This window comes from Pseudomonas sp. TE24901 (genome assembly GCF_054058375.1).
Genome location: NZ_JBSSAF010000001.1, coordinates 450745 through 506922 on the forward strand (window position 1 = coordinate 450745; position 56178 = coordinate 506922).

Below are 56178 nucleotides of genomic sequence, written 5' to 3' on the forward strand. Positions count from 1 at the left end.
ACGAAGATCTTGCCGTCACCGATCTTGCCGGTGTTGGCGGCCTTGGTTATCGCCTCGATAACCCGGTCAAGATCCTTGTCGTCAATGGCGACATCAATCTTCACCTTCGGCAGGAAATCGACCACGTATTCCGCGCCGCGATACAGCTCGGTGTGACCCTTCTGCCGACCGAAGCCTTTGACCTCAGTAACGGTAATGCCCTGCACGCCGATCTCGGACAATGACTCGCGTACATCGTCCAACTTGAACGGCTTGATGATGGCAGTGACTAGCTTCATGAAAACTCTCTCCCGAATTGGTGGACTTGCCCCAGGAAAACAAACCCGTCTCAAGTCTAAGCGCAGTGCCTGGCTTTGTAACGCGTCGTCGCCTCGGCATTTGCCTTTGCGACGCCAGCGAACCACTGGTGACGAAACCTGTACCCCTGATCCGTCGGCGCACTGCATTCGTCACAGCGACTGCATCAGTGCATGGGTCATGATCGTCTAAGCAGAAACCTTGCCAGCTCCGTAAAAATCACTGAAATCAGTCCTTTGCCCACTTATGCCCACCTCCGGGGCTTTTTCGCGGCGGCAATGCGCACAAAAACAGTGCGCCACTGCCCGCCCCACTGCGCGAAAAGCGTGCGCGCCCGCCCGTGAAAAAGACTATAGACGGTGCGTGGTACACTGCCGGCCAACAGTTTTCCGGAATATTTCCCATGCTCGCGCCCAAAGACCTCCTCGACGCCCTGAGCGGCCACGCCTCTCGCCTGTTCAGCGGCGACACCCCGCTGCCCCGCAACGAAATCGAAAGCCAGTTCAAGGCGCTGCTGCAAAGCGGCTTCAGCAAACTCGACCTGGTCAGCCGGGAAGAGTTTGATAGCCAGATGGTCGTGCTGGCCCGTACGCGTGCACGGCTGGAGAGCCTGGAGGCGAAGGTGGCAGAGCTGGAAGCACGGCTGACACCGCCCACTGAATAACGCCGCCCTCTGTAGGAGCTGGCTTGCCAGCGATGAGGCCCTCAGGCTCAACACCTGCCTCCAGGTCGCCATCGCCGGCAAGCCGGCTCCTACAGGTTACCGATATGTTCTGTAAAACCTCCCCCGCCTCGCTCTCTCCCACCTCGTCTACCCTTGAAAAACCGCAGGAAGCGGCCCTCCATTCAAGGAACGAGCATGTCCCTCGCCATCGTCCACAGCCGCGCCCAAATCGGCGTTGAAGCCCCTGCCGTCACCGTAGAAGTGCACATGGCCAACGGCCTGCCATCCCTGACCCTGGTCGGCCTGCCCGAAACCGCCGTCAAGGAGAGCAAAGACCGCGTACGCAGCGCGATCCTCAACAGCGCACTGCAATACCCCGCCCGCCGTATCACCCTCAACCTCGCGCCCGCCGACCTGCCCAAGGACGGCGGGCGTTTTGATCTGGCGATTGCCCTGGGGATCCTCGCGGCCAGCGCGCAGGTGCCGTCGTTGATGCTCGACGATGTGGAATGCCTGGGGGAACTTGCGCTGTCGGGCGAGGTGCGCGCAGTGAAGGGAGTGTTGCCAGCTGCGCTGGCGGCACGCAAGGCCGGGCGCACCGTGATAGTGCCCCGGGCGAATGCCGAGGAGGCGTGCCTGGCGGCGGGGTTGAAGGTGATCGCGGCGGACCATCTGCTGCAAGTGGTGGCGCACCTCAATGGGCATCAGCCCATCGAGCCCTACACATCTGATGGTTTGCAGTACCTGAACAAACCTTACCCGGACTTGAGCGAAGTCCAGGGTCAACTGGCAGCCAAGCGTGCGCTGCTGATCGCGGCGGCGGGCGCGCATAACCTGCTGTTGAGCGGGCCACCCGGTACGGGCAAGACCTTGCTCGCCAGCCGCCTGCCGGGCCTGCTGCCACCGCTGAGTGAACAGGAAGCCCTGGAAGTCGCGGCAATTCAGTCCGTCGTCAGCCTGGCTCCCTTGAGCCACTGGCCTCATAGGCCATTTCGTCAGCCCCACCATTCGGCGTCCGGCCCGGCCTTGGTGGGGGGCGGGTCGAAGCCGCAGCCGGGGGAGATCACACTGGCCCATCACGGTGTGCTGTTCCTGGATGAACTGCCGGAGTTCGATCGCAAGGTGCTTGAGGTGCTGCGTGAACCCCTGGAGTCTGGGCACATCGTGATTTCCCGCGCTCGCGACCGGGTGAGTTTCCCGGCACGCTTCCAGCTGGTGGCGGCCATGAACCCCTGCCCTTGCGGCTACCTGGGCGAACCCAGTGGGCGCTGCCGCTGCACGCCGGAACAGATACAACGCTACCGCAACAAGCTCTCCGGGCCGCTGCTGGACCGCATCGACCTGCACCTGACCGTTGCACGGGAAAGCACAGCGCTGAACCCGACACCGCAGGCCGGCGACGATACCGCCAGTGCCTCCAGGCAGGTCTGCGCAGCCCGTGAACGCCAGCAACGGCGCCAGGGTTGTGCCAATGCCTTTCTGGACCTGCCGGGGTTACGCCAGCACTGCCAGCTGTCGAAGGTCGATGAAGGCTGGCTGGAGACCGCCTGCGAGCGGCTGACCTTGTCCCTGCGGGCGGCTCACAGGCTGTTGAAAGTGGCGCGGACCCTGGCCGACCTTGAGCAGACAGACGCAATCGCACGCCATCACCTGCAAGAGGCCCTGCAATATCGGCCGGCAGCCATCACCTGAGCGCAACACCTACCAGGGTAGGAGCCGGCTTGCCGGCGATGGCTGCCTCAAGGTTTGCGCGAGGCCTGAGGGCCTCATCGCCGGCAAGCCGGCGCCTACAGGGGGCGGGGTGTCAGCGGAAGCGGTCGACCTCTTGGCGCAAGCCCGCCGCCAGGGTTTCCAGTTCCTTGGCGGTGATCGCCAGGTTCGACACCACTTCACGCTGTTCGCTGTTGGCCAGCGCAATGCTTTGCAGGTTGCTGCTGAGCACGTTCGCGGTGCTGCTCTGTTCCTGGGTCGCGGTGGTGATCGCCGCAAATTGCTGGCCGGCCGAGCGGCTTTGCTCGTCGATGCGCGCCAGGGCCGAAGCCACGTCGGCGTTACGCGACAGGCCTTCTTGCATCAACACATTGCCGCGCTCCATGGTGCTGATGGCGTTGCCGGTTTCCTGCTGGATGCTCTGGATCATCCCGGAGATTTCATCAGTGGCCTCACGGGTACGCGACGCCAGGTTGCGCACCTCGTCGGCGACCACCGCGAAACCACGGCCTTGCTCGCCGGCCCGTGCAGCTTCGATGGCGGCGTTCAGCGCCAACAGGTTGGTCTGCTCGGCAATCGAGGTGATCACTCCCACAATCCCGCCGATTTCCTGGGAGCGCTGGCCCAAGGTGTTGATCACCGTGGCCGTGCTGTTCAGTGCCGTGGCGATATGTTCCAGCGACGACGAGGCTTCTTGCATCGAGGTGCGACCGATGCGCGTCTGCTGGGCATTTTCCTGGGCCAGGCGTTCGGTGTTGCCCATGTTGTCGGCGATGTTCAACGAGGTGGCACTGAACTCTTCCACTGCGCCGGCCATGCTGGTGATCTCGCCGGACTGCTGTTCCATGCCTTCATAAGCGCCACCGGACAACCCGGACAAGGCCTGTGCTCGGCTGTTGACCTCTTCGGCCGCCTTGCGGATGTGCGAGACCATGGTCGACAAGGCTTCACCCATCTGGTTGAAGCTGCGTGCCAACTGGCCGATTTCGTCATGGCTGGCCACGTTCAAGCGTGCGCTCAAATCGCCGGCGCCCAGGGCTTCGGCCTGGCGCACCAGGTCACTCAACGGCTGCAGTTTGCTGCGCAGCAGCCAGACCGCCGCGCCGACCGCCAGCAGCATTGCCAGCACGCTACCGATTACCAGGCGAATACCTACCGCCCAAGTGACTGCGCGGATCTCGGACTTCGGCATGCTTGCCACCACCGACCACGGGCCGCCTTCGAACGGCACCGAGACGCTGTAGAAATCTTCGTTCTTGTCACTCCAGAAGCGGCCTTCACCGGGCTTCTTCGCCAGGTCGAGCATCACCGGGATCGCCTGATCCAGCGCCTGCACGCCCGCCGGTGGCACCAACCAATGTTTCTGTTCGTCCAACAGCGCCAGCGAGCCGGTCTGGCCGATACGGAAGCGCTTGAGGTTGTCGAACTGGGCCTTCTGCTCGTCGGTGTAGTCAAAGCCGATGAACAACACGGCGATGACCTTGCCGCTGGCGTCACGCACCGGGGTGTACTGGGTCATGTAGGAGCGGTCGAACAGCACGGCCCGGCCCACGTAATTCTGCCCTGACAGCAGGCGCTGGTACGCCGGGTGCTGGTGGTCGAGCACGGTACCGATGGCACGGTTTCCGTCCTGCTTGGTCAGGGAGGTGCTGATACGAATGAAGTCCTCGCCGCTGCGCACGAACACCGTGGCCACGCCGCCGGACATCTGCTTGAACTCATCCACTTCATCAAAGTTGTTGTTCAGCACCTCCTCGCCCAGGTACAGGCTTGGGGTTTGCACGCCGGCCACGGTGACTGGCTGGTCTGCACGCACGCTCAGGCCGGCGCCGAAGCGCTTTTCGAACAGCCCGCTCAAACGCTGGGTACTCTCGCGCAAGGTGCTGTGGAAGGTATTGAGTTGGTCGGCCAGCAAACGCGCCTCGCTGGCCAGGTGTTCCTCGCGGGTGTCGAGGTTGGCCGAGTCGAGGGAACGCAAGGCAAAGACGGTACTGCCGCTGATGACGACAGCCAGAATAACGGCCAAGGCGAGGCCTAGTTGGGAGGCGATCCGAGCGCGAGGTTGAGACATGACAGCTCCTGGCCGAGGCCAGGATCATCCTGATCTCATAGCGCTGCTCGGCAAATTATCTGGTGGGAAACGTTGGTGCACGATGGTTCCAACACACCTTCTTCGGCGGGCGCGGGCAATACTTGAGCGATTCACAGGGGTATCGCGCAAACGATTGCACGAACGGTAGGCCGCGCATCAGTCGAGGCGCTGCACCTGAGGCAATTCCATGGCCTTGACTTCGCCCTGAAGAAACTCCGCCAAACGTCGCAGCCGCTCTCCCCCGGGGCGGGTTTTCGGCCACACCAAGTAATAGTTTTCACCACTGGCGACTGCGGTGGGCCACGGCAGGCTCAACCGCCCCTGAGCCACGTCCTCCGCCACCATCAGCAGGTCGCCCATGGACACCCCGTAGCCCCGCGCGGCAGCAATCATGCCCAGTTCAAGGGTATCGAACACCTGCCCGCCCTTGAGCGACACCTGGGACGACAAGCCCATGCGCTCCAGCCAATTGCGCCAGTCGCGACGGTCGGGCGTGGGATGCAGCAACTCGGCGGTGGCCAGGCGCGCTGCATCCCAGGGCCCATCCTCAAGCAGGTTGGGCGCCCCCACTGGAATCAGCAACTCGGGGAACAGGTAACTGGCTTCCCAATCGGCCGGGAAATGTCCGTAGCTCAGCAGCACCGCACAATCGAACGGCTCCTGATTGAAGTCCACCTCATCCACGCTCATCCACGCACTGGTCAGTTGCACCTCGTTGCCCGGCTGCAACGCCCGGAAACGACTGAGCCGCGCCAGCAGCCAGCGCATGGTCAGGGTCGAGGGTGCTTTCATGCGCAGGATGTCGTCTTCGGCATTCAGGGTATGGCAGGCCCGCTCCAGCGCGGCAAAGCCTTCACGCACGCCGGGCAACAGCAGGCGCGCCGCTTCGGTGAGTTGCAGGGTGCGCCCGCTGCGCTGGAACAGGCGACAGGCAAAATGCTCTTCCAGCGTACGGATATGCCGGCTGACCGCACTCTGGGTGATCGACAGCTCCTCGGCGGCGCGCGTGAAGGAGTTATGCCGGGACGCAGCCTCAAATGCACGCAGGGCATAAAGCGGAGGGAGGCGGCGCGACATACGGAAAACTCCTACAAACCAAAGCAGCACCCTAGCAGAATCCGTATACATGAGTATTAGTCATGCGAACGATCGCTTTTATCCTTTTGTGCAATGCACCAGAAGCGCCGAGAATCGACCCTTCCCCACCCCTCTGACTTTTCGAGCGTGATGATCATGCAGCATCCGGCGCGTACCGAACTCTGGGCCATCCTGCGGCTGTCAGGGCCGTTGATTGCCTCACAGTTGGCGCACATGCTGATGGTGCTGACCGACACCCTGATGATGGCCCGCCTGAGCCCCGAAGCCCTGGCCGGTGGTGGCCTGGGCGCGGCCAGCTATTCCTTTGTGTCGATTTTCTGCATCGGCGTGATTGCTGCCGTGGGCACCCTGGTGGCCATTCGGCACGGCGCGGGCGATATCGACGGCGCCACCCGCCTGACCCAGGCCGGGCTGTGGCTGGCGTGGCTGATGGCGCTGGCGGCGGGTCTGCTGCTGTGGAACCTCAAGCCGCTGTTGCTGATGTTTGGCCAGACCGAAGCCAACGTGCACTCGGCCGGGCAATTCCTGACGATCCTGCCGTTTGCCCTGCCGGGTTTCCTCAGTTTCATGACACTGCGCGGTTTTACCAGCGCGATTGGCAAGGCGCAGCCGGTGATGGTGATCAGCCTGTGCGGTGCGGTGGCCAACTACCTGCTCAACCACGCACTGATCGAAGGCATGTTCGGCCTGCCGAAACTGGGGCTGATGGGCATTGGCCTGGTCACCGCCCTTGTCGCCAACAGCATGGCCCTGGCGCTGTGGTGGTACATCCGCAGTAATCGGACCTACTCGGCCTACCCGCTGGGCAAAGGCCTGCTGCGTCTCAACACCCAGTATTTGCGCGAGCTGTGGCGCCTGGGCCTGCCGATCGGCGGCACCTATGCGGTGGAAGTCGGATTGTTTGCCTTCGCCGCGTTGTGCATGGGCACCATGGGCAGCACGCAGTTGGCGGCGCACCAGATTGCCCTGCAGATCGTGTCGGTGGCCTTTATGGTGCCGGCCGGCATGTCCTACGCGGTGACCATGCGCATCGGCCAGCACTACGGCGCCGAGCAGTTGCTGCAGGCACGCCTGGCCGGGCGGGTGGGCATCGGGTTTGGCGCGGCAGTGATGTTGGCATTTGCGGCAGTGCTGTGGCTGTTTTCCGACCCGCTGATCGGGCTGTTCCTCGACCATAACGATCCGGCCTTCCACGACGTGATCGTGCTGGCTGTCAGCCTGTTGGCAGTGGCGGCGTGGTTTGAGCTGTTCGACGGCGTGCAGACCATCGCAATGGGCTGCATCCGTGGGCTGAAGGACGCCAAGACCACCTTCCTGGTGGGGTTGGGTTGCTACTGGTTGATCGGCGCGCCGTCGGCCTGGTGGATGGCCTTCCACCTGGGCTGGGGCCCGACCGGGGTGTGGTGGGGGCTGGCCCTGGGCCTGGCCTGCGCGGCCATCAGCCTGACCTGGGCATTCGAAGCGAAGATGAAACGCATGATCCGCAAAAACCCTGAGACCCGCGCTGAATTCCAGGCAATGCAGCCTGACTAGAGGACGTGCGCGGTCAGATAACTCATCTGGTGCTGATACACCGCCATCGCAGGCAAGCCAGCTCCCACAGTTTTATCCGCGTTGTGTCAGACGGCAGCGGCGCAGATCAGGATTATCGCCTGAAGAAGCTGGGGATCCACCGGTCCAAATGTGGGAGCTGGCAAGCCGGTTCCTACAGTTGGTGGGGTTCGCCATTCAGCCCAGCAGGGCCTGCTGGCCCTTGCCGAAGGTCAGGTATTCAACCAGCTCCGGCAACGGCAACGGTTTGCTGATCAGGTAACCCTGGGCCTGGTCGCAGCCAAACAAACGCAACAGCGCCAGTTGCTCAGGGGTTTCCACACCTTCGGCCACCACTTCCAGGTTCAGGTTGTGGGCCAGGTTGATCATCGCGTGCACCAGCTTGCGGTTCTCTTCACGCTCTTCCATGCCGCCGACGAAGCTCTTGTCGATCTTCAGCAAGGCAATCGGCAGGCTGTTGAGGTGCACGAACGAGGAAAAACCGGTGCCGAAGTCATCCAGGGAAAACCGCACGCCCAAACGGCCGAGTGCGTCCATGGTCTGCTTGACCAGATCACTGCGGCGCATCACGGCGGTTTCGGTCAGCTCGAACTCCAGCCATTGCGCTTCAACACCGCGCTCGGCAATCAGCCGGCTGAGGGTGGAAAGCAACTGGCTGTCCTGGAACTGGCGGAACGACAGGTTGACCGCCATGTGCAACGGCGGCAGGCCGCGTTCGCGCAAGTCCTGCATGTCGCGCAGGGCCCGGGAAATCACCCAGTAGCCCAGGGGCACGATCAGGCCGCTCTGCTCGGCCAGGGGCACGAACTCACTCGGCGGCAACAGGCCGCGCTCACCGTGGCGCCAACGCACCAGGGCTTCCAGGCCGACGATATGCCCATCGTCCAGGTCCAGGCGCGGTTGGTAATGCAGTTCCAGTTCATCCCGACGCAGGGCGCGGCGCAGCTCACTTTCCAGGTCGGCCAGACTGCGCGCGTTGCGGTTGATGCGCTCGTTGAAGATATGAAAGGTGCAACCCTGGGTGCTCTTGGCTTGCTGCATGGCGATATGCGCGTGCCACATCAGCGGGTCGGCACCGGCGCGGGCACGGGCATGAGCCACGCCCAGGCTGCAGCCGATCAGCAGGCTCTCGCCATCGACCCAGTAGGGTTCGGCCATGACTTCGGTGATGCGTTCGGCCATCCATTCGGCGCGTTGGGGCGCACGGCGGGTGTCGATCAACAACGCGAATTCATCGCTGCCCAGGCGTGCCAGTTGGTCCCCGGCCTCAAGCTGGCTCTTGAGCCGCGAGACCACTTGCAGGATCAACCGGTCGCCGGCCTGGTGGCCGAGGGCGTCGTTGGCGTGGCGGAAATTGTCGAGGTCCAGATGCCCGAGGGCCAGGCCGCGGCCTTCGTTCTCGGCCAGTCGCGCCGCGAGCAAGGTCTGGAAGCCCTGTCGATTGGCAATACCGGTGAGCGGGTCCTGTTCGGCCAGGCGCTGCAAGGTGTTTTCCAGCACACCCCGCTCGCGCACATGGCGCAGGCAGCGGCGCAGTGTATCGGCGTCCAATACATCACGGATCAGCCAATCGCTGACACCGAGGGGCGAAACCAGCGGCTCCTGCTCCAGCAGCAATACACAAGGCAAGCTGCAGCGGCCCGGACCGGGTTGCAGGTGGGGAGTGGTCAACAGCACGGCACCGTGGTCGTCATCGAACAGACGGCTCACGGAATCCCAATTTGGCGCACTGATCAGCACAGCCCCATCGCCCATCGGCGCCAGGCACTCGCGCAATAACGCTGCCCACGCGGGCTCATCGGCCAGCAGCAGCAAACGCAAGGGTTCGACAGGCGTAGACAAGCTAGCTCCCTAGACTCTGCAAGAATTCGTTGGCGGCGGGCATTATGACGTGCGGCCTGATAATCACCAATGATAGGGGTTATCAAATACGCCGGCTGTAAACATTCGTCTTGGCCCAAACCACAAAAAGCCCACCACATCCTGCGGCAAAGTATCAAAACCGGCAAATTTAGATCGAGTGGTACGTCACACTGTCGTTCTGACAGAGCAGAATCCTGCGAGCCTGTTAAAATGCCCGCCCTTTTGAATAACGACTCCTGAAATTCTGTATGTCCCGACTCAATCCCCGGCAGCAAGAAGCCGTGAACTACGTCGGCGGCCCTCTATTGGTGCTCGCCGGCGCAGGCTCCGGCAAGACCAGCGTGATCACCCGCAAGATCGCGCACCTGATCCAGCACTGCGGCATCCGCGCCCAGTACATCGTCGCCATGACCTTTACCAACAAGGCGGCGCGGGAAATGAAAGAGCGCGTCGGCACCCTGCTCAAGGGTGGCGAAGGCCGTGGCCTCACCGTGTGTACCTTCCACAACCTGGGCCTGAACATCATCCGCAAGGAGCACGTACGCCTGGGCTACAAGCCCGGTTTCTCGATTTTCGACGAGACCGACGTGAAGTCGCTGATGACCGACATCATGCAGAAGGAGTACGCAGGCGACGACGGCGTGGATGAGATCAAGAACATGATCGGCGCCTGGAAGAACGACCTGATCCTGCCCGCCCAGGCCCTGGAAAACGCGCGCAACCCCAAGGAACAGACGGCCGCCATCGTCTACACCCACTACCAGCGCACGCTCAAGGCGTTCAACGCGGTGGACTTCGACGACCTGATCCTGCTGCCCGTAAAACTGTTCGAGGAACACGCCGACATCCTCGAAAAGTGGCAGAACAAGGTGCGCTACCTGCTGGTGGACGAATACCAGGACACCAACGCCAGCCAATACCTGCTGGTGAAAATGCTGATTGGCAAGCGCAACCAGTTCACCGTGGTAGGGGACGACGACCAGTCGATCTACGCCTGGCGCGGCGCCCGCCCGGAAAACCTGATGCTGCTCAAGGACGACTACCCGTCCCTGAAAGTGGTGATGCTGGAGCAGAACTACCGCTCCACCAGCCGCATCCTGCGCTGCGCCAACGTGCTGATCTCGAACAACCCCCACGAGTTTGAAAAACAACTGTGGAGTGAGATGGGCCACGGCGACGAGATCCGCGTGATCCGCTGCCGCAACGAAGACGCCGAAGCCGAGCGCGTGGCCGTGGAGATCCTCAGCCTGCACTTGCGCACCGACCGGCCTTACAGCGATTTCGCGATCCTGTATCGCGGCAACTACCAGGCCAAGCTGATCGAGCTGAAATTGCAGCACCACCAGGTGCCGTATCGCCTGTCGGGCGGCAACAGCTTTTTCGGACGCCAGGAAGTAAAGGACCTGATGGCCTACTTCCGGTTGATCGTGAACCCGGACGACGACAACGCCTTCCTGCGCGTGATCAACGTGCCGCGCCGCGAGATCGGCTCCACCACCCTGGAAAAACTCGGCAACTACGCCACCGAGCGCAAGATCTCGATGTACGCCGCCACCGACGAGATCGGCCTGGGCGAACACCTGGACACACGCTTCACCGATCGCCTGTCGCGCTTCAAGCGTTTCATGGACAAGGTGCGCGAGCAGTGCGCCGGCGAAGACCCGATCAGTGCCCTGCGCAGCATGGTCATGGACATCGACTACGAGAACTGGCTACGCACCAACAGTTCCAGCGACAAGGCCGCCGATTACCGCATGGGCAACGTCTGGTTCCTGATCGAAGCGCTGAAAAACACCCTGGAGAAAGACGAAGACGGCGAAATGACCGTCGAAGACGCCATCGGCAAGCTGGTGCTGCGCGACATGCTCGAGCGCCAGCAGGAAGAAGAAGATGGCGCCGAGGGCGTGCAGATGATGACCTTGCATGCGTCCAAGGGCCTGGAATTTCCCTACGTGTTCATCATGGGCATGGAAGAGGAAATCCTCCCGCACCGCTCCAGCATCGAAGCCGACACCATCGAGGAAGAACGCCGCCTGGCCTACGTGGGCATTACCCGCGCACGTCAGACCCTGGCCTTTACCTTTGCCGCCAAGCGCAAGCAATACGGCGAAATCATCGATTGTGCCCCCAGCCGGTTCCTGGATGAGCTGCCGCCGGACGACCTGGCCTGGGAAGGCAACGACGACACCCCGACCGAGGTGAAGGCCGTTCGCGGCAACACCGCGCTGGCGGATATACGCGCGATGTTAAAGCGCTAGAATCGACTACTTTTTAATCTACTTTCGGCGCCCGTTGCGTCAACAGAGGAAGCTTTCCGTGGAAGCACTGCACAAGAAAATTCGCGAAGAAGGCATCGTGCTTTCCGATCAGGTACTCAAGGTCGACGCCTTTCTGAACCACCAGATCGACCCGGCACTGATGAAACTGATCGGCGACGAATTCGCCGCGCTGTTCAAGGACTCGGGCATCACCAAGATCGTCACCATCGAAGCCTCAGGGATAGCACCGGCCATCATGACCGGCTTGAACCTGGGCGTTCCGGTGATCTTCGCGCGCAAGCAACAGTCCCTGACCCTGACGGAAAACCTGCTGTCGGCGACGGTGTACTCCTTCACCAAGAAGGTCGAGAGCACCGTGGCGATCTCCCCTCGTCACCTGACCAGCAGCGACCGCGTGCTGGTGATCGACGACTTTTTGGCCAACGGCAAGGCGTCCCAGGCGCTGATTTCGATCATCAAGCAGGCGGGCGCTACCGTGGCCGGCTTGGGGATCGTGATCGAGAAGTCGTTCCAGGGTGGTCGGGCGGAGCTGGATGCACAAGGTTACCGGGTTGAGTCGCTGGCACGGGTGAAGTCGTTGGAAGGCGGCGTGGTCACCTTCATCGAATAATTTGCCACATGGCAAATTCCCAGTGAACACGGATCAAAATGTGGGAGCGGGCTTGCTCGCGAATGCAGAGTATCAGTCGCTGAATTTATTGACTGGTCCACCGCATTCGCGAGCAAGCCCGCTCCCACATTTGATTTGCATTGTTTGTTAGTGTGCGGTGGCTTGTAGGCCGGCGAGTAGCAGGCGCTGGTAGAGGTCTTCTTTCAAGCCTTCGGGCTTATCCAACCGCATGCGCTTCAAATGCTCGGGAAACGCCTCTGGCTCCGGCGCGTCCAACGCAGCCTTGCCCAACTCCAGAATCTCCGTCAGCTTGAATTTGCTCTTGAGCCAGTTCAACGCCCGCAACAGATCCCGCTCCTCCTCCGTGAAATCGCTGCCCAGCGGATACTCCGGAAACAATCGCCGATGCCGCGCCTGAATGCCTTTGAGCCGCTCCGGGGTGTTGTCGGTAAAACGCGGCTCCAACTGGAAACCTTCGGGCAGTTTGCCGGCCTTTTGCGCCTGCTCGATCAAATCATCCTGGAAGCGTGAGTCGGTGATTTTGAGCAACGCCTCGATCACTTTGGCATCCGTCTGACCACGCAGGTCGGCAATACCGTATTCAGTGATGACAATGTCCCGCAGGTGTCGCGGAATGGTGCAGTGGCCGTAGTCCCAGACGATATTGGAACTCACCTCCCCCGCCGATTCGCGCCAGCTGCGCAAAATCAGGATCGAGCGTGCGCCTTCCAATGCATGGCCCTGGGCGACAAAGTTGTATTGCCCGCCCACACCACTGAGCACACGGCCGTCTTCCAGCTGGTCGGCAACGCCCGCGCCCAGCAGCGTGACCATGATCGCGCTGTTGATAAACCGCGCATCCAGGCGCTGCAGGCGCTTGAGTTCTTCCTGACCGTACAGCTCGTTGATGTAGCTGATGCGGGTCATGTTGAATTCGAGGCGCTTGGTGTGGGTCATCTCCTGCAAGCGCTGGTAAAAACTGCGCGGCCCGAGGAAGAAGCCGCCATGGATCGACACGCCGTCGGGCTGCGCGGCGTCGTCCAGCGTGCCAGCGTTGGCCTGCTCCTGGGTGGCCACATCCGGGTACACCTTGCGCCGCACGATCCCGGCATCCGCCAGCACCAGCAAGCCGTTGACGAACATCTCGCTGCAGCCATACAGGCCCCGCACAAACGGCGCGACGCCGCCTTCATGGCTGATCAGCGGCGCCCATTGGTACACATCAAGGTCGGTCAGCAGCAGGCGGTAAGCCTCGTTATCGGCCTGGCGGGCCAGCAAGGCGGCGGTCAGCGCGTCGCCCATGGAGCCGATGCCGATCTGCAACGTGCCGCCATCACGCACCAACGTGCTGGCATGCAGGCCGATGAAATGGTCCTGGAACCCCACCGGCATGTTTGGTGTGGAGAACAGCGTGGTGCTGTCTTTTTCATCGATCAGGTAATCGAACGCATCCATGCCCAGCTCGGAATCCCCCGGCATGTAGGGCAAGTCGCTGTGGACCTGGCCCACCACCAGGATGGTTTCCCCGGCGGCGCGGCGCTTGGCGATCATCGGCAGCAGGTCGAGGGTGATATCCGGGTTGCAGCTCAGGCTCAGGCGGTCGGGGTGTTCGGCACTGCTGGCGACCAGTTGCGCCACCAGGTTCAGGCCGGCGGCGTTGATGTCGCGGGCGGCGTGGCTGTAGTTGCTGCTGACGTAGTCCTGCTGCGCCGAACGGCTGTGGAGCAAACTGCCGGGCTGCATGAAGAACTGCTGCACGTGGATATTGGCCGGCAGGCTGTCCTTGTGCAGGTCGGCGAGAAAATCCAGCTCGGGGTAGTCGCCGAACACCCGCTCGATAAAGGGCCCGAGAAAGCGCTTTTGCAAACCATCGCCGAATGGCGGGCGGCCCAGGCTCAAGGCGGTGTAGAGCGTCAGTTGCCGCTCGGGCAACTTGGCAATACGCCGGTACAGCGCGTTGACGAATAGGTTAGGCTTGCCCAGGCCCAACGGCATGCCCATGTGTATATGCGCGGGCAAGCGCGCCAATACGTCGTCAACGGCTTGCTCAATTGAACACAACTGCACCATCCGACCCTCCCGAACATTCCATGATTAGGGGTTGGACCGAGCTTGCCGGGTCTTTGCTGCAATGAACAGCGCCGAAACACAAATGGGGGGCACAAAAAAGCCGCTTACAAGCGGCTTTTTTGGCGAAGATCGGCGGATCAGAGGCCGGACATCTTCTTGATCGCGCCTTTGAGGTCATCATCCGAGCAATCGGCGCAGGTGCCTTTGGGCGGCATGGCGTTCAGGCCGGTGATGGCCTTGGCCAACAGACCGTCGAGGCCACCCTGATGGTCGGCGCGGTCTTTCCAGGCGGCGGTGTCACCGATTTTCGGGGCGCCCAGCAAACCAGTCCCGTGGCACGCGTTGCAGTGCTTGGCGATCACGTCGTCCGGGGTCTTGGCAGCACCGCCGCCACCTGCGGCCACGGCCACTTCCATGCCCTTGCATTCCTGGCCTTGAACGCAGACCTGGCCCACGGGCTCCAGGCGCTTGGCAATTTCATCATTGGTCGCAGCTTGAGCGCTGACAGCCCATAGGGCCAGTACGGTTGCTGGTGCAGCCAGCATTTTCATAATTAGGTTCACGCGTTCACCCTCAATGGTGGCTATTCACGCCTGCGGCCACGGTTTCGCAGGCGGCGAAAGTATAACGGTTAGCCCGCCTGGCCGAAACAACCCTATTAAATAAAGGGAGATTCGGCGTCACGGTTACAGCGACGGGTGTGTCTGCAACGCTGGCAGCACGCCTCTTCTGTCAAAAGTTCGCCGGTGTGGCTGCGCTGATTAGTCGCGCCGGCACATCGAACGGGTTGCGAAAACGATGGGGCTTGGTGCTTTCAAAGTAGTAGCTATCGCCGGCTTCGAGCACAAAAGTTTCAAGACCGACCACCAACTCCAGGCGACCTTCCACCAGAATCCCGGTTTCTTCGCCCTCATGGGTGAGCATTTCTTCGCCGGTATCGGCGCCTGGCGGGTAGATCTCGTTCAGGAACGCAATTGCCCGGCTGGGGTGCGCCCGGCCTACCAGTTTCATGGTGACGGCACCGTCGGAAATGTCGATCAGCTCATTGGCTTTATAGACGATCTGCGTCGGTATTTCCTGGAGGATCTCCTCGGAAAAGAACTCGACCATGGACATGGGGATACCACCCAGCACCTTGCGCAAGGAGCTGATCGAGGGGCTGACGCTGTTTTTTTCGATCATCGAAATGGTGCTGTTGGTGACACCCGCACGCTTGGCGAGCTCACGCTGGGAAAGACCCTTGAGTTTACGGATGGATTGCAGTCGTTCGCCGACGTCCAATGCAGGAGCCTCCTAGGATTCAGGCGTTGTTGTAATTGAGCGTTATCATGGCGACAGCGTTCAGTATTTACAACACTTGGGCCTAAATCCCGGGCACCTGCGTTCGTACCCGGCGGTCAAGCGCCGGAATAGAGCCTTGGCACGCGGCGCAGGTTGCAGAAGATCTGGTAGGGGATGGTCTCGGCGGCCACCGCAACATCACTGGCGAGGATGTTTTTGCCCCACAACTCCACCGTAGAACCAAGGCCGGCCTGGGGCACGTCCGTCAGGTCGATGCACAGCATGTCCATCGAAACGCGGCCGAGCAATTGGCTGCGTTGCCCGGCGACCAGCACTGGCGTGCCGGTCGGCGCATGACGCGGGTAGCCATCGGCATAGCCCATGGCAACCACGCCTATGCGCATCGGCTTGGGTGTGATGAATTTGGCGCCATAGCCCACCGGCTCGCCGGCCGGCAGTTCACGCACAGAAATCACTTTGGACTCCAGGGTCATCACCGGCTGCAAACGTGCGGCCACCGCCTGGTCTTCGCCAAACGGCGTGGCGCCGTAGAGCATGATGCCCGGGCGTACCCAGTCGCTTGACACATTCGGCCAGCCCATCACCGACGGCGAGTTGCGCAGGCTGACGTCGGCCGACAAGCCTTGGCGCGCCGCTTCAAACACCGCCACTTGTTCATTGCTGCGCACGCAGTCGAGTTCATCGGCACGGGCGAAATGGCTCATCAATACAATCTTGGCGACTTTGCCACTGCCCAGCAGGCGCTGGTACGCCTCATGGTAATCCTTGGGATGCAGGCCAACCCGGTGCATACCGGAGTCGAGCTTGAGCCAGACGGTCAGCGGCGTGCTCAGCCTGGCCTGCTCGATCGCCTCCAACTGCCACAACGAATGCACCACGCACCACAAATCATGCTCGTTGATCAGCGGCAACTCGTCGGCCTCAAAAAAGCCTTCGAGCAACAGCACCGGCGCTCGAATGCCGGCTGCACGCAGCTCCAACGCCTCTTCGATGCACGCCACGGCAAACCCATCGGCCTCGGCTTCCAACGCTTGTGCCACACGCACCGCGCCATGGCCGTAGGCATCGGCCTTGACCACGGCCAGGGCCTTGGCCCCCGTGACTTCGCGGGCTAATTGGTAGTTGTGGCGCAGGGCTTGGAGATCGATCAGGGCACGGGCAGGACGCATGGCGGCAGGCTTCTAGGCGGCAGAGAAAAGAAAAACCGGCACCGACCGACAACGTCGGCACCGGGAGAGGGATCCAGGTTTAAGGCAGCGCCGCCACGACGGACAGCTCTACCAGGATTTCCGGTTCGCACAACTTGGCTTCAACCGTGGCACGGGCCGGAGCGACGCCTTTGGGCAACCACTTGTCCCACACCGCGTTCATGCCGGCGAAGTCGGCGTCGATGTCTTTGAGGTAGATCGTCACCGACAGCAACTTGCTCTTGTCGGTGCCGGCCAGGTCCAGCAAACGCTCGATATTGGCCAGGGTTTCACGGGTCTGCTGTTCAATTCCGGCACTCATGTCGTCGCCGACTTGCCCTGCCAGGTACACGGTGCCGCTGTGGACAACGATCTGGCTCATGCGCTCATTGGTGAGCTGGCGCTGGATTGACATGTTTTGCGGACTCCTGGTGGTTGCCATAACGGGAAATATCAAGACCTGCGGCACTGATTTGCGGCGTTTTCTTCGCCATCAGGTCGGCCAGCAGGCGGCCGGAGCCACAGGCCATGGTCCAACCGAGGGTGCCGTGGCCGGTGTTCAGGAACAGGTTCTTGAACGGTGTGGCACCGACAATCGGCGTGCCGTCGGGCGTGGTCGGGCGCAGGCCGGTCCAGAAGGTGGCCTCGGTCAGATCGCCGCCCTGAGGATAAAGGTCGTTGACGATCATCTCCAGGGTTTCACGTCGACGCGGGTTCAGCGACAGGTCAAAACCGGCTATTTCAGCCATGCCGCCGACACGGATGCGGTTGTCGAAACGGGTGATCGCGACCTTGTAGGTCTCATCGAGAATGGTCGAGGTCGGCGCCATCGCGGGGTTGGTGATCGGCACGGTCAGCGAGTAACCCTTGAGCGGGTACACCGGCGCCTTGATCCCCAGTGGCTTGAGCAGCTTCGGCGAGTAGCTGCCAAGGGCCAGCACGTAGCGGTCGGCGGTTTCCAGCTTGCCGTCGATCCAAACGCCGTTGATGCGGTCACCGGCGTAGTCGAGGCGCTGGATGTCTTGCTCGAAACGGAACTCCACGCCCAACTGCTTGCACATGTCGGCCAGGCGGGTGGTGAACATCTGGCAGTCGCCAGTCTGGTCGTTCGGCAGGCGCAGGGCGCCGGCGAGGATGTCGGTGACACTGGCCAGGGCCGGTTCGACGCGGGCGATGCCGGCGCGGTCGAGCAGCTCAAACGGCACGCCGGACTCTTTCAGCACGGCGATGTCTTTGGCGGCACCGTCCAACTGGGCTTGGGTGCGGAACAACTGGGTAGTCCCCAGGCTGCGGCCTTCATAGGCAATGCCGGTCTCGGCGCGCAGTTCGTCGAGGCAGTCACGGCTGTACTCGGACAGGCGCACCATGCGCTCTTTGTTCACTGCATAACGGCTGGCGGTGCAGTTGCGCAGCATCTGCGCCATCCACAGGTATTGATCGATATCGGCGGTGGCCTTGATGGCCAGCGGCGCGTGGCGTTGCAGCAGCCACTTGATGGCCTTGAGCGGTACACCCGGCGCGGCCCATGGCGACGCGTAGCCCGGGGATACCTGGCCGGCGTTGGCGAAACTGGTTTCCATGGCAGCGGCAGGCTGACGGTCGACGACCACGACTTCAAAGCCGGCCCGAGCCAAATAGTAGGCACTGGTCACACCAATGACGCCGCTACCCAAGACCAGAACGCGCATTTTTATATCCTCATCGCGGGCATGGCCGCTGACGTGTGTTGTTCGAGCAATGATGTGCGCAGTGTAAAAAACTATTGCCAGTGCATTTCACTATATAAGTGCCTATATTTGGCGACAATTCTTGGCAAAAACCCTTTTCACAGAGGCGTATCCCCTATGCGTACCAACACCCAGACCAAGCGGGAGCTGGACAAGATCGACCGCAACATCCTGCGCATCCTGCAAACCGATGGGCGAATCTCGTTCACGGAACTGGGAGAAAAGGTCGGGCTGTCCACCACGCCGTGTACCGAACGGGTCCGTCGGCTGGAACGCGAAGGGATCATCATGGGCTACAACGCACGGCTCAACCCGCAGCATTTGAAGGGCAGTTTGCTGGTATTTGTCGAGATCAGCCTCGATTACAAGTCTGGCGACACCTTTGAAGAATTCCGCCGCGCCGTGCTGAAACTGCCCCACGTGCTGGAGTGCCACCTGGTGTCAGGCGACTTCGACTACCTGGTGAAAGCGCGGATTTCCGAGATGGCGTCCTACCGCAAATTGCTGGGTGACATCCTGCTCAAGTTGCCCCATGTGCGGGAGTCCAAGAGCTACATCGTGATGGAAGAGGTGAAGGAGAGCCTGAACCTGCCGATTCCCGATTAACCAACTGACACAACTGGGTCAAATGTGGGAGCTGGCGTGCCTGCGATAGCGGTGGTGACTGACCCACCGCCATCGCAGGCAAGCCAGCTCCCACATTAACCGAGTTAAACCAGCACTTGCCGAGTGCTGGCCATGTACTCGTGGATCTGTTTCTCCACCCGCGGGTGAATCAGCTCCACGGGCCGCCGCCCATTGGGGCAAGGCAACGTCTTGGTGGTGCCGAACAACCTGCAGATCAGCGGGCGCTCGTCATACACCGTGCAGCCGTTTGGCCCCAGGTGCACGCAGTTCAGCGCGTCCATGGCCGCATCCTGCTCGGCAGCGGTCTTGCGTGGCAGGCGCGACATTTCCTCGGGCGAGGTGGTCACCGGCCCACAGCAGTCGTGGCAACCCGGGACGCACTCGAACGATGGGATCTGACGGCGCAGCGCGCTGATTTTCTGACTGTTGCAACTCATCGAAACACGTACCGAACGGCGAATAGGCGTGGATTCTGCCGCAAAAGCCTGCGGTGAGACAGCTTCGCCCGACCGCTGTATCCTGCGTCAAATTTTCCAAACAGGGATGCTCCCCATGACCGCCAGCGCCCGGCACACCGCTTCCTACTACGCCGCCAGCAGCGTGCCGCAACCCGATTACCCGGCACTGGCCGGTGAAATGACGGCGGATGTGTGCGTGATCGGCGGCGGTTTTTCGGGGCTCAACACCGCGCTGGAATTGGCTGAGCGTGGCTTGCGCGTGGTGCTGTTGGAAGCGCGCAAGATCGGCTGGGGCGCCAGTGGGCGCAACGGCGGCCAGTTGATCCGGGGCGTCGGCCATGGCTTGGACCAGTTCGCCCACGTGATCGGCACCGACGGCGTGCGCCAGATGAAGCTGATGGGCCTGGAAGCGGTGGAGATCGTGCGCGAGCGTATCGAGCGTTATCAGATTCCTTGCGACCTGACCTGGGGCTATTGCGACCTCGCCAACAAACCCCGCGACCTGCTGGGCCTTGCCGAGGACGCAGACGAGCTGCGCAGCCTGGGCTATCGCCATGAAGTACGCCTACTGCAAGCCGACGAGATGAGCAGCGTAATCGGCTCCGATCGCTATGCGGGCGGCATGATCGACATGGGTTCCGGCCACCTGCACCCGTTGAACCTGGCCCTCGGCGAAGCAGCTGCCGCGCAGCAATTGGGCGTGAAACTGTACGAACAATCCGAAGTGACCCGCATCGACTACGGCCCCGAGGTTAACGTGCACACCGCCTCGGGCAACGTGCGCGCCAAGACCCTGGTGCTGGCCTGCAACGCCTACCTGAATGACCTCAACCCACAACTGGGTGGCAAGGTGCTGCCAGCCGGCAGCTACATCATCGCCACTGAGCCGCTGAGCGAAGCGCAGGCCCATAACCTGTTGCCACAAAACATGGCAGTGTGCGACCAGCGGGTGACGGTGGACTACTTCCGGTTGTCCGCCGACCGACGCTTGCTGTTCGGTGGTGCCTGTCACTATTCCGGCCGCGATCCCCAGGACATCGGCGCCTACATGCGTCCGAAAATGCTCAAGGTGTTCCCGCAACTGGCCGACGTGAAAATCGACTACCAATGGGGCGGCATGATCGGCATCGGTGCCAACCGTCTGCCGCAGATTGGTCGGTTGGCCGACCAGCCCAATGTGTATTACGCCCAGGCTTACGCGGGCCATGGCCTCAACGCCACCCACCTGGCGGGCAAGCTGCTGGCCGAAGCCATCAGCGGCCAGCAACAGGGCCGTTTCGATCTGTTCGCCCAGGTGCCGCACATCACCTTCCCGGGCGGCAAGCACCTGCGCTCACCGCTGCTGGCGCTGGGCATGCTCTGGCACCGCCTCAAGGAACTGGTCTGATCAATCGCGCCAGAACGGCTTCAGGCCTTCCTGGCGCGCCTGTTCCACGGTCAGCCCGACATCGCGCAACTGCTCGCGAGTCAGGTGCAGCAATGCCTTGCGGGTGTGGCGGCGGTGCCAGAACAAGTCCCAGCGACTGATATTGCGCGGCGCCCTCGCCCGCTCTTCTCCGGCCTCCAGTTCCTGGCTGTATAACGCCAACCGCACATCGCTCATGCCGCTCATTTTGCTGCCCCTCATTTGCTTGTTGCCATGAGTGACTAGAATGGGCGGTGAGCCAAAAGCGATACAGATTCAACCCGTATTTATTAAACCCATACAGATACTGCCTATCGACGCCTGAATCCTGTATTTTCCCCCTATCTGTACTGGTCTCTTGGGAGCGACCGCCATGACCCTTTACGTCAACCTCGCCGAACTGCTGGGTACCCGCATCGAGCAGGGCTTCTACCGCCCGGGCGACCGCTTGCCCTCAGTACGAGCCTTGAGCGTGGAGCATGGGGTCAGCCTGAGCACCGTGCAGCAGGCCTACCGCCTGCTGGAGGACAACGGCCTGGCGATGCCCAAGCCCAAGTCCGGGTACTTTGTGCCCGTCGGTCGCGAGCTGCCGGCACTGCCGGAAGTGGGTCGCCCGGCACAGCGCCCGGTGGAAATTTCGCAGTGGGACCAGGTACTCGAACTGATTCGTGCCGTGCCACGCAAAGACGTCATACAGATGGGCCGTGGCATGCCAGATGTATTGTCGCCCACCATGAAACCCCTATTGCGCAGCCTCGCACGGGTGAGCCGGCGCCAGGATCTGCCGGGCCTGTATTACGACAATATCCTCGGCTGTATGGAACTGCGCGAGCAGATTGCACGGCTGTCATTGGATTCGGGCTGCCAACTGACCGCCGAAGATATTGTGATCACCACCGGTTGCCACGAAGCGCTGTCCGCCAGCATCCACGCCATCTGCGAGCCCGGCGATATCGTTGCGGTGGATTCGCCGAGTTTTCACGGTGCCATGCAGACCCTCAAGGGCCTGGGCATGAAGGCCCTGGAAATCCCTACCGACCCGGTCACCGGGATCAGCCTCGAAGCCCTTGAACTGGCCCTGGAGCAGTGGCCGATCAAGGTCATCCAACTGACGCCCAACTGCAACAACCCCCTGGGCTACATCATGCCAGAGGCCCGCAAAAAAGCATTGCTGACCCTGGCGCAGCGCTTTGACGTGGCGATTATCGAAGACGATGTGTATGGCGAGCTGGCCTACAGCTACCCCCGCCCGCGCACCATCAAGTCGTTCGACGAAGACGGCCGCGTGCTGCTGTGCAGCTCGTTCTCGAAAACCCTGGCGCCCGGGCTGCGCATTGGCTGGGTGGCGCCGGGGCGCTACCTGGAACGGGTGCTGCACATGAAATACATCAGCACCGGCTCCACGGCGACCCAGCCGCAGATCGCCATCGCCGAATTTCTCAAAGGCGGGCACTTCGAGCCGCATTTGCGGCGGATGCGCACCCAGTACCAGCGCAATCGCGACTTGATGATCGACTGGGTCAGCCGCTACTTCCCAGCCGGCACCCGGGCCAGCCGCCCCCAGGGCAGCTTTATGCTCTGGGTCGAGCTGCCCGAAGGCTTCGACACGCTCAAGCTCAACCGTGGCCTGGTGGAACAGGGCGTACAGGTGGCGGTGGGCAGTATCTTTTCTGCCTCCGGCAAATACCGGAACTGCCTGCGCATGAACTACGCTGCCAAGCCAACCCCGCAGATTGAAGACGCGGTGCGCAAGGTCGGTGCCGCCGCAATCAAGTTGCTGGCCGAGGCGGCCGACTGACCTTTCGCGGGAAATGGCCGTCATATGCCCACAACCGCCCTGAACTGGAAGCAGCGCCCTTGATGATTCGACGGCTTTTACCGTTTTTAATGCTGGGCGCCCTGGCCCTGGGGGGCTGTGCGACGGTGGATGTACCGCGCGTCCCCAGCGATGCCCTGCCCGCCGCACAATCATCATTCGGCCGCTCGATCCAGGCCCAGGCGGCGCCCCATCAAGGGCGCTCGGGCTTTCGCCTGCTGCCCAACAGCAGCGAAGCCTTCATGGCCCGCGCCGAACTGATCCGCAACGCCCAAGTCAGCCTCGACCTGCAGTACTACATCGTGCACGACGGCATCAGCACCCGCATGCTGGTGGACGAGCTGCTCAAGGCCGCCGACCGGGGCGTGCGCATCCGCATCCTGCTGGACGACACCACGAGCGACGGCCTTGACCAGATCATCGCCACCCTCGCCGCCCACCCCAAGATTGAGATTCGCCTGTTCAACCCCCTGCACCTGGGGCGTAGCACGGGCGTAACGCGAGCCATGGGCCGACTGTTCAACCTGTCGCTGCAACACCGTCGTATGCACAACAAGCTGTGGCTGGCCGACAACAGCGTGGCCATTGTGGGCGGGCGCAACCTGGGGGATGAGTATTTCGACGCCGAGCCCAACCTGAACTTCACCGACATCGACATGCTCAGCGTGGGCCCGGTGGCCGAGCAACTGGGCCACAGCTTCGACCAGTACTGGAACAGCGCGCTGAGCAAACCCATCGATGAGTTTGTTTCCAACGCCCCGTCCAAAGGCGACCTGGCCGCAGCCCGCGTGCGCCTGGAAGCCTCGCTGGCCGAATCGCGCCAGCAGAACCATGCGCTGTACAACCGCTTGCGCACCTACCAGACCCAACCGCGCATGGATATTTGGCGCCGCGAACTGATCTGGGCCTGGAACCAGGCGTTGTGGGATGCGCCGAGCAAGGTACTGGCCACGGCCGAGCCGGACCCGCGGCTGCTGCTGACCACCCAATTGGCGCCGGAGTTGGAAGGCGTCAATCACGAGCTGATGATGATCTCGGCGTACTTCGTGCCGGGGCCGCCCGGCCTGGTCTACCTGACCGGCCGCGCGGATGCGGGCGTCTCCGTAAGCCTGCTGACCAACGCTTTGGAAGCTACGGACGTGCCTGCCGTGCACGGTGGCTACGCACCCTACCGCAAGGCGTTGCTCGAGCACGGCGTGAAACTCTATGAGTTGCGTCGCCAACCGGGCGATGCCGGAGGCGGCAGCGGCCCGCACCTGTTTCGTCGCGGCACGTTCCGAGGCTCGGACTCGAGCCTGCACAGCAAGGCGATGATCTTTGATCGCGAGAAGTCGTTTATCGGTTCATTCAATTTCGACCCGCGTTCGGTACTGTGGAACACCGAAGTCGGCGTGCTGGTGGACAGTCCCGAGCTGGCCGAGCACGTGCGCGGCCTGGCGCTGCAAGGCATGGCGCCGGCGTTGAGCTATGAGGCGAAATTGCAGGATGGCCAGGTGGTATGGGTGACTGAAGACAACGGCCAGTTGCACACCCTGACCCGCGAGCCGGGCAGTTGGTGGCGTCGCTTCAATGCGTGGTTCGCCACCTCAGTCGGCCTTGAACGTATGCTGTAAGAACAATGGAGATTGAATGTGGGAGCTGGCTTGCCTGCGATGCAGGCACCTCGTTTTTTCAGTTACACCGAGGAGATGCCATCGCCGGCAAGCCAGCTCCTACATATTGATCGCATTTCAAGGTCAGGCCGGTTGCGCGGCGCCGAATGCACCTTGGCGCAACAGCAACACCACCAGGCCCAACGCCCCGGCAGCCATCAACAGTGGCAACGCATGCCCGCTGATCCACTGGCTGCCCGCGCCGGCCACTAACGGCCCGATCAGGCAACCGATCCCCCACAACTGCGCAATGTGGGCATTGGCGCGCACCAGCGCGTCATCGCGATAACGCTCGCCGATCAAGATCAACGACAGGGTGAACAACCCGCCCGCACTGGCACCGAACAACACCCACACCGGCCAGATCAGCAGCGTGTGCAACACCACGGGAATCGCCAGGCTCGACGCCAGCAACAGCACCGCACAACTCAGAAAAAGCGTGCGCCGAGGCAGGTAGTCGGCCAGCGCGCCGATAGGCAACTGCAACAGCGCGTCGCCGACCACCACCGTGCTGACCATGGCCAAGGCGATCTCGGCCGTGAACCCCTGTTGCAGGCAATACACCGGCAGTAGCGTCAGAATCATCGCTTCGAACGCGGCGAACAAGGCCACCGCCCAGGCAATTGCCGGTAGGCTCAGGCAGAAGCGCCACAGGTCGCCCAGGGTCACGCTGAAGGATTCGGCAGTCGGAGCACCGCTGCGGCCCAGCAACAACAAGGGCGCCACCACCAGTAACCCCACGCCCACCCAGAAACCATAATCGTGGTCGGTACCCAGCGCTCCCAGCAGCAGGGGCCCCGACAGTTGGCTCAAGGCATAACTGCAGCCATACAGCGCCACCAGCCGGCCCCGCCACTGCTCCACCACCAACTGGTTGATCCAGCTTTCACCGAGGATAAACACGATGGTCAGGATCACCCCGATCATCAGCCGCAGCACCAGCCACACCGGGTAGCTTGGCAGGATGGCCAGCAGGCCGATGGACACCGCGCCCGCCCACAAGCACAGGCGCATCAGGTTGGCGGTGCCCAGCCACGATGCCATCCGGCTGGAGACCTTGGCCCCCAGCAGGACGCCAAAGGCTGGCATCGCCGCCATCACCCCAATGGCAAAGCTGCCATAACCCCAGCTTTCAAGGCGCAGGGACACCAGCGGCATGCTCACACCCAGGGCCAGGCCGACGCTGAGGACTGAGGCCAAGACGGCGAAATAAGTCGCCCAACGCATTTCCACGCTCCTGTGGATAATTCTTAAGATCACACAAAACAGCGTGGGAGCGGGCTTGCTCGCGAATGCGGTCCGTCAGCCAGTCAATCTGGTACTGATACACCGCCTTCGCGAGCAAGCCCGCTCCCACATTTTTAACCGCAATAAGCCCTGAAAATCAGAGCTTGATCCAGGTCGCCTTCAGCTCGGTGTACTTGTCGAACGCGTGCAGCGACTTGTCGCGGCCGTTGCCCGACTGCTTGAAGCCACCAAACGGGGCGGTCATGTCGCCGCCGTCGTACTGGTTGACCCACACGCTACCGGCACGCAGTGCCTTGGCGGTCAGGTGCGCCTTGGAGATGTCGGCGGTCCACACCGCTGCGGCCAGGCCGTAGACGGTGTCGTTGGCGATCTTCACCGCTTCCTCGGCGCTGTCGAAGGTGATCACCGACAGGACTGGGCCAAAGATCTCTTCCTGGGCGATCTTCATGGCGTTGGTCACACCGTCGAAAATCGTCGGCTCGACGTAGGTGCCACCGGTTTCTTCCAGAGTACGCTTGCCACCCGCGACCAGCTTGGCGCCATCGGCGTGGCCAGCCTCGATATACGACAACACGGTATTCATCTGCTGGGTGTCCACCAGGGCGCCGACGTTGGTCGCCGGGTCCAGTGGGTTACCTGGCTTCCAACCCTTGAGCGCCTCAATCACCAGCGGCAGGAATTTGTCCTTGATGGAGCGCTCGACGAGCAGACGCGAACCGGCGGTGCAGACTTCGCCCTGGTTGAAGGCGATGGCGCCGGCCGCCGATTCGGCAGCGGCCTTGAGGTCCGGGGCATCGGCAAACACGATGTTCGGGCTCTTGCCACCGGCTTCCAGCCAGACGCGCTTCATGTTCGACTCGCCGGAGCGGATCAACAGCTGCTTGGCGATTTTAGTGGAACCGGTGAACACCAGGGTGTCGACATCCATGTGCACCGCCAGCGCGTTACCCACGGTGTGGCCGTAGCCTGGCAGTACGTTCAGCACGCCTTTTGGAATGCCGGCCTCAACCGCCAGGGCCGCGATGCGGATGGCGGTCAGCGGGGATTTTTCGGACGGTTTGAGGATCACCGAGTTACCGGTGGACAGCGCCGGACCGAGCTTCCAGCAGGCCATCATCAACGGGAAGTTCCACGGCACGATGGCGCCCACGACACCGACCGGCTCGCGGGTCACCAGACCCAGCTGGTTGTGCGGGGTGGCGGCGACTTCGTCGTAGATCTTGTCGATGGCTTCACCGCTCCAGCTCAGGGCATTGGCGGCGCCAGGGACGTCGATTTCCAGGGAGTCGGTGATCGGCTTGCCCATGTCCAGGGTTTCAAGCAGCGCCAGCTCTTCGGCATTGGCGTTGAGCAAATCGGCGAAACGCAGCATGGCGGCCTTGCGCTTGGCCGGCGCCAGGCGCGACCACACACCGGAATCGAAGGTGGCGCGGGCGTTTTCCACGGCGCGCTGGGCGTCGGCGGCGTCACAGCTGGCAACAGTGGCCAGCAGGCGGCCATCGACCGGGCTGATGCATTCGAACGTGTCACCGGAAGCAGCGGCGGTGTATTCGCCGTTGATGTAGGCGCGGCCTTCGATCTTCAGATCCTTGGCGCGTTGTTCCCAGTCGGCACGGGTCAGGGTGGTCATGCGAGTGTCCTCCTCTTATTGAATACAAGGGCCAGGCGATGTCCCCCGGCAGCCTCACAGAATTCTTGCCCGGCCAGCCAGCTGTTCGGCTCAAGGCAGCTGCCACCCTAAACCAGCGGCTGGGGATGTTTCAATATATTTGACATAACGCCGGCAAACGCCCTTGCGATGTTCATTTTAATAAACATAGACTTTGGGCTCTCCAACCGCAGGCCAGACGGGACACGCACATGAGCATCCAGGACATCGTCGACTTCAGCCAAGCCAACACCGCCCCCGATCGCTACCGCCCCGCTGCGGAAAAAATCCTCAAGGGCGACCCGGAGCAAACGATCTACAACCACTACAACAGCCCGTGCGGCCAGATGAGCGCCGGGGTGTGGGAAGGCGAGGTCGGGCAATGGAAGGTCAACTACACCGAACACGAGTACTGCGAGATTGTGCAGGGTGTTTCGGTATTGCGAGATGCCGAGGGCAATGCCAAGACCCTGCGCGCCGGCGACCGCTTCGTGATTCCCGCTGGTTTCAGCGGTACCTGGGAAGTGCTGGAGCCGTGCCGCAAGATCTACGTGGTGTTCGAGCAGAAGGCCTGATCAGTAAATCGCAGGCAAAAAAAAGCCCGACTCGTGAGAGACGGGCTTTTTTTCACAAGGAGGAAAATCAATTACTTGATTTTGCCTTCTTTGTAGATCACGTGCTTGCGAACGCGCGGGTCGAACATTTTCTTTTCGAGCTTGTCCGGGGTAGTACGCTTGTTCTTGTCGGTAGTGTAGAAGTGACCAGTACCGGCGCTAGAGATCATTCGAATCAATTCACGCATGATAGAGCTCCTTAGATCTTGCCAGCGGCACGGATTTCGGCCAGCACGACAGTGATGCCACGCTTGTCGATGATACGCATGCCTTTAGCAGATACACGCAGGCGAACAAAACGTTTCTCTTCTTCAACCCAGAAGCGGTGATGCTGCAGGTTCGGCAGGAAACGACGACGGGTTTTGTTATTTGCGTGGGAAATGTTATTCCCAGTCACCGGACCCTTACCGGTAACTTGACAGACTCTCGACATGCCTCAGCCCTCTAAAACCACATGCCCAACCCGGCATGGGTTGGCCGCTTAATCTCTCAGTCATTTGGCGCCAGGCGCCGCGTTTCTTTAGGGTCTTACCGGCTACACCTACAAGCGAAGGAACCGGGCCCCTAGAAAAGAGCGCTGCTTTATACCAGAAAGACCCCAGTGCAACAACAGCCCGTGTGTTTTTACCGGCGTAAATCTTGGCAGCAGACGCCTGAACCGTTGCCAGGAGGGGCCGCTGTAATAGCCGACCGCTCGTCGCACAGAATGATTGACAGCGCACGCCCGCACCGAAAAGTGAAGAGCGAAACGCGCTGAGGCGTCATCAAAACAGTATTTTGGCGAAAAGCACAGGCAAAAATGGGCTAGTCATTTGCCAATCAGACCACTACGGTAGTCTTTTTCCAGACTGCACTCGCAGATGGGCCTTCGATCTGCAAAGGAAACCGAATATGCGCTTCGCTGCCCTACCGCTATTGCTTGCCCCTCTCTTTATGGCGCCACTGGCCCAGGCGGCCACCAACCTGAGTGTGTGTACCGAGGCCAGCCCCGAAGGGTTTGACGTGGTGCAATACAACTCGCTGACCACCACCAACGCCTCGGCCGACGTGCTGATGAACCGCCTGGTGGACTACGACGAGGCCAGCGGCAAGCTGGTGCCTAGCCTGGCGGACAGCTGGGAAGTCTCGCCCGATGGCCTGACCTATACCTTCAAGCTGCACCCGGACGTGAAATTCCACCGCACCGAGTATTTCACCCCTAGCCGCACTCTGACCGCCGAAGACGTGCGCTTCAGCTTCGAGCGCATGCTCGACCCGGCCAACCCATGGCATCAGATCGCCCAGAGCGGCTTCCCACACGCACAATCCCTGCAATTGCCAACACTGGTCAAAAAAATCGACGCGCTCGACCCGCTGACAGTGCGCTTCACCCTGGACCATGCTGACTCCACCTTCCTCGCCGCCCTGAGCATGGGCTTTGCGTCGATCTACCCGGCCGAATACGCCGACAAGCTGCTCAAGGCCGGCACCCCCGAGAAGCTCAACAGCCAGCCGATCGGCACCGGCCCGTTCGTGTTCGTTCGGTTCCAGAAAGACGCCGTGGTGCGCTACAAAGCCAATCCGGACTACTTCGCCGGCAAACCGGCTGTGGATAACTTGATTTTCGCGATCACGCCGGATGCCAATGTGCGCCTGCAGAAACTCCATCGTGATGAATGCCAGATCGCGCTGTCGCCCAAGCCCCTGGACGTGGGTGAAGCCGCGAAAGACTCAGCGTTGAAGGTGGAAAAAACCGCCGCGTTCATGACGGCGTTTGTCGCCATCAACAGCCAGCACCCGCCCCTGGACAAGCCGGAAGTGCGCCAGGCCATCAACCTGGCGTTCGACAAGGGCAGCTACCTCAAGGCCGTGTTCGAAGGCACCGCCGAAGCCGCCAACGGCCCCTACCCGCCCAACACCTGGAGCTATGCCAAGGACTTGCCGGGTTATCCACAGGACCTCGCCAAGGCCAAGGCCCTGCTGAACCGAGCTGGCCTCAAGGACGGTTTCAAGACCACAATCTGGACCCGCCCCACCGGCAGCCTGCTGAACCCCAACCCGAACCTCGGCGCACAACTGCTGCAGGCTGACCTGGCCAAGGTCGGTATCCAGGCAGAGATCCGCGTGATCGAATGGGGCGAGCTGATCCGCCGCGCCAAGGCCGGCGAGCATGACTTGCTGTTCATGGGCTGGGCCGGCGACAACGGCGACCCGGACAACTTCCTCACGCCGCAATTCTCTTGCGCGGCAGTGAAGTCCGGCACCAACTTCGCCCGTTACTGCGACCCGGCCCTGGACAAGCTGATCAGCGCGGGCAAGACCACCAGCGAACAAGGCGTGCGCAGCAAGCTGTACCAGCAGGCCCAGGCGCAGATCCAGCAGCAGGCACTCTGGCTGCCACTGGCTCACCCGACGGCATTCGCGCTGACCCGCAAGAATGTCGAGGGGTACAAGGTCAGCCCATTCGGCCGACAGGACTTCTCCAACGTCAGCCTGAAACCCTGACCCCGCCCGTGTAGGAGCCGGCTTGCCGGCGATGGCGTCCCGTTTCATTGATGCTATCGCCGGCAAGCCGGCGCCTACAGCCATCCGTACTCAGCCATCGACAGCGGGTCGCCATCACCCACGATGATGTGATCCAGCACGCGCACGTCCACCACCTCCAAGGCCTTCTGCAGCAACTTGGTCATTTTTCGATCAGCCGCACTCGGTTCGGCATTCCCGGAAGGATGGTTGTGACACAGGATCAGCGCCGCCGCGTTGTAGGCCAGGGCACGCTTGACCACCTGTCGGGGGTAAACGACCGCAGAGTCGATGGTGCCCTGAAACAACGCCTCGAACCCCAGCACCCGGTGCTTCGAGTCCAGAAACAGGCAACCAAACGTCTCGTGGGGTTCATGCCGCAACAGCGCCTTGAGGTAACTGCGCACCGCCAGCGGGCTCTCCAGTACCGAATCGCTGCGCAGTTTCTCTGCCATATGGCGCCGGGACATTTCGAGCACCGCCTGCAACTGGGCAAACTTCGCCGGCCCCAAGCCTAGATGCTGACTGAACAGCGCCTGACTGGCCTCAAGCAGTGGGCGCAGGCCACCGAACTGCGCCAACAAGTGGCGTGCCAAATCCACCGCACTACGGCCGGAAACGCCGGTGCGCAGGAAGATCGCCAACAACTCGGCGTCGGACAGACTCGCCGCGCCCCCCTCCAAAAGCTTCTCCCGTGGTCGCTCCGCCAAGGGCCAATCGCGAATACTCATCCCACCTCCGTGTGTACGTGCGCCGCTGTTGCCAGGCAGACGCTGTGTTATCTTAAGCCCTCTTTTTTGCCTGCGATTTCCCCTGGGGAGGGGGCGTCGCAGGCGTCACTGAACTGGCATCACTGAACTGGAAAGGCAAACCAATGCAGCGTCTGTATCGGAAACGCATCGTTCTCGGCGTCGGCGGCGGCATCGCCGCCTACAAGAGCGCAGAGCTGGTTCGCAGGCTCCTGGACCAAGGCGCCGAAGTGCGCGTGGTCATGACCCGTGGTGGCAGCGAGTTCATCACCCCATTGACCATGCAGGCCCTCTCCGGCCACCCGGTGCACCTCGACCTGCTCGACCCGGCAGCCGAAGCCGCCATGGGCCATATCGAACTGGCCAAATGGGCTGACCTGGTGCTGATCGCCCCGGCCACCGCCGACCTGATCGCCCGCCTGGCCCAGGGCATCGCCGATGACCTGCTGACCACCCTGGTGCTGGCCACCGACGCCACCGTCGCCATCGCCCCGGCCATGAACCAGGCCATGTGGCGCGACCCGGCGACCCAGGCCAACACCCAACTCCTGCAAAGCCGTGGCCTCAAGGTGTTCGGCCCGGCCTCCGGCAGCCAGGCCTGTGGCGACGTCGGCATGGGCCGCATGCTCGAAGCCACCGACCTGGCGCTGTGCGCCGCCGAGTGCTTCCAACACTTGGCCCTGACCGGCAAGCACGTACTGATCACCGCCGGCCCGACCCAGGAAAACATCGACCCGGTGCGCTACATCACCAACCATAGCTCAGGAAAAATGGGCTTTGCCTTGGCCGAAGCGGCGGTTGAGGCAGGCGCGCGCGTCACCCTCATCACGGGGCCGGTGCATTTACCGACCCCTGATCGGGTCACGCGAATCGACGTAGTCAGCGCCCGCGATATGCTGGCGGCCTGCGAAGCGGCCATTCCCTGCGACCTGTTCATCGCCTCGGCAGCGGTTGCAGACTACCGCCCGGAAGTCGTCGCCCCGCAAAAGCTCAAGAAAGACCCTACGAGCGGCGACGGCCTGCTCCTGCAAATGGTGCGCAACCCGGACATCCTGGCCACCATCGCCACCCGTTCGGACCGTCCGTTCAGTGTCGGCTTCGCCGCCGAGACCGAACACCTGCTGGACTACGCCGCACGTAAATTGAAAGACAAAAACCTCGATCTGATCGTTGCCAATGATGTCGCCAACCCGAGCATCGGCTTCAACAGCGAGGAAAACGCCTGCAGCGTGATCGACCGCGACCTGCACGCCACCCTTTTCGCCCAGACCAGCAAGGGCAAGATTGCCCGCCAACTGATCTCTTTTATCGCCCAACGGCTGAACCAGGTTTAATTCACATGCACGCTTTGCAAGCCAAGATCCTCGACCCACGCATCGGTACCGACTTCCCACTGCCGGCCTACGCCACACCGGGCTCTGCCGGCCTGGACCTGCGCGCCATGCTCAAAGAGGACACTGTCCTTGAACCGGGCCAGACCGTCCTGATTCCGACCGGCCTGTCGATCTACGTCGGCGACCCCGGTCTGGCGGCGCTGATCCTGCCGCGCTCCGGCCTGGGCCACAAACATGGCATCGTGCTGGGCAACCTCGTGGGGCTGATCGACTCCGATTACCAGGGCGAACTGATGGTGTCGTGCTGGAACCGTGGCCAGACCGCGTTCAACATCGTTGTCGGTGAACGCATCGCCCAGCTGGTGCTGGTACCGGTGGTACAGGCGCACTTCGAGCTGGTTGAGGAATTTGTTGAAACACAACGCGGCGCAGGTGGTTTTGGGCATTCCGGCAGCCACTGACTAAGCTGAATCAGGCCGGGCGCCCTGCCCGGCCCGATGCCACCGCATGGCTTTCCAGGATGAAGAATGCGCGCACCTTATCAGCGAGATTTCGTCATTGAAATCAATGCATTACACGCAAAAAAGCACGGAGCGCGAGCGCCGATGGCATTTTTGCACCACGAACTCTCTGCCGAAAACGCCGTCATACCCTTCAGTTTGAGCCCGCCGGTCAGCCACATTCAGGCCAGCTTTGCCCCCTTCAGATGGAGTTTCCCCCCGCGATGAGTACCGCAGCCCGAGTAGCCCCGACTTTTCCCGACAGCATCTTTCGCGCCTATGACATTCGTGGCGTAGTGCCCAAGACCCTGACTGCCGAAACCGCCTACTGGATTGGCCGTGCCATCGGCGCCCAGAGCCTGGCCCAGGATGAGCCCAACGTCTCGGTAGGCCGTGACGGCCGCCTGTCCGGCCCGGAACTGGTCGAGCAACTGATCCAGGGCCTTGCCGACAGCGGCTGCCACGTCAGCGACGTCGGCCTGGTGCCAACACCCGCGCTGTACTACGCCGCCAATGTACTGGCTGGCAAATCCGGCGTGATGCTCACGGGCAGCCATAACCCATCGGACTACAACGGCTTCAAGATCGTCATCGCTGGCGACACCCTCGCCAACGAACAGATTCAGGCCCTGCACAACCGCCTGAAGACCAACGACCTGACCAGCGGCAAGGGCAGCATCACCAAAGTCGACATCCTGCAACGCTACTCTGATGAAATCACCCGTGACGTCAAACTCGCACGCCGCCTGAAAGTGGTGGTGGATTGCGGCAATGGCGCGGCCGGCGTGATCGCCCCACAGCTGCTCGAAGCCCTGAACTGCGAAGTGATCCCGCTGTTTTGCGAGGTCGACGGCAACTTCCCCAACCATCACCCGGACCCAGGCAAGCCTGAGAACCTGGTGGACCTGATCGCCAAGGTCAAGGAAACCGGGGCCGATGTCGGCCTGGCCTTCGACGGTGACGGCGACCGCGTGGGTGTGGTGACCAATACCGGCGAAAACGTGTTCGCCGACCGCCTGCTGATGCTGTTCGCCCGCGATGTGGTGGCGCGCAACGCCAACGCCGAGATCATCTTCGACGTGAAGTGCACCCGCCGCCTGACGCCGCTGATCAAGGAATACGGCGGGCGCCCACTAATGTGGAAGACCGGCCACTCGTTGATCAAAAAGAAAATGAAGGAAACCGGCGCCCTGCTGGCCGGTGAAATGAGCGGCCACGTGTTTTTCAAGGAGCGCTGGTTCGGCTTTGACGACGGTATTTACAGCGCCGCCCGTCTGCTGGAGATCCTCAGCAAGGAAAAATCCACGGCGCAGGAGCTGTTTCAGACCTTCCCGAATGATATTTCTACGCCAGAGATCAATATCCATGTGACCGAAGAGAGCAAATTCAGCATCATTGACGCACTGCACGATGCGCAATGGGGCGAAGGCGCCAACCTGACCACCATTGATGGTGTGCGAGTCGATTACGCCAAAGGCTGGGGCCTGGTTCGCGCGTCCAACACCACACCGGTGCTGGTCCTGCGTTTCGAGGCGGATACCGAGGCTGAGTTGCAGCGCATCAAGGACGTGTTCCACGCCCAGTTGAAACGTGTTGCCCCTGATCTCCAATTACCGTTCTGATTTTTTACCGGAGCCCTGAATGACCCTCGAACGCGAAGCCGCTGCCAACACTGCCAAGGTCTTGTCCGAAGCGTTGCCTTACATCCGACGCTATGTCGGCAAGACGCTGGTAATCAAGTACGGCGGCAATGCCATGGAAAGCGACGAGCTGAAAACCGGCTTTGCCCGCGACATCGTGTTGATGAAAGCCGTGGGAATCAACCCGGTGGTGGTTCACGGTGGCGGCCCGCAAATCGGCGACCTGCTCAAGCGCTTGTCGATCGAGAGCCACTTCATCGATGGCATGCGCGTCACGGATGCGCAGACCATGGACGTGGTGGAGATGGTCCTCGGCGGCCAGGTCAACAAGGACATCGTCAACTTGATCAACCGCCATGGCGGCAGCGCCATCGGCCTGACCGGCAAGGATGCGGAGCTGATCCGTGCGAAAAAACTGACGGTAACCCGCCAGACGCCGGAAATGACCCAGCCGGAAATCATCGACATCGGTCAAGTGGGCGAAGTGGTTGGCGTAAACACCGACCTGCTGAACCTGCTGGTCAAGGGTGATTTCATCCCGGTGATCGCGCCAATCGGCGTGGGTGCCAACGGTGAGTCCTACAACATCAACGCCGACCTCGTGGCCGGCAAGGTGGCCGAAGCGCTGAAAGCCGAAAAGCTGATGCTGCTGACCAACATCGCCGGCCTGCTGGACAAGGAAGGCAAGGTGTTGACCGGCCTGACCACCCAGCAAGTCGACGACCTGATCGCCGACGGCACTATCTACGGCGGCATGCTGCCGAAGATCCGTTGCGCACTGGAAGCCGTGCAAGGCGGCGTCGGCAGCTCGCTGATCATCGATGGCCGGGTGCCGAATGCGGTACTGCTGGAGATCTTCACGGATACCGGCATGGGTACGCTGATCAGTAATCGCAAGCGTCCTTAACTGCCGCACATAAAAAAGCCCCGCTCAATCAAATTGAGCGGGGCTTTTTTATTTGTACTCGGTCCAAATGTGGGAGCTGGCTTGCCTGCGATGACGGCGGCACATTCAACAATTCCGTCGCCTGATACGCCGCTATTGCGGGCAAGCCCGCTCCCACATGGGGATGATTTGGGTCAGACGCCGAACTGCTCGCGGTAGGCGCGAACAGCAGGCAGATGCTGCTTGAGCTGCGGATCATCTTCCAAGAACTGCAGTACCTGGTTCAACGACACGATGCTCACCACCGGAATGCCGAAGTCGCGCTCCACTTCCTGGATCGCCGACAATTCGCCGTTGCCACGCTCCTGGCGATTCAGCGCGATCAGTACGCCGGCGGCCTTGACGCCTTCCTGGGAAGCGATGATCTGCATCACTTCACGGATAGCGGTGCCAGCGGTGATCACGTCGTCGATAATCAGCACTTCGCCCTTGAGCGGAGCGCCGACCAGGCTTCCGCCTTCGCCGTGAGCCTTGGCTTCTTTGCGGTTGAAGCACCAAGGCAGGTCCTGGCCATGATGCTCGGCCAACGCCACGGCAGTCGCCGCCGCCAGGGGGATACCCTTGTAGGCCGGGCCGAACAGCACGTCGAACGGAATACCGCTTTCAACGATGGCGGCCGCATAGAAACGACCCAGCTGGGCCAGAGCCGAACCCGAGTTGAACAAGCCAGCATTGAAGAAATACGGGCTGGTGCGCCCGGACTTGAGGGTGAACTCGCCGAAGCGTAAAACGCCGCGATCGATGGCAAAACGAATGAAATCGCGTTGATACGCCTGCATGAAAAAAGCCTCAGATACCACGGATTTAGCTAATTAGGTAGACGGCGTGTATCATACACGCACGCGATTTTTGGGGCCATTTATGCGGATCATCAGTGTGAACGTCAATGGTATTCAGGCTGCAGTCGAGCGTGGTTTGCTCAGTTGGCTGCAAGCACAGAATGCCGACGTCATCTGCCTGCAGGACACCCGCGCCTCCGCCTTTGAACTGGACGACCCAGCCTTCCAACTGGATGGCTACTTCCTTTATGCCTGCGATGCCGAAGTGCCCACCCAAGGTGGCGTGGCTTTGTACTCGCGGTTGCAACCCAAGGCGGTCATCAGCGGCCTCGGCTTCGAGACAGCCGACCGCTACGGGCGCTACCTGCAAGCCGATTTCGACAAGGTCAGCATCGCGACCTTGCTGCTCCCTTCGGGGCAGAACGGCGATGAAGACTTGAACCAGAAGTTCAAGCTAATGGACGACTTCGCCCGTTACTTGGATAAACAGCGGCGCAAACGTCGCGAGTACATTTACTGTGGCTCGCTGTACGTGGCGCAACAAAAGCTGGATATCAAGAACTGGCGCGACAGCCAGCAATCCCCGGGTTTCCTGGCGCCGGAACGTGCCTGGATGGACGAGATTGTCGGCAACATGGGCTACGTGGATGCCCTGCGTGAAGTCAGCCGAGAGGGCGACCAGTACAGCTGGTGGCCGGATAACGAACAGGCCGAGATGCTCAACCTGGGTTGGCGTTTCGACTACCAGTTGCTGACCCCAGGTCTGCGCCGGTTCGTTCGCAGTGCGCGCTTGCCGCGTCAGCCGCGCTTCTCGCAGCACGCGCCGCTGATCGTGGACTACGACTGGACACTGACCATCTGAGGTCTTTTTCCAGGCACAAAAAAACCGACATTGCTGTCGGTTTTTTTGTGGGCGTTCATTATTTGACCAGTCGCCAGGTCAAGGGGTAGCGATAGGCGATCCCCTTATTGGCCTTGATCGCGCCAATGATCGTCAGCACTACGCTGGCGATGGCCAGGGCCGTCATCAGGAAGAACCCGATCACCGCAAAGGCCAGCACGATGCACACGATCCAGGCGATGGCCACGGTAATCTGGAAATTCAGCGCTTCCTTGCCCTGATCATCGATGAACGGGCTGACTTCCTTCTTCATCTGCCACAGGATCAGCGGCCCCACGACACTGCCGAAGGGGAACACAAACCCCAGAAACGCCGCGAGATGACACAACATCGCACTTTGACGCACTTCGTAGGAAAGCGAGGGTTGCGGCAGTTGGCTGTCATTCATGGCGTTTCTCCTTGAGGCCGACCGGCTCAGTCAGCCAGTGCGGCGTTTTGCAGTTCGAAGATCTCGGTCATGCCTTTCTGGGCCAGCGCGAGCATGGCATTCAGCTCAGCCGGCTGGAATGGCGCGCCTTCGGCAGTGCCCTGCACTTCGATGAAACCACCGGTGCTGGTCATGACCACGTTCAGGTCGGTCTCGGCCGCCGAGTCCTCCAGGTAATCCAGGTCCAGTACAGGCTCGCCCTGGTACATGCCCACCGAAACGGCAGCGATCATTTGCTTGAGCGGGTCGCCGCCCTTCAGGCCGCCGCGCTTCTTGATCACTTTGAGCGCATCGACCAACGCCACCATGGCGCCGGTGATGGATGCAGTGCGAGTGCCGCCGTCAGCCTGGATCACATCGCAGTCGACGTACAGGGTCACGTCGCCCAGCTTGGACATGTCCAGGGCTGCGCGCAGGGAGCGGCCGATCAGGCGCTGGATTTCCAGGGTACGGCCGCCTTGCTTGCCACGGCTGGCTTCACGCTGGTTACGCTCGCCGGTGGCGCGCGGCAGCATGCCGTATTCGGCGGTCAACCAGCCCTGGCCCTGCCCCTTGAGGAAACGTGGCACGCCATTTTCGACGCTGACGGTGCAGATAACCTTGGTATCGCCAAACTCGACCAGTACAGAACCCTCGGCGTGTTTGGTGTAGTTGCGGGTGATGCGGATCGAGCGGAGCTGATCGGCAGCGCGACCACTTGGACGTTTCATAGGGGATACCTGTACTGAGGACGAAAAACTGCCGAGCATTATAGAGCCGTGAACCGCTTCGGGGCACTGCTAAAAAATTCGGTTACCAATGGTCGAGTTTGGGCGCGTCCGCCCCACTGCGCTACAATCCTGCGCCTTCTTAACCATCAGCCCGTGTTTGCGGGCTGCAACGCGAGGTACCTCCATGGTGCACAGCATGACCGCCTTCGCCCGCGTCGAAAAAGCCGGCGCCCAAGGCACCCTGAGCTGGGAACTGCGCTCGGTCAACAGCCGCTACCTGGAGCCGCACCTGCGCCTGCCGGAATCGTTCCGCGACCTCGAAGGCGCCGTGCGCGAGGCACTGCGCCAGGGCATTTCCCGCGGCAAGCTGGAATGCACCCTGCGCTTTACCGAGGAAACCACCGGCAAGCCGCTGCAGGTCGACCGCGACCGTGCCGCGCAACTGGTCGCCGCCGCCGAAACCATCGCCGGCCTGATCAAGCAGCCCGCCGCGCTGAACCCTTTGGAAGTGCTGGCCTGGCCTGGCGTGCTGGTGGCCGACGCCACCGACCCACAGGCCCTCAACGCCGAAGCCCTCGCCCTGTTCACTCAAGGTTTGAAGGAGCTGAAAGCCGGTCGCGAGCGCGAAGGCGCCGAACTGGCCCGCCTGATCAGCGAGCGCCTGACCGCCATCGAAGAAGACGTGGTCACCCTGCGCGAACTGGTGCCGCAGATGCTCGCCACCCAGCGCCAGAAGGTCCTCGACCGTTTCGCCGACATGAAGGCCGACCTCGATCCGACGCGTCTGGAGCAGGAAATGGTGCTGCTCGCACAAAAAAGCGACGTGGCCGAGGAGCTCGACCGCCTGAGTACCCATATCCTTGAAGTGCGCCGCGTGCTCAAGTCGGCGGGTGCCGCCGGTCGGCGCCTGGACTTCCTGATGCAGGAACTCAACCGCGAAGCCAATACACTGGGCTCCAAGGCTTTCGATCCGCGCAGCACCACGGCTGCGGTCAACCTCAAGGTGTTGATCGAGCAGATGCGCGAACAAGTACAGAATATTGAGTAAGGCAACTTCCATGACCCACAGCACCGGCACCCTTTACATCATTTCCGCCCCCTCGGGCGCGGGCAAGAGCAGCCTGGTCAAGGCCCTGACCGACGCCGACGAGCAGATCCGCATCTCGGTCTCTCACACCACCCGCGCCATGCGCCCGGGTGAGGTGAACGGCGTGCACTATCACTTCGTCGAGCGCACCGAGTTCGTGAAGATGATCGAGCACGGCGACTTCCTGGAGCGCGCCGAAGTGTTCGGCAACCTCTACGGCACCTCACAAAGCCACCTGCAGCAGACCCTGGACGAAGGCCACGACCTGATCCTGGAAATCGACTGGCAGGGTGCCGAGCAGGTACGTCAGCTGATGCCCAAGGCGCGTTCGATCTTCATCCTGCCGCCGTCCCTGGAAGCCTTGCACCAGCGCCTGACCAACCGTGGCCAGGACAGCGACGAGATCATCGAAGGCCGCATGCGTGAGGCCGTCAGCGAAATGAGCCACTACGTCGACTACGACTACCTGATCATTAACGACGACTTTTCCCACGCGCTGGAGGATTTGAAGGCGATTTTCCGCACCAATCAGCTCCAGCAAAAGCGCCAACAGCAGCGTTTCGGCAAATTGCTGGCCGAACTGCTCGGTTGATTGGCTCTTCCCAAAATGGCTGCAAGGGCTTTACATTGGTGCTTGCAGCGGTTTTACGAAGGCTCGCGAAAAATCAGCGCTTCCCTAAACGCTGGTGATTTTTTAAACTGCTCAGTCCGCTCGCCCAACCGGGCAGCGCGCATCTTGCATTCGCTCCGAGGAATACCATGGCCCGCGTAACCGTTGAAGACTGCCTAGAACACGTGGATAACCGCTTTGAGCTGGTCATGCTCTCTACCAAGCGTGCCCGTCAACTGGCCACTGGCGGCAAAGAGCCCCTGGTCCAGTGGGAAAACGACAAGCCTACCGTTGTAGCCCTGCGTGAAATCGCTGAAGGCCTGATGAGCTACGAGTTCATCGCCAACGCTGAAATCGTTGAAGACGAACCGCTGTTTGCAGCGTTCGAGGACGAGTCCAACGAGGCCGTCTAAGCCTATGCCTGGTCGACGTAGCACGGCGCGGGGTCACAGCCAACGGCAGGAGTTAACACTTTGCCGAGCATAGACGCCCTCGCCGATCGCTTATCGACCTACCTCGGCCCAGACCAGGTCAACCTGGTCCGCCGAGCGTATTTCTACGCCGAACAAGCCCACGACGGCCAACGCCGCCGCAGCGGCGAGGCGTATGTCACCCATCCTCTTGCGGTGGCAAACATTCTTGCCGAGATGCACATGGACCATCAGAGCCTGATGGCCGCGATGCTGCATGACGTGATCGAAGACACCGGCATCGCCAAAGAAGCGCTCAGCGCGCAGTTTGGCGAAACCGTGGCCGAACTGGTCGACGGGGTCAGCAAACTGACCCAGATGAACTTCGAGACCAAGGCCGAAGCCCAGGCGGAAAACTTCCAGAAGATGGCCATGGCCATGGCCCGCGATATCCGCGTAATTCTGGTCAAGCTGGCCGACCGGCTGCACAACATGCGCACGCTGGAAGTGCTGTCTGGCGAGAAACGCCGGCGCATCGCCAAGGAAACCCTGGAAATCTACGCGCCGATTGCCAACCGGCTGGGCATGCACGCCATTCGCATCGAATTCGAAGACCTCGGCTTCAAGGCCATGCACCCGATGCGTTCAGCGCGCATCTACCAGGCGGTCAAGCGCGCCCGGGGCAACCGCAAGGAAATCGTCAACAAGATCGAAGAGTCCCTGAGCCATTGCCTGGCGATCGACGAGATCGAGGGCGAGGTCAGCGGCCGGCAGAAACACATCTACGGCATCTATAAAAAGATGCGCGGCAAGCGCCGGGCCTTCAACGAGATCATGGACGTGTACGCGTTCCGGATCATCGTCGACAAGGTCGACACCTGCTACCGTGTGCTGGGCGCTGTACATAATTTGTACAAACCCCTGCCGGGGCGCTTCAAGGACTACATCGCGATCCCCAAAGCCAACGGCTATCAGTCGTTGCATACCACGCTGTTCGGTATGCATGGCGTGCCGATCGAGATCCAGATCCGCACCCGCGAAATGGAAGAGATGGCCAACAACGGCATCGCCGCCCATTGGCTGTACAAATCCAGCGGTGACGAGCAGCCAAAAGGCACCCATGCCCGTGCCCGCCAGTGGGTCAAGGGCGTGCTGGAAATGCAGCAACGTGCCGGCAACTCCCTCGAATTTATCGAAAGTGTGAAGATCGACCTGTTCCCGGACGAGGTCTACGTGTTCACGCCCAAAGGCCGGATCATGGAGCTGCCCAAAGGCTCCACGGCGGTCGACTTCGCTTATGCGGTGCACACCGACGTGGGCAACAGCTGCATTGCCTGTCGGATCAATCGTCGTCTCGCACCGCTGTCCGAACCGCTGCAAAGCGGCTCCACGGTCGAGATCGTCAGCGCACCGGGCGCACGCCCGAACCCGGCCTGGTTGAACTTCGTGGTCACCGGCAAGGCGCGCACCCACATCCGCCACGCCCTGAAACTGCAGCGCCGCTCCGAGTCCATCAGCCTCGGCGAGCGCTTGCTGAACAAGGTGCTCAACGGCTTCGACAGCGCCCTGGACAAGATCCCGGCTGAGCGCGTCCAAGCGATGCTCCACGAATATCGCCAGGAAACCATCGAGGACCTGCTGGAAGATATCGGCCTGGGCAACCGCATGGCCTACGTGGTCGCCCGTCGCCTGCTCGGCGAAGGCGAACAGTTGCCAAGCCCCGAAGGCCCGCTGGCGATTCGCGGCACCGAGGGCCTGGTGCTCAGCTACGCCAAGTGCTGCACGCCGATCCCGGGCGACCCGATTGTCGGTCACCTGTCGGCGGGCAAAGGCATGGTGGTGCACCTGGACAACTGCCGCAACATCACCGAAATCCGCCACAACCCGGAAAAATGCATCCAGCTCTCGTGGGCCAAGGATGTCACCGGCGAATTCAACGTCGAGCTGCGGGTGGAGCTGGAACACCAGCGCGGCCTGATCGCGCTGCTGGCCAGCAGCGTCAACGCGGCCGACGGCAATATCGAGAAAATCAGCATGGACGAGCGCGATGGCCGCATCAGCGTGGTCCAGTTGGTGGTCAGCGTCCACGACCGCGTGCACCTGGCCCGCGTGATCAAGAAACTGCGCGCCTTGACCGGGGTCATCCGCATCACCCGCATGCGTGCCTAACCCACTTCATTACAAGGAGTCACACATGACCAAGACCGTTATCACCAGCGACAAGGCCCCGGCCGCCATCGGCACCTACTCCCAGGCAATCAAGGCGGGCAACACCGTCTACATGTCCGGCCAGATCCCGCTGGACCCGAAGACCATGGAACTGGTGGAAGGCTTCGAAGCCCAGACCGTACAGGTCTTCGAGAACCTCAAGTCCGTTGCCGAAGCCGCTGGCGGTTCGTTCAAGGACATCGTCAAACTGAACATCTTCCTCACCGACCTGAGCCACTTCGCCAAGGTCAACGAGATCATGGGCAAGTACTTCGAACAACCCTACCCAGCCCGTGCCGCCATCGGCGTTGCCGCCCTGCCAAAGGGCGCACAGGTTGAGATGGACGCGATTCTGGTCATCGAGTAAAACACCCGGCGCAGCCCCCAAAGGCTGCGCCGACTTTGTTTCAGAAGGATTTCGTAATGCGCAAAGCGCTTGTAGCCTCATCGTTGCTCGCCCTGTTGCTCGGCGGCTGTGCCAGCAACCCCGCCGACCTGGATGTGAGCGGCACCTGGATCAACCAGGTCGCCATCGATGCGGCAGCCAAGGGCGGCCCTTTGCGTGAAGCCCTGCAAACCTATGGCCCCAACCTTGAATGGGAAGTGAACACCAAGGCTTCGCAGGCACGCTACTACAACGGTTTTGAAGTAGCCGAAGGCAAGTTGCTCGGTGAGAAATCCGGCGCCTGGAGCGTGGACTTCTACGGCAGCACAGCCACCGAACTCAAGCGCAAAGGCAAACAACTGCTGCAAGTGGCCAATGACAACGAGCCTGAGCAGCTGTTCGCCCGCGCCAAAGACCCTGCCCCGGAAGGCGCGCCGCTGGGCGCCAACTTCGAACGCGCACTGTATGCGGCCTACATTGGCGGGGATTGGAAGATCAAGGACGGCAACGGTGACGGCGCCACCGTACAGTTCCAGGCCAATGGCCAAGTGGCTGGCCTGCCGGGCGTCGACCAGTATTCGCTGTGCCTGGCGGGCGACTGCGCCTCCATGAGCGGCGGTTACGACAGCATCTGGCTGCAACTGAACGGCAAGGGCAACCCGTGGATCTTTGCTCGCAAGGACAAGCAACTGGAAATCTTCCAGGCGGTGAACACTGCGCAGGCGGATGAAGTGCCGCAGTTCACCCCAGGCCCTCGCCAATGGCTGCTGGAAAAACAGTAAGCACGGCATCACATAGATCTGAATGTGGGAGCTGGCTTGCCTGCGATGACGGTGTCACATCCAATGCAGATGTGACTGACACACCGCTATCGCAGGCAAGCCAGCTCCCAGATTTTTTACCGCGTTTCAGCCTTTGAGAATCGCGGCATAGCCTTCGCGATACGTTGGATACGTCGGTTTCCAGCCCAACGCCTTGACCCGTGCATTACTGCACTGCTTGCTCCCCGCACGCCGCACGCTCGCGTCGTCCGCCCATTCGGTCACGCCCAAATACTCACGCAACCAACCCACCACCTCGGCCAACGGTGCCGGCGCATCGTCGACGCCAATGTAGACCTTATCCAACGCGCCGCCCTGCTCCACGTGCCGCAACAAAAACGCCAGCAAGCCCGCCGCGTCATCTGCATGGATGCGGTTGCCATACAAAGGCGGATCGATGGCCACGCGGTAGCCCTGGCGCACCTGGGTCAGCAGCCACTCACGGCCCGGGCCGTAAATGCCCGTCAGGCGCACGATGCTCGCGGGGATGCCGCTGCTGAGCGCCACTTGCTCGGCTTCAAGCATGACCTTTCCGGAATACCCCTGCGCCTGGGTGTCGGACGTTTCGTCGACCCACTCGCCATTCTGCTGCCCATACACACTGCTGCTGGATACAAACAGCAGGTGTTTCGGCGCCTGACCGTAGTCCTGCAGCCACTCCAACACATGCTGCAAACCTTGCACATAAGCAGCGCGATAGCCGGCTTCATCGTGATCGGTCGCCGCCGCGCAATACACCAGATAATCCACGCCACCGATCGGCCAAGTGTCGGGGCAGTCTTTGTTGAACAGGTCACCAGCGATGCCGATCACCCCCTGTGGAAGCCGCGAAATATCGCGGCGCAGGCCATGGACCTCCCATCCAGAGGCGAGCAACTGGCTAGCCAGCCGACTACCCACATCACCGCAACCGGCAATCACAACAGAAGGCGCAGACATTACAAAACTCCATGACTAAAGGCGCAGATTAGCCGCCGGAGATGACCAGCGGCCAGTAAAAGGACAAATTAAGTAACTGTATTACTTTTGTTAACAAGAATTACTTGCAATAATAACCACCCATTTGTCCTCGACCCCCACGGGTCTGGCAGGACGATCACTCATTTTTTCTCTCAGGTCCGGCCAGCATGACACGTAATACAAACCCCGCTTCGCCAACCAAGCCTCACAGCCCATCCCGCGCCTGGCGCGCGATTGCTGCGTTGCTGTTCAGCGTAATGCTGGCGCCGACCGCCGCATTCGCTGACGCCACTGCCCCAGCCGCTCCGGCTGCTGCCGAGCACAACGCAGCCACCCCGGCAGTGCCTGGCGCGGCACCTGCGGCCACCGACCCGGCCCAGGCTGCAGCCCCTGCCCCAGCCGACGACTCGGGCGTCGTGCTCGAAGAAGACAACTCCCTGGGCATGGCCCACGACCTGTCCCCATGGGGCATGTACCAGAACGCAGACGTCGTGGTGAAAGCCGTGATGATCGGCCTGGCCATCGCCTCGATCATCACCTGGACCATCTGGATCGCCAAGGGCTTCGAGCTGTTGGGCGCCAAGCGCCGCCTGCGCACTGAAATCGTCCACCTGAAAAAGGCCACCACCCTCAAGGAAGCGAGCGAAACCGCGACCAAGAAGGGCACCCTGGCCAACCTGCTGGTACACGACGCGCTGGAAGAAATGCGCCTGTCGGCCAACACCCGCGAAAAAGAAGGCATCAAGGAACGCGTCAGCTTCCGCCTGGAGCGCCTGGTCGCTGCCTGCGGTCGCAACATGAGCAGCGGCACCGGCGTGCTGGCAACCATCGGCTCCACCGCTCCCTTCGTGGGCCTGTTCGGCACCGTGTGGGGCATCATGAACAGCTTCATCGGCATCGCCAAGACCCAGACCACGAACCTCGCCGTCGTTGCCCCCGGCATCGCCGAAGCCCTGCTGGCCACGGCCCTGGGCCTGGTTGCCGCGATTCCTGCCGTGGTGATCTACAACGTCTTCGCCCGCTCCATCGCCGGCTACAAGGCCCAGGTGTCGGACGCGTCGGCAGAAGTGCTGCTGCTGGTCAGCCGTGACCTCGACCACCTGCCTACCGAGCGCAGCTCGCAACCGCACATGGTGAAAGTGGGGTAATCGGCCATGGGCCTGCATTTGAATCAAGGCGACGACGAACTCGTCGAGAACCACGAAATCAACGTCACGCCGTTCATCGACGTGATGCTGGTGCTGCTGATCATCTTCATGGTGGCAGCCCCCCTGGCGACCGTGGACATCAAGGTCGACCTGCCTGCGTCCAGCGCCAAGCCTGCGCCGCGGCCGGAAAAACCGATTTTCCTTAGCGTGAAGGCCGACCAGCGCCTGTTCCTGGGCGAAGAAGAAGTCAAAGCGGAAACCCTGGGCCCGGTGCTCGACGCCAAGACCCAAGGCAAGAAAGACACGACCATCTTCTTCCAGGCCGACAAGGGCGTGGACTACGGTGACCTGATGAGCGTGATGGATGCCCTGCGGGCAGCCGGCTACCTCAAGGTCGGCCTGGTCGGACTTGAGACGGCAGCCAAGAAATGATCACGACGCGCCACAAACTGACGCGGTATGGCACCAGCCTCGCCGTCGTGCTGGGCGTGCATGCCGTCGCGATCATCATCGCGCTCCAATGGTCTGCGCCGCATCAGGTGCAGTTGCCGCCGGCGGCCATGGTCATCGACCTGGCACCGATGCCAGCTCCACCCCCTCCGGCTCCGCCCAAGGTGATTACGCCGCCGCAGCCGCCTGCACCGGTGGAAGAGCTGCCCCTGCCGAAGCTGGCCGAGGCGCCCAAGCCAACGATCCAGGTGCCCAAGCCGGTCAAGCCAAAACCCAAGCCGCAACCGCCCAAGCCCGTGGAGAAAAAGCCCGAGCCGCCCAAGGAGAAACCCTCCGAGGAGCCGCCGAGCGAAACGCCACCGACCAACGCGCCCGCTGAAAAATCGGCCCAACCGGCTCCCGGCCCGTCGCCTCAGCAGATCGCGGCCAAGGCTTCTTGGGAAGGCACCCTGCTGGCCCACCTGCAGAAGTACAAGAAGTACCCGCCAGGCGCCTTGCAGCGTGGCAAGGAAGGCATGAACCGTCTGCGCTTTGTGGTGGATGGCGAAGGCAATGTGCTGTCCTTCGAGTTGGTGGGCCGCTCCGGCAACTCCGACCTGGACCGTGCAACCCTGGCCATGATCCGTGATGCCCAGCCACTGCCCAAGCCACCGGCTGACATGTTGAAAGGCGGCAGCATCGAAATTGTTGCGCCGTTCGTTTACAACATCGAGAAACGCCGCCGCTAACACCTGTAGGAGCTGGCTTGCCAGCTCCTACATTGATTTACTGCATCAGCAAAATCCTCCCTATTCCCCGCTCAATCCCCACCAAAGTTCTGATAACGTGCGTCTATCGATTGCAGCCGGTATGCTTGGCCCGCAACCTCATGGACGCTCGCTATGACTCTTACAGAATTACGCTACATCGTGACCCTCGCCCAAGAGCAGCACTTCGGCCACGCGGCCGAGCGTTGCCATGTCAGCCAGCCGACGCTGTCGGTGGGTGTGAAAAAGCTTGAAGACGAACTCGGTGTGCTGATTTTCGAGCGCAGCAAGAGCGCCGTGCGCCTGACTCCGGTGGGCGAAGGCATCGTTGCCCAGGCCCAGAAGGTCCTGGAGCAAGCCCAAAGCATTCGCGAACTGGCCCAGGCCGGCAAAAACCAGCTGACAGCACCGCTCAAAGTCGGCGCCATCTACACCGTCGGCCCGTACCTGTTCCCGCACCTGATCCCGCAACTGCACCGCGTTGCGCCGCAGATGCCGCTGTACATCGAAGAAAACTTCACCCACGTACTGCGCGACAAACTGCGCAACGGCGAGCTGGACGCGATCATCATCGCCCTGCCGTTCAACGAAGCGGACGTGCTCACGCTGCCGCTCTACGATGAGCCGTTCTACGTGCTGATGCCGGCCACCCACCCGTGGACGCAAAAAGACACCATCGACGCCGGCCTGCTCAACGACAAGAGCCTGCTGCTGCTGGGTGAAGGCCACTGCTTCCGCGACCAGGTACTGGAAGCCTGCCCGACCCTGACCAAGGGCAACGACGGCGCCAAGCACACCACCGTGGAATCCAGCTCCCTGGAAACCATCCGCCATATGGTCGCCTCCGGCCTGGGCATTTCGATCCTGCCACTGTCGGCCGTGGACAGCCATCACTACGCCCCCGGCGTGATCGAAGTGCGCCCGCTCACGCCACCGGTGCCGTTCCGTACCGTGGCGATCGCCTGGCGCGCGAGCTTCCCACGGCCAAAGGCCATTGAGATCCTGGCCGACTCGATCCGCCTCTGCTCGGTGGCCAAGCCGCCTGTTGCGGGCTGACTAGCCGTATGACCGAGTTGTCACAGGTGTCGGTGACGGCACTCAAGGGTGTCGGTGAAGCCATGGCCGAGAAATTGGCCAAGGTCGGCCTGGAAAACCTCCAGGACGTACTCTTCCACCTGCCCCTGCGCTATCAGGATCGCACTCGCGTGGTGCCCATCGGCCACTTGCGTCCTGGGCAGGATGCGGTGGTCGAAGGCACCGTCAGCGGCGCCGACGTGGTGATGGGCAAGCGCCGCAGCCTGGTGGTGCGCCTGCAGGACGGTACCGGCGGCCTGAGCCTGCGCTTCTACCATTTCAGCAATGCGCAGAAGGAAGGCCTCAAGCGCGGCACGCGCGTACGCTGCTACGGCGAAGCACGCCCGGGCGCGTCGGGCCTGGAGATCTACCACCCGGAATACCGCGCCATCACCGGCGACGAACCGCCGCCGGTAGACACCACCCTCACCCCGATCTACCCGCTCACCGAGGGCCTGACCCAGCAGCGCTTGCGCCAGTTGTGCATGCAGACCCTGACGATGCTTGGCCCGAAAAGCCTGCCCGACTGGCTGCCCCTGGAACTGGCCCGTGACTACCAGCTGGCGCCGCTGGCCGATGCGATCCGCTACCTGCATCACCCTCCGGCCGATGCCGATGTCGATGAATTGGCATTGGGCCATCACTGGGCCCAGCATCGCCTGGCGTTCGAAGAACTGCTGACGCACCAGTTGTCCCAGCAGCGCCTGCGCGAAAGCATGCGCTCCCTGCGCGCGCCGGCCATGCCCAAGGCCACAAAACTGCCTGCCCAATACCTGGCCAACCTCGGCTTCGCCCCAACCGGTGCCCAGCAGCGGGTGGGTAATGAGATCGCCTACGACCTCAGCCAGAAGGAACCCATGCTGCGCCTGATCCAAGGCGACGTAGGCGCGGGCAAGACCGTGGTCGCCGCCCTCGCCGCCCTGCAGGCCCTGGAAGCCGGTTACCAGGTAGCGCTGATGGCGCCCACCGAGATCCTCGCCGAGCAGCACTTCATCACCTTCAAGCGCTGGCTCGAACCGCTGGGCCTGGAGGTGGCGTGGCTGGCCGGCAAGCTCAAGGGCAAGAACCGCACAGCCGCGCTGGAACAGATTGCCGGGGGCGCACCGATGGTGGTGGGCACACACGCGCTGTTCCAGGACGAAGTGCAGTTCAAGAACCTGGCGCTCGTGATCATCGACGAACAGCACCGCTTTGGCGTGCAACAGCGCCTGGCCCTGCGCCAGAAAGGCGTGGGCGGGCGCATGAGCCCGCACCAGTTGATCATGACCGCCACGCCGATCCCGCGCACCCTGGCCATGAGCGCCTACGCCGACCTCGACACCTCGATCCTCGACGAACTGCCGCCCGGCCGTACGCCGGTCAATACCGTGCTGGTCACCGACACCCGCCGCGTCGAAGTGATCGAACGCGTGCGCGGTGCCTGCGCTGAAGGCCGACAGGCCTATTGGGTGTGCACGCTGATCGAAGAGTCCGAAGAGCTGACCTGCCAGGCGGCTGAAACCACCTATGAAGACCTCACCAGCGCCCTGGGCGAGCTCAAGGTCGGGCTGATCCACGGCCGCATGAAGCCCGCCGAAAAAGCCGCAGTGATGGCCGAATTCAAGGCCGGCAACCTGCAACTGCTGGTGGCCACCACGGTGATCGAGGTGGGCGTGGACGTGCCCAATGCCAGCCTGATGATCATCGAAAACCCCGAGCGCCTGGGCCTGGCCCAACTGCACCAATTGCGCGGCCGCGTCGGTCGGGGTAGCGCCGCCAGCCACTGCGTGCTGCTGTACCACCCGCCGCTGTCACAGATCGGCCGCCAGCGCCTGGGCATCATGCGTGAAACCAACGACGGTTTTGTCATCGCCGAAAAAGACCTCGAACTGCGCGGCCCCGGCGAAATGCTCGGCACCCGCCAGACCGGCCTGCTGCAATTCAAGGTCGCCGACCTGATGCGCGACGCCGACCTGCTGCCCGCCGTTCGCGATGCCGCCCAAGCCCTGCTCGAACGCTGGCCGGATCACGTCAGCCCCCTGCTCGACCGCTGGCTGCGCCACGGCCAGCAATACGGCCAGGTCTGACCGCTTTCCTGTGACCCGCTTCCCTGTGGCGAGGGAGCTTGCTCCCGCTGGGCTGCGAAGCAGCCCCGTTCCCGTCGACAACCCCCTCGCCACACGCCAACCACGTCACAAACCACAGTTAGTCGACCAACAGTTGTATCAAGCTGGTTATACTTCGGGAACTGTAAGAAATTGGATCAGGCCATGTCAGAAGTAGCCCTCGCCACAGCCCCGCTGACCGCTCCACCGGTTATTCGGGCTCTGCTCGCAAAGCTCGCCATCAGCTACACGGAAGTTGCCGAACAACCTGGCCTGAATCCCGCACGAAAGGTCCAGGCGGTGCTGCTGGAAGATGCCGTGGGCGCACTCATGGTGCTGTTCCCCCAGAACCAGTTGCTCGACCTCAACCGCCTCGCCGAACTCACTGGGCGCCGCCTCACCGCCGTCGCGCCGGAGCGTGTCGAACGCATGCTGGGCAAACATGACCTGAGCCTGCTGCCGGGCCTGCCGGCACTGACCACCTCGCCGTGCCTGTACGAAGGCAGCCTGCTCAACGAGCCCAGCCTGCTGGTGCATTCGGGTGAAGCCGGCCTGCTGCTGGAAATCTCCAGCGACGACTTTAAGACCATGCTCACCAAGGCCAGCGCCGGCCACTTCGGCGAGCCGCTGAGCAATATCCGCCCCAACCTCGACCGCCCTAACGATGACCGCGAGGAAATCACCCAGGCGATGCAGGCGTTCACCGCCCGCCGCATCCAGCAGCGTCTGGAAGCGACCATCGAGATTCCACCGCTGGCCGACACCGCGCAGAAGATCATCAAGCTGCGGGTCGACCCCAACGCCACCATTGATGACATCACCAGCGTGGTCGAGACTGACCCCGCGCTGGCCGCACAAGTGGTGAGCTGGGCGGCGTCGCCGTACTACGCCTCGCCGGGCAAGATCCGCTCCGTGGAAGACGCCATCGTGCGCGTGCTGGGCTTCGACCTGGTGATCAACCTGGCACTCGGCCTGGCCCTGGGCAAGACCCTCAGCCTGCCCAAGGACCACCCACACCAGTCCACGCCCTACTGGCACCAGTCCATCTACACCGCCGCCGTGATCGAAGGCCTGACCCGTGCCATGCCGCGCGCCCAGCGCCCGGAAGCCGGCCTGACTTACCTCGCCGGCCTGCTGCACAACTTCGGTTACCTGTTGCTGGCCCACGTGTTCCCGCCGCACTTCTCGCTGATCTGCCGTCACTTGGAGGTCAACCCGCACCTGTGCCACAGCTATGTGGAGCAGCACCTGCTGGGCATCAGCCGCGAGCAGATTGGCGCGTGGCTGATGCGCTACTGGGACATGCCGGACGAGTTGTCCACAGCCCTGCGCTTCCAGCACGACCCAACCTACGACGGCCAATACGCCGAGTACCCGAACCTGGTGTGCCTGGCGGTGCGCCTCCTGCGCAGCCGTGGAATTGGCTCTGGCCCGGATGAGGCCATTCCGGACGCGCTGCTTGAGCGTCTGGGGCTGACCCGAGACAAGGCTGAGGAAGTGGTGGGCAAGGTGCTGGATGCCGAAGTGCTGTTGCGTGAGCTGGCGTCCCAGTTCAGTCAGGGCTGACTCTTTAGCCAGTCAGACCGCTATCGCAGGCAAGCCAGCTCCCACAGTTGACCGAGTACATTCTTTGGAATGCGGTTGAATGTGGGAGCTGGCTTGCCTGCGATGAATCCCACTCGGTTTACCTGAAAAACCCTACTTCTTTTTCTTCGGCTTCAAATACTTGGTCAACCCCTGGAACCAGATCACCAGCGCCGGGTTGCCCTTGATCTGGATCGTCTTGTCCTGAATCCCCGTCATGAACGCCAGTTGCTTGTTCTTCGCCTGCATCGTGGCGAAGCCGAAGGCGGCGTCCTTGAACGCGATGGCGAACGCCGGCGAGGGGTGAACACCCGAGCGGCTGGTGATGCGCTGGTCTTTGACGATGAAGTGACGGGCAACCTTGCCGTCGAGGGTCTGCAACTGGAACGCCAGGTCTTTGTCACCCAACTGTTGCTGGAAGGCAGGATTGGTGCGGCTGGCTTTGCCCATCATCAGGCCCAGCACCCACAGGAGAAGACGAAATTTCATGCACACGGCCTCGGTGTAATTATTGAGTGGCCGCAGCAGTGTAACGATTTGTCTGGGGAACGCCACCGATCTCGCGCTTTACCAGGAGATCGGTTGGCGTTTAACGCTTATAGCAACATGTTACTTAGACGTTAGGGCAAGGCACCGGCGCCCAGTCAGCCAGGTTCGGATCGCGGCAAGTGCCTTCGATCTGCGCTTTACCGGCGCTGGCCACTTGCTTGCTTTCAGCTTGCTTGGCCTGCACGGTCTGGATGCTCTTCTCGGTGGTCACCGCTTCTTTCGGCACGGTAGGCAGCACTGGCTTCTTCGCAGGCTTCACGGCTTTCTTGCCCTTGGTCGGCGCAACCGGCGGCGTGGTGTCGGCTTGGGCCACAGTCACCACGTCGGTACGCTGCACACCCACTTGCTGCAGGTCTTTCTCGTAGGCCTGGGTGTAGTTGTTCAGGTCTTCGCTGGCTTTGCCGTTGACCGCAACGATCAGGTCATTGGACTCTTTCAGGCCCGCGACGATTTCCGCCAGGCGCTTGCGGCCTTCGGTGTCGTTGACGGTCTTGGCCTTGCGGTCGTTAACCAGCTTGGTGAACGCACTCTGGTAGCACTGCTGCGACGCACGGGCGTAGGCGGTGCTGCGGTCGATGTCCGAGGCGCTCTTGTTGAAATCGGTGGAGTAGGACGCGATGCGCTGGTTGTCATCGCTGATCTGCTTCTGACGCTCGGTGTAGTAACCGGCAGCACCGCCGGCCAAGGCGCCGCCTGCCGCACCGATGGCAGCGTTGCGGCCGCGCTTGTCGGAGTCGCCGGTCAGGGCGCCCAACAACGCACCACCCGCCGCACCCAGGGCCGCGCCGGTGACGACCGACTTGGTCATGTCCGAATCGGTGGCACGCAGGTGCTGCACCGGCTCGTAGCAGTTGGGGTAGTACTCGACCTTGGTGCTCGACGCGACTTTGGAGGTCGGCGACGTGGCGCAACCGGTCAGCACAGTGCTGAAGCCGGCTGCGATCAGCAGCAAGTGACGCTTGGAAACCGCCTTACGGGAAAAAAGCATAGGTGTGTTCTCTTTTAAGTTTGACTTGCCCAGCACGGCCCACCGCCGCCTGAGTCCCTTCCAAGCTCGCCATACAGCCAGCGATCATCGCTGTCCGCTCGCTGCGAGCAATTCCTTCAAGATCGTTGCCGGGTCGGCCCGCTGTTGCTTGCGGTAATTGCCGACATGGCGAACGAACAGTGTTGCGCGCGTCACCAGGCTCTTGCCGAGCACTGGCTTGCGATCCAACTCTTCCTTGATCCGTTGAAACTGCGCCTGGATCACCGCATCGGTGTAACGCGTGCCGGTGGCCAGGTTGTCGATGTAGATCGCCACCGCGCCATCCAGCGCGCTGCGGCCGTTGTCGATGGCCGTGGCAAACAGCTGCGCGCTGGCCTCGTCCTTGTTGTCCAGGGCCTGCTGGCGACTCTTCTGCAGGTTGGCCAGGCGAATGTTGTAGTTGCTGATGGTTTCGGCCACCAACGCGGCCGACTGGATCAGGTTGCCCGCCGCTTCTTCGCGCTGCTGGGCGATCAGCGAGACGTTGCGCTTGAGCTCTTCGTTGACCAGCCCCAGCTCGGCTTGCAGCTTGGGGTCGACGCTGGCGGCGATGATGCTGTCCAGGCGCTTGGTCGGGTCCTGGGCGTCGTCGATGGCGTCGGTCAGCGAGGCCAGGCGGCCCTCTTTCTGCCACTGGGCAAACAGCTCCTTGTAACGCGAACGCGGCGCCGACAGCGCGCCAATCGCCACACGAAACCCTGTGGTCTCGTTGCTTTGCTCGGTACCATCGGCGGCAAACAGCGGGTACTCGCGGCGCATGCCGGTGAACAGCGTGCCCTCGCCTTCCAGGTAGTTGCCGCCCTTGACCACAAAGCCGCCGTAGGTGCCCTGGCGGCGACCGGCGTGGACCAGCTGGAAGGATTCCTGGACCATTTCTGCGGCGTTGCCGATCACATCAAACATACCGATGGGGTTGGGCAACTTGGTGCCGATGGGCATCAGGCGAGCAGCCTGGCCGGTGCCACCGGCAACCTGGTTGAACACCGCGTAATCGGCCAGCGGGCCGTCGCTGTCGCTGCCCTCTGCGCGGCGTGGAAACAGGCGCCCTTCCAGGTCCTGGCGGCTCACCGCCTGGCCACCACGTGCGGCGAACTCCCATTCCACTTCGGTGGGCAGGCGCACAAAGCCCAGGCCGCCGTCTTCGGCCGAAGAGCCGCGCCCGCTCACGGGCAGCAGGTCGCGGTGGTATTTCATCAGCCAGGCGCTGTACACCGCCGAGAAGCGCTCAGCCTCGAAGCGCGATAGTTTCACCTTGGGCAAACGCGCCGCCATGCCCGTCGGTGCATCGCACGCCGGGGCCGGCTCGCCGCTGGCCAGGGACTGCGCCTGGGACATCACTTGCGCGTACTGGCGTGTGGTCACTTCGTACTTGCCGATGAAGTACAGCATCGGCTTTAGCGGGGTCTTGGCGTCGGTCTTGGGCATCAACGGCGCGATGACCTTGTTCCAGTCCTTGGGCAGGTCCTTGAGGGTGAATTGGCCGTTGATGAAGTCGCGGCGGTAGCCGGAAATGAACGACTGCTGATAACCCGCCTCGCCTTCGGCAAAGGGGTAGCCGAGGCTGATCTCGCGGTCATCCAGGGTGCCCTGGGCCAGCACGTAGGCGTAGCGGAACAGCATGTTGCCGTCGCACGGCAGCGGCAGGCTCACATCGCCTTCCAACGGCTTGGGGTTGTCCAGCTTGTCGCTCGCCTCATCGGCCCAGGCCATCGAGGCCAGGCTCAGCGCCACGCAGGCGCCCAGTAACTTATACATCTCTGATTCCTTCAGAAGCCTGGATACGCGCCACTCGCCAACCCCCACAGGCTGCCGCCACGGCGCTTACGCCCAGGACAGCAACCAGGGCCAGGCCGTAGTGACGCGCCAGCAGATGGCTGGCGTATTCGCCCGGCACCTGCACAAAGAGTTGATTCAAACCCGCCTCGGCCACGCCATACAGCGCGGCACTGAGCACGGCGGCGGCACTTGCGCTGTACAGCGCCTGCACCACCACAAACAGCAACAGCCCACCGGTGGAAAACCCCAACAGGCGCAACACCGACAATTCCCGACGCTTGCGCGCCACGGCGGCCAACGCCCCGGCGAAGATCGCCGCAAACGCCCCCACCCACGCCACCCCGGCAATCACCCAGAACACAATCGACAGGTTGCGGCTCAACGACTGCACCTGCGCGATGGTCTGGGCCTGGGTCGAGACCAACAGGTTCTGCCCGGCGAAAAACACTCGCAGCCGCTCCACATCCGCCAGGTTACGGGCGTACAAGCGAAACGCCGGATACACCCGCTGCTCACCCACACCCGCCGCTTCACCGTCCCAGCCCAACGCCGGCACTGCTCGGCCATCGCGATAATCTTCCGCCGATTCCAGCAAGCCCAGGTCGGCAAACAAACCGTCACGGGCAAAGGCTTCCAGCGGCAACACCGCCAGCACCTGCAAGCGTGTGCGCCGGGCCTCGACACGCCCCGCCACTTGCCGGGCAAAGCTTGCGTCCAACCAATCGCCAGGCCGCGCCGCCAGCTTTTCAGCGGCGGTGTGGCTCAGCACAATCTGCTCCAGCCCCATGGGCATCGGCAGGCCGTTCAATAGCGGATCACCCGCGGCCGTCGGCAGCATTTCCAGGGTCAAGGT

At 62.0% G+C, this 56178-nt stretch carries 52 protein-coding genes and 1 pseudogene (2 of these 53 cut by a window edge); 28 read left to right on the forward strand and 25 right to left on the reverse strand.

Features of this window, described 5'->3' with window-relative positions; genetic code table 11:
- Positions 1 to 278, reverse strand: the 5' portion of a protein-coding gene (gene glnK / locus ACVWVP_RS02125; protein WP_002555808.1) for a P-II family nitrogen regulator. Its footprint begins 61 nt before the window's first position; only the first 278 of its 339 coding nucleotides appear in the window; it begins with the start codon at positions 276 to 278; its stop codon lies beyond the left edge, outside the window.
- Positions 279 to 700: 422 nt separating this feature from the next.
- Between glnK and ACVWVP_RS02130 the strand changes: the two genes are divergently transcribed.
- Together ACVWVP_RS02130 and ACVWVP_RS02135 are read left to right on the forward strand one after the other, a co-directional pair.
- Complete coding sequence (locus tag ACVWVP_RS02130; protein ID WP_025856328.1) at positions 701 to 961, forward strand: accessory factor UbiK family protein; 261 nt, start codon at positions 701 to 703, stop codon at positions 959 to 961.
- 195 nt (positions 962 to 1156) lie between these two features.
- The gene (locus ACVWVP_RS02135) at positions 1157 to 2653 is read left to right on the forward strand and encodes a YifB family Mg chelatase-like AAA ATPase (RefSeq protein ID WP_457404387.1); all 1497 of its coding nucleotides are present in this window, start codon (positions 1157 to 1159) and stop codon (positions 2651 to 2653) included.
- Between the two features lie 112 nt (positions 2654 to 2765).
- On the opposite strand, the gene ACVWVP_RS02140 is transcribed toward ACVWVP_RS02135, so the two are convergent.
- Both ACVWVP_RS02140 and ACVWVP_RS02145 read right to left on the reverse strand, forming a co-directional pair.
- Positions 2766 to 4742: a methyl-accepting chemotaxis protein gene (locus tag ACVWVP_RS02140; RefSeq protein ID WP_178920308.1), complete on the reverse strand. Its 1977-nt coding sequence runs from the start codon at positions 4740 to 4742 to the stop codon at positions 2766 to 2768.
- Between the two features lie 177 nt (positions 4743 to 4919).
- On the reverse strand, positions 4920 to 5840 hold the full coding sequence (locus ACVWVP_RS02145) for a LysR substrate-binding domain-containing protein (protein WP_178920309.1): 921 nt from the start codon (positions 5838 to 5840) through the stop codon (positions 4920 to 4922).
- A gap of 150 nt (positions 5841 to 5990) precedes the next feature.
- Here ACVWVP_RS02145 and ACVWVP_RS02150 point away from each other — a divergent pair, with 150 nt between their 5' ends.
- Positions 5991 to 7394: a NorM family multidrug efflux MATE transporter gene (locus ACVWVP_RS02150; RefSeq protein ID WP_178920310.1), complete on the forward strand. Its 1404-nt coding sequence runs from the start codon at positions 5991 to 5993 to the stop codon at positions 7392 to 7394.
- A gap of 195 nt (positions 7395 to 7589) precedes the next feature.
- Here ACVWVP_RS02150 and ACVWVP_RS02155 read toward each other — a convergent pair whose 3' ends face one another.
- Positions 7590 to 9254: a putative bifunctional diguanylate cyclase/phosphodiesterase gene (locus ACVWVP_RS02155; protein ID WP_259172374.1), complete on the reverse strand. Its 1665-nt coding sequence runs from the start codon at positions 9252 to 9254 to the stop codon at positions 7590 to 7592.
- A gap of 269 nt (positions 9255 to 9523) precedes the next feature.
- Here ACVWVP_RS02155 and rep point away from each other — a divergent pair, with 269 nt between their 5' ends.
- Both rep and ACVWVP_RS02165 read left to right on the forward strand, forming a co-directional pair.
- Positions 9524 to 11533: a DNA helicase Rep gene (gene rep / locus ACVWVP_RS02160; RefSeq protein WP_178920312.1), complete on the forward strand. Its 2010-nt coding sequence runs from the start codon at positions 9524 to 9526 to the stop codon at positions 11531 to 11533.
- 58 nt (positions 11534 to 11591) lie between these two features.
- On the forward strand, positions 11592 to 12164 hold the full coding sequence (locus ACVWVP_RS02165) for a xanthine phosphoribosyltransferase (protein ID WP_025856334.1): 573 nt from the start codon (positions 11592 to 11594) through the stop codon (positions 12162 to 12164).
- A 147-nt stretch (positions 12165 to 12311) separates the two neighbouring features.
- Here the strand turns inward: ACVWVP_RS02165 and ACVWVP_RS02170 are convergent, their stop codons facing one another.
- The 6 genes from ACVWVP_RS02170 to dadA all read right to left on the reverse strand — a co-directional run bounded on the left by ACVWVP_RS02170 (position 12312) and on the right by dadA (position 18411).
- Entirely contained in the window at positions 12312 to 14234 is a 1923-nt protein-coding gene (locus tag ACVWVP_RS02170) for an acetyl-CoA hydrolase/transferase C-terminal domain-containing protein (protein ID WP_457404388.1), read from the reverse strand.
- Between the two features lie 137 nt (positions 14235 to 14371).
- A complete protein-coding gene (locus ACVWVP_RS02175; RefSeq protein ID WP_176994669.1) occupies positions 14372 to 14785 on the reverse strand; it encodes a c-type cytochrome in 414 nt (137 codons plus the stop codon).
- Positions 14786 to 14966: 181 nt separating this feature from the next.
- On the reverse strand, positions 14967 to 15515 hold the full coding sequence (locus ACVWVP_RS02180) for a cupin domain-containing protein (protein ID WP_003176893.1): 549 nt from the start codon (positions 15513 to 15515) through the stop codon (positions 14967 to 14969).
- Positions 15516 to 15631: 116 nt separating this feature from the next.
- Positions 15632 to 16705, reverse strand: a complete 1074-nt coding sequence (gene alr / locus ACVWVP_RS02185; RefSeq protein ID WP_457404389.1) for an alanine racemase — start codon at positions 16703 to 16705, stop codon at positions 15632 to 15634.
- A 79-nt stretch (positions 16706 to 16784) separates the two neighbouring features.
- A complete protein-coding gene (locus ACVWVP_RS02190) occupies positions 16785 to 17138 on the reverse strand; it encodes a RidA family protein (protein ID WP_145158111.1) in 354 nt (117 codons plus the stop codon).
- Positions 17110 to 18411, reverse strand: coding sequence for a D-amino acid dehydrogenase (gene dadA, locus ACVWVP_RS02195; RefSeq protein ID WP_457404391.1), 1302 nt, complete (start codon positions 18409 to 18411; stop codon positions 17110 to 17112). The genes ACVWVP_RS02190 and dadA overlap by 29 nt, the downstream gene beginning before the upstream one ends.
- Before the next feature lie 156 nt (positions 18412 to 18567).
- Between dadA and ACVWVP_RS02200 the strand changes: the two genes are divergently transcribed.
- Positions 18568 to 19056 (forward strand): Lrp/AsnC ligand binding domain-containing protein, encoded by a 489-nt coding sequence (locus ACVWVP_RS02200; protein ID WP_003176896.1) that lies wholly within the window; start codon positions 18568 to 18570, stop codon positions 19054 to 19056.
- Between the two features lie 104 nt (positions 19057 to 19160).
- Here the strand turns inward: ACVWVP_RS02200 and ACVWVP_RS02205 are convergent, their stop codons facing one another.
- Positions 19161 to 19514, reverse strand: a complete 354-nt coding sequence (locus ACVWVP_RS02205; RefSeq protein WP_259172376.1) for a YkgJ family cysteine cluster protein — start codon at positions 19512 to 19514, stop codon at positions 19161 to 19163.
- Between the two features lie 115 nt (positions 19515 to 19629).
- On the opposite strand from ACVWVP_RS02205, the gene ACVWVP_RS02210 reads away from it, so the two are divergent.
- Positions 19630 to 20922 (forward strand): NAD(P)/FAD-dependent oxidoreductase, encoded by a 1293-nt coding sequence (locus ACVWVP_RS02210; protein WP_457404392.1) that lies wholly within the window; start codon positions 19630 to 19632, stop codon positions 20920 to 20922.
- On the opposite strand, the gene ACVWVP_RS02215 is transcribed toward ACVWVP_RS02210, so the two are convergent.
- Complete coding sequence (locus ACVWVP_RS02215; RefSeq protein ID WP_178920322.1) at positions 20923 to 21147, reverse strand: DUF1127 domain-containing protein; 225 nt, start codon at positions 21145 to 21147, stop codon at positions 20923 to 20925. It abuts the gene before it with no gap.
- Between the two features lie 166 nt (positions 21148 to 21313).
- Between ACVWVP_RS02215 and ACVWVP_RS02220 the strand changes: the two genes are divergently transcribed.
- Both ACVWVP_RS02220 and ACVWVP_RS02225 read left to right on the forward strand, forming a co-directional pair.
- Complete coding sequence (locus ACVWVP_RS02220) at positions 21314 to 22738, forward strand: aminotransferase-like domain-containing protein (RefSeq protein WP_457404394.1); 1425 nt, start codon at positions 21314 to 21316, stop codon at positions 22736 to 22738.
- Between the two features lie 62 nt (positions 22739 to 22800).
- Positions 22801 to 24369 carry a phospholipase D family protein gene (locus tag ACVWVP_RS02225; protein WP_457404396.1) on the forward strand — a complete coding sequence of 523 codons (1569 nt, stop codon included), beginning with the start codon at positions 22801 to 22803 and terminating at the stop codon, positions 24367 to 24369.
- Positions 24370 to 24492: 123 nt separating this feature from the next.
- On the opposite strand, the gene ACVWVP_RS02230 is transcribed toward ACVWVP_RS02225, so the two are convergent.
- On the reverse strand, positions 24493 to 25635 hold the full coding sequence (locus tag ACVWVP_RS02230) for an MFS transporter (RefSeq protein WP_178920329.1): 1143 nt from the start codon (positions 25633 to 25635) through the stop codon (positions 24493 to 24495).
- A gap of 157 nt (positions 25636 to 25792) precedes the next feature.
- Positions 25793 to 27286 carry an aldehyde dehydrogenase gene (locus ACVWVP_RS02235; protein ID WP_259172379.1) on the reverse strand — a complete coding sequence of 498 codons (1494 nt, stop codon included), beginning with the start codon at positions 27284 to 27286 and terminating at the stop codon, positions 25793 to 25795.
- Positions 27287 to 27516: 230 nt separating this feature from the next.
- Here ACVWVP_RS02235 and ACVWVP_RS02240 point away from each other — a divergent pair, with 230 nt between their 5' ends.
- The gene (locus ACVWVP_RS02240; protein WP_065902480.1) at positions 27517 to 27879 is read left to right on the forward strand and encodes a cupin domain-containing protein; all 363 of its coding nucleotides are present in this window, start codon (positions 27517 to 27519) and stop codon (positions 27877 to 27879) included.
- A gap of 71 nt (positions 27880 to 27950) precedes the next feature.
- On the opposite strand, the gene rpmG is transcribed toward ACVWVP_RS02240, so the two are convergent.
- On the reverse strand, positions 27951 to 28106 hold the full coding sequence (gene rpmG, locus ACVWVP_RS02245; RefSeq protein WP_003176906.1) for a 50S ribosomal protein L33: 156 nt from the start codon (positions 28104 to 28106) through the stop codon (positions 27951 to 27953).
- Between the two features lie 11 nt (positions 28107 to 28117).
- Positions 28118 to 28351 carry a 50S ribosomal protein L28 gene (rpmB, locus tag ACVWVP_RS02250; protein ID WP_003176907.1) on the reverse strand — a complete coding sequence of 78 codons (234 nt, stop codon included), beginning with the start codon at positions 28349 to 28351 and terminating at the stop codon, positions 28118 to 28120.
- A 458-nt stretch (positions 28352 to 28809) separates the two neighbouring features.
- Between rpmB and ACVWVP_RS02255 the strand changes: the two genes are divergently transcribed.
- Positions 28810 to 30402, forward strand: a complete 1593-nt coding sequence (locus ACVWVP_RS02255) for an ABC transporter substrate-binding protein (protein WP_178920333.1) — start codon at positions 28810 to 28812, stop codon at positions 30400 to 30402.
- A 74-nt stretch (positions 30403 to 30476) separates the two neighbouring features.
- On the opposite strand, the gene radC is transcribed toward ACVWVP_RS02255, so the two are convergent.
- Complete coding sequence (gene radC / locus ACVWVP_RS02260) at positions 30477 to 31151, reverse strand: RadC family protein (RefSeq protein WP_259172380.1); 675 nt, start codon at positions 31149 to 31151, stop codon at positions 30477 to 30479.
- Positions 31152 to 31294: 143 nt separating this feature from the next.
- Here radC and coaBC point away from each other — a divergent pair, with 143 nt between their 5' ends.
- The 4 genes and pseudogenes from coaBC (at position 31295) to argB (ending at position 35550) form a co-directional block, all read left to right on the forward strand.
- Entirely contained in the window at positions 31295 to 32503 is a 1209-nt protein-coding gene (gene coaBC / locus ACVWVP_RS02265; RefSeq protein ID WP_457404399.1) for a bifunctional phosphopantothenoylcysteine decarboxylase/phosphopantothenate--cysteine ligase CoaBC, read from the forward strand.
- A gap of 5 nt (positions 32504 to 32508) precedes the next feature.
- A complete protein-coding gene (gene dut / locus ACVWVP_RS02270) occupies positions 32509 to 32964 on the forward strand; it encodes a dUTP diphosphatase (RefSeq protein ID WP_178920337.1) in 456 nt (151 codons plus the stop codon).
- 239 nt (positions 32965 to 33203) lie between these two features.
- Positions 33204 to 34625: pseudogene (locus tag ACVWVP_RS02275) on the forward strand (phosphomannomutase/phosphoglucomutase); the annotation flags it as partial.
- Positions 34626 to 34644: 19 nt separating this feature from the next.
- Positions 34645 to 35550, forward strand: coding sequence for an acetylglutamate kinase (argB, locus tag ACVWVP_RS02280; RefSeq protein ID WP_457364831.1), 906 nt, complete (start codon positions 34645 to 34647; stop codon positions 35548 to 35550).
- Between the two features lie 173 nt (positions 35551 to 35723).
- Here argB and pyrE read toward each other — a convergent pair whose 3' ends face one another.
- A complete protein-coding gene (gene pyrE / locus ACVWVP_RS02285; RefSeq protein ID WP_457404401.1) occupies positions 35724 to 36368 on the reverse strand; it encodes an orotate phosphoribosyltransferase in 645 nt (214 codons plus the stop codon).
- Positions 36369 to 36450: 82 nt separating this feature from the next.
- On the opposite strand from pyrE, the gene ACVWVP_RS02290 reads away from it, so the two are divergent.
- Positions 36451 to 37230 carry an exodeoxyribonuclease III gene (locus ACVWVP_RS02290; protein ID WP_003195493.1) on the forward strand — a complete coding sequence of 260 codons (780 nt, stop codon included), beginning with the start codon at positions 36451 to 36453 and terminating at the stop codon, positions 37228 to 37230.
- Between the two features lie 58 nt (positions 37231 to 37288).
- Here the strand turns inward: ACVWVP_RS02290 and ACVWVP_RS02295 are convergent, their stop codons facing one another.
- Positions 37289 to 37657, reverse strand: coding sequence for a DUF4870 domain-containing protein (locus ACVWVP_RS02295; protein WP_178920343.1), 369 nt, complete (start codon positions 37655 to 37657; stop codon positions 37289 to 37291).
- A 26-nt stretch (positions 37658 to 37683) separates the two neighbouring features.
- The gene (rph, locus tag ACVWVP_RS02300) at positions 37684 to 38406 is read right to left on the reverse strand and encodes a ribonuclease PH (protein WP_016975928.1); all 723 of its coding nucleotides are present in this window, start codon (positions 38404 to 38406) and stop codon (positions 37684 to 37686) included.
- Between the two features lie 184 nt (positions 38407 to 38590).
- Here rph and ACVWVP_RS02305 point away from each other — a divergent pair, with 184 nt between their 5' ends.
- From ACVWVP_RS02305 to ACVWVP_RS02330, 6 genes are all read left to right on the forward strand, one after another.
- The gene (locus ACVWVP_RS02305; RefSeq protein WP_178920345.1) at positions 38591 to 39454 is read left to right on the forward strand and encodes a YicC/YloC family endoribonuclease; all 864 of its coding nucleotides are present in this window, start codon (positions 38591 to 38593) and stop codon (positions 39452 to 39454) included.
- 10 nt (positions 39455 to 39464) lie between these two features.
- Positions 39465 to 40085: a guanylate kinase gene (gmk, locus tag ACVWVP_RS02310; protein WP_176994459.1), complete on the forward strand. Its 621-nt coding sequence runs from the start codon at positions 39465 to 39467 to the stop codon at positions 40083 to 40085.
- 167 nt (positions 40086 to 40252) lie between these two features.
- Positions 40253 to 40516 carry a DNA-directed RNA polymerase subunit omega gene (rpoZ, locus tag ACVWVP_RS02315; RefSeq protein ID WP_003176920.1) on the forward strand — a complete coding sequence of 88 codons (264 nt, stop codon included), beginning with the start codon at positions 40253 to 40255 and terminating at the stop codon, positions 40514 to 40516.
- A 60-nt stretch (positions 40517 to 40576) separates the two neighbouring features.
- A complete protein-coding gene (spoT, locus tag ACVWVP_RS02320) occupies positions 40577 to 42682 on the forward strand; it encodes a bifunctional GTP diphosphokinase/guanosine-3',5'-bis pyrophosphate 3'-pyrophosphohydrolase (RefSeq protein ID WP_178920349.1) in 2106 nt (701 codons plus the stop codon).
- A gap of 25 nt (positions 42683 to 42707) precedes the next feature.
- A complete protein-coding gene (locus ACVWVP_RS02325) occupies positions 42708 to 43088 on the forward strand; it encodes a RidA family protein (RefSeq protein WP_003176922.1) in 381 nt (126 codons plus the stop codon).
- A 56-nt stretch (positions 43089 to 43144) separates the two neighbouring features.
- Positions 43145 to 43888: a hypothetical protein gene (locus tag ACVWVP_RS02330; protein ID WP_457404404.1), complete on the forward strand. Its 744-nt coding sequence runs from the start codon at positions 43145 to 43147 to the stop codon at positions 43886 to 43888.
- Positions 43889 to 44014: 126 nt separating this feature from the next.
- Here ACVWVP_RS02330 and ACVWVP_RS02335 read toward each other — a convergent pair whose 3' ends face one another.
- A complete protein-coding gene (locus ACVWVP_RS02335; protein WP_178920354.1) occupies positions 44015 to 44866 on the reverse strand; it encodes an SDR family oxidoreductase in 852 nt (283 codons plus the stop codon).
- Positions 44867 to 45054: 188 nt separating this feature from the next.
- Between ACVWVP_RS02335 and exbB the strand changes: the two genes are divergently transcribed.
- The 6 genes from exbB (at position 45055) to ACVWVP_RS02365 (ending at position 51955) form a co-directional block, all read left to right on the forward strand.
- Positions 45055 to 46035, forward strand: a complete 981-nt coding sequence (gene exbB / locus ACVWVP_RS02340; RefSeq protein WP_457404405.1) for a tonB-system energizer ExbB — start codon at positions 45055 to 45057, stop codon at positions 46033 to 46035.
- Positions 46036 to 46041: 6 nt separating this feature from the next.
- The gene (gene exbD / locus ACVWVP_RS02345) at positions 46042 to 46467 is read left to right on the forward strand and encodes a TonB system transport protein ExbD (RefSeq protein WP_003195519.1); all 426 of its coding nucleotides are present in this window, start codon (positions 46042 to 46044) and stop codon (positions 46465 to 46467) included.
- Entirely contained in the window at positions 46464 to 47213 is a 750-nt protein-coding gene (locus ACVWVP_RS02350; RefSeq protein ID WP_178920358.1) for an energy transducer TonB family protein, read from the forward strand. The genes exbD and ACVWVP_RS02350 overlap by 4 nt, the downstream gene beginning before the upstream one ends.
- A gap of 153 nt (positions 47214 to 47366) precedes the next feature.
- Positions 47367 to 48287 carry a hydrogen peroxide-inducible genes activator gene (locus ACVWVP_RS02355; protein ID WP_178920360.1) on the forward strand — a complete coding sequence of 307 codons (921 nt, stop codon included), beginning with the start codon at positions 47367 to 47369 and terminating at the stop codon, positions 48285 to 48287.
- An 8-nt stretch (positions 48288 to 48295) separates the two neighbouring features.
- Positions 48296 to 50371: an ATP-dependent DNA helicase RecG gene (recG, locus tag ACVWVP_RS02360; RefSeq protein ID WP_178920363.1), complete on the forward strand. Its 2076-nt coding sequence runs from the start codon at positions 48296 to 48298 to the stop codon at positions 50369 to 50371.
- 183 nt (positions 50372 to 50554) lie between these two features.
- The gene (locus tag ACVWVP_RS02365; protein ID WP_259172387.1) at positions 50555 to 51955 is read left to right on the forward strand and encodes an aminoacyl-tRNA deacylase and HDOD domain-containing protein; all 1401 of its coding nucleotides are present in this window, start codon (positions 50555 to 50557) and stop codon (positions 51953 to 51955) included.
- Positions 51956 to 52087: 132 nt separating this feature from the next.
- Here ACVWVP_RS02365 and ACVWVP_RS02370 read toward each other — a convergent pair whose 3' ends face one another.
- The 4 genes from ACVWVP_RS02370 to ACVWVP_RS02385 all read right to left on the reverse strand — a co-directional run.
- A complete protein-coding gene (locus tag ACVWVP_RS02370; RefSeq protein WP_176994467.1) occupies positions 52088 to 52462 on the reverse strand; it encodes a helicase in 375 nt (124 codons plus the stop codon).
- A 124-nt stretch (positions 52463 to 52586) separates the two neighbouring features.
- Positions 52587 to 53510: a type VI secretion system-associated lipoprotein TagQ gene (gene tagQ / locus ACVWVP_RS02375; protein ID WP_178920367.1), complete on the reverse strand. Its 924-nt coding sequence runs from the start codon at positions 53508 to 53510 to the stop codon at positions 52587 to 52589.
- Between the two features lie 84 nt (positions 53511 to 53594).
- On the reverse strand, positions 53595 to 55304 hold the full coding sequence (locus ACVWVP_RS02380) for a formylglycine-generating enzyme family protein (RefSeq protein WP_178920369.1): 1710 nt from the start codon (positions 55302 to 55304) through the stop codon (positions 53595 to 53597).
- Positions 55297 to 56178, reverse strand: the 3' portion of a protein-coding gene (locus ACVWVP_RS02385) for an ABC transporter permease (protein WP_457404409.1). 303 nt of this gene lie beyond the right edge of the window; 882 of the gene's 1185 nt are visible here — the last part of the coding sequence; the start codon falls outside the window, past its right edge; its stop codon occupies positions 55297 to 55299. Before ACVWVP_RS02385 ends, ACVWVP_RS02380 begins: the two co-directional genes overlap by 8 nt.

What these genes read in the sequence shown, in the direction of transcription:
- ACVWVP_RS02130 (WP_025856328.1), top strand. Translation starts at nt 701, where the DNA reads ATGCTCGCGCCCAAAGACCTCCTCGACGCCCTGAGCGGCCACGCCTCT.
- ACVWVP_RS02135 (WP_457404387.1), top strand. Translation starts at nt 1,157, where the DNA reads ATGTCCCTCGCCATCGTCCACAGCCGCGCCCAAATCGGCGTTGAAGCC.
- ACVWVP_RS02140 (WP_178920308.1), bottom strand. Translation starts at nt 4,742, where the DNA reads ATGTCTCAACCTCGCGCTCGGATCGCCTCCCAACTAGGCCTCGCCTTG.
- ACVWVP_RS02145 (WP_178920309.1), bottom strand. Translation starts at nt 5,840, where the DNA reads ATGTCGCGCCGCCTCCCTCCGCTTTATGCCCTGCGTGCATTTGAGGCT.
- ACVWVP_RS02150 (WP_178920310.1), top strand. Translation starts at nt 5,991, where the DNA reads ATGATCATGCAGCATCCGGCGCGTACCGAACTCTGGGCCATCCTGCGG.
- rep (WP_178920312.1), top strand. Translation starts at nt 9,524, where the DNA reads ATGTCCCGACTCAATCCCCGGCAGCAAGAAGCCGTGAACTACGTCGGC.
- ACVWVP_RS02170 (WP_457404388.1), bottom strand. Translation starts at nt 14,234, where the DNA reads ATGGTGCAGTTGTGTTCAATTGAGCAAGCCGTTGACGACGTATTGGCG.
- ACVWVP_RS02175 (WP_176994669.1), bottom strand. Translation starts at nt 14,785, where the DNA reads ATGAAAATGCTGGCTGCACCAGCAACCGTACTGGCCCTATGGGCTGTC.
- alr (WP_457404389.1), bottom strand. Translation starts at nt 16,705, where the DNA reads ATGCGTCCTGCCCGTGCCCTGATCGATCTCCAAGCCCTGCGCCACAAC.
- ACVWVP_RS02190 (WP_145158111.1), bottom strand. Translation starts at nt 17,138, where the DNA reads ATGTCAATCCAGCGCCAGCTCACCAATGAGCGCATGAGCCAGATCGTT.
- dadA (WP_457404391.1), bottom strand. Translation starts at nt 18,411, where the DNA reads ATGCGCGTTCTGGTCTTGGGTAGCGGCGTCATTGGTGTGACCAGTGCC.
- ACVWVP_RS02200 (WP_003176896.1), top strand. Translation starts at nt 18,568, where the DNA reads ATGCGTACCAACACCCAGACCAAGCGGGAGCTGGACAAGATCGACCGC.
- ACVWVP_RS02205 (WP_259172376.1), bottom strand. Translation starts at nt 19,514, where the DNA reads ATGAGTTGCAACAGTCAGAAAATCAGCGCGCTGCGCCGTCAGATCCCA.
- ACVWVP_RS02210 (WP_457404392.1), top strand. Translation starts at nt 19,630, where the DNA reads ATGACCGCCAGCGCCCGGCACACCGCTTCCTACTACGCCGCCAGCAGC.
- ACVWVP_RS02215 (WP_178920322.1), bottom strand. Translation starts at nt 21,147, where the DNA reads ATGAGCGGCATGAGCGATGTGCGGTTGGCGTTATACAGCCAGGAACTG.
- ACVWVP_RS02220 (WP_457404394.1), top strand. Translation starts at nt 21,314, where the DNA reads ATGACCCTTTACGTCAACCTCGCCGAACTGCTGGGTACCCGCATCGAG.
- ACVWVP_RS02225 (WP_457404396.1), top strand. Translation starts at nt 22,801, where the DNA reads ATGATTCGACGGCTTTTACCGTTTTTAATGCTGGGCGCCCTGGCCCTG.
- ACVWVP_RS02230 (WP_178920329.1), bottom strand. Translation starts at nt 25,635, where the DNA reads ATGCGTTGGGCGACTTATTTCGCCGTCTTGGCCTCAGTCCTCAGCGTC.
- ACVWVP_RS02235 (WP_259172379.1), bottom strand. Translation starts at nt 27,286, where the DNA reads ATGACCACCCTGACCCGTGCCGACTGGGAACAACGCGCCAAGGATCTG.
- ACVWVP_RS02240 (WP_065902480.1), top strand. Translation starts at nt 27,517, where the DNA reads ATGAGCATCCAGGACATCGTCGACTTCAGCCAAGCCAACACCGCCCCC.
- rpmG (WP_003176906.1), bottom strand. Translation starts at nt 28,106, where the DNA reads ATGCGTGAATTGATTCGAATGATCTCTAGCGCCGGTACTGGTCACTTC.
- rpmB (WP_003176907.1), bottom strand. Translation starts at nt 28,351, where the DNA reads ATGTCGAGAGTCTGTCAAGTTACCGGTAAGGGTCCGGTGACTGGGAAT.
- ACVWVP_RS02255 (WP_178920333.1), top strand. Translation starts at nt 28,810, where the DNA reads ATGCGCTTCGCTGCCCTACCGCTATTGCTTGCCCCTCTCTTTATGGCG.
- radC (WP_259172380.1), bottom strand. Translation starts at nt 31,151, where the DNA reads ATGAGTATTCGCGATTGGCCCTTGGCGGAGCGACCACGGGAGAAGCTT.
- coaBC (WP_457404399.1), top strand. Translation starts at nt 31,295, where the DNA reads ATGCAGCGTCTGTATCGGAAACGCATCGTTCTCGGCGTCGGCGGCGGC.
- dut (WP_178920337.1), top strand. Translation starts at nt 32,509, where the DNA reads ATGCACGCTTTGCAAGCCAAGATCCTCGACCCACGCATCGGTACCGAC.
- argB (WP_457364831.1), top strand. Translation starts at nt 34,645, where the DNA reads ATGACCCTCGAACGCGAAGCCGCTGCCAACACTGCCAAGGTCTTGTCC.
- pyrE (WP_457404401.1), bottom strand. Translation starts at nt 36,368, where the DNA reads ATGCAGGCGTATCAACGCGATTTCATTCGTTTTGCCATCGATCGCGGC.
- ACVWVP_RS02290 (WP_003195493.1), top strand. Translation starts at nt 36,451, where the DNA reads ATGCGGATCATCAGTGTGAACGTCAATGGTATTCAGGCTGCAGTCGAG.
- ACVWVP_RS02295 (WP_178920343.1), bottom strand. Translation starts at nt 37,657, where the DNA reads ATGAATGACAGCCAACTGCCGCAACCCTCGCTTTCCTACGAAGTGCGT.
- rph (WP_016975928.1), bottom strand. Translation starts at nt 38,406, where the DNA reads ATGAAACGTCCAAGTGGTCGCGCTGCCGATCAGCTCCGCTCGATCCGC.
- ACVWVP_RS02305 (WP_178920345.1), top strand. Translation starts at nt 38,591, where the DNA reads ATGGTGCACAGCATGACCGCCTTCGCCCGCGTCGAAAAAGCCGGCGCC.
- gmk (WP_176994459.1), top strand. Translation starts at nt 39,465, where the DNA reads ATGACCCACAGCACCGGCACCCTTTACATCATTTCCGCCCCCTCGGGC.
- rpoZ (WP_003176920.1), top strand. Translation starts at nt 40,253, where the DNA reads ATGGCCCGCGTAACCGTTGAAGACTGCCTAGAACACGTGGATAACCGC.
- ACVWVP_RS02325 (WP_003176922.1), top strand. Translation starts at nt 42,708, where the DNA reads ATGACCAAGACCGTTATCACCAGCGACAAGGCCCCGGCCGCCATCGGC.
- ACVWVP_RS02330 (WP_457404404.1), top strand. Translation starts at nt 43,145, where the DNA reads ATGCGCAAAGCGCTTGTAGCCTCATCGTTGCTCGCCCTGTTGCTCGGC.
- ACVWVP_RS02335 (WP_178920354.1), bottom strand. Translation starts at nt 44,866, where the DNA reads ATGTCTGCGCCTTCTGTTGTGATTGCCGGTTGCGGTGATGTGGGTAGT.
- exbB (WP_457404405.1), top strand. Translation starts at nt 45,055, where the DNA reads ATGACACGTAATACAAACCCCGCTTCGCCAACCAAGCCTCACAGCCCA.
- exbD (WP_003195519.1), top strand. Translation starts at nt 46,042, where the DNA reads ATGGGCCTGCATTTGAATCAAGGCGACGACGAACTCGTCGAGAACCAC.
- ACVWVP_RS02350 (WP_178920358.1), top strand. Translation starts at nt 46,464, where the DNA reads ATGATCACGACGCGCCACAAACTGACGCGGTATGGCACCAGCCTCGCC.
- ACVWVP_RS02355 (WP_178920360.1), top strand. Translation starts at nt 47,367, where the DNA reads ATGACTCTTACAGAATTACGCTACATCGTGACCCTCGCCCAAGAGCAG.
- recG (WP_178920363.1), top strand. Translation starts at nt 48,296, where the DNA reads ATGACCGAGTTGTCACAGGTGTCGGTGACGGCACTCAAGGGTGTCGGT.
- ACVWVP_RS02365 (WP_259172387.1), top strand. Translation starts at nt 50,555, where the DNA reads ATGTCAGAAGTAGCCCTCGCCACAGCCCCGCTGACCGCTCCACCGGTT.
- ACVWVP_RS02370 (WP_176994467.1), bottom strand. Translation starts at nt 52,462, where the DNA reads ATGAAATTTCGTCTTCTCCTGTGGGTGCTGGGCCTGATGATGGGCAAA.
- tagQ (WP_178920367.1), bottom strand. Translation starts at nt 53,510, where the DNA reads ATGCTTTTTTCCCGTAAGGCGGTTTCCAAGCGTCACTTGCTGCTGATC.
- ACVWVP_RS02380 (WP_178920369.1), bottom strand. Translation starts at nt 55,304, where the DNA reads ATGTATAAGTTACTGGGCGCCTGCGTGGCGCTGAGCCTGGCCTCGATG.